Origin of the sequence: Georgenia wutianyii (assembly GCF_006349365.1) — a bacterium.
In the GTDB taxonomy this organism is placed as follows: domain Bacteria; phylum Actinomycetota; class Actinomycetes; order Actinomycetales; family Actinomycetaceae; genus Oceanitalea; species Oceanitalea wutianyii.
The window spans coordinates 972656-1028579 of sequence record NZ_CP040899.1 but is presented as its reverse complement, the minus strand read 5'-3'; the positions used below and the strand labels follow the sequence as shown (position 1 = coordinate 1028579).

Sequence of the window (55924 nt, the reverse complement as noted above, 5' to 3'; positions counted from 1 at the left end):
GCCGTCCCCTCCCGGCCCTCCTCCTGCCGGAAACGGTCCAGGACCTTCTCCCGGCGGCGCGCCCGGAAGACCGCGAGGGCCTCCTGGAGGTTCCGCTCGAAGGCGGGCTCGTTGACGCCGGCCGACCGCGAGCCGCCGTCGAGCACCATGGCGATGCTCGCCGCCTCCGCGCCCAGCCGCTCCCGGACGAGGGGGACCGCCCGGACGTCCCCGGTGAGGAGGAGCAGCTCGGGACGCCGCTCGTTGACCATCCGCTCGAGCTCGACGGCCACCGTCTCCGCGTTGCGTTCCCAGGAGTCCTCCGCGCGCGCCTGGAGGCGCCGGGAGGCCATGCCGGCCCGGCGCACCTTGTTGATGACGTCCTGGTCCCCGTCCACGCTCGACTCGTCCGCGGTCTCGTACTCCACGGCCGTGCGGCGCTGCAGGGTGAGGTGGGCCCCCGTGCGGTCGATCTCGGCCAGGAGGTAGACCACCGTGCCGTCGGCGACATGGGCCAGGGAGCAGATGTCCACCCCGACGACCCCGTGGTCGTCGGACGGTGGCTCGAGGAGCACCCGGTCGATCACCACGCCGTCAGGCCCGGCGACGATCGTGCGGCCGTGCTTGCCGGCCACATGGGTGGGGATCTGGACCCGCTCCTCGACGTGGTCGAGGGTGCGGGAGGCGATCCCGCGGCCCTCCAGTGTCCGGCGAATGTCACGCCACCGCGTGACGACCGCCTGGTAGCCGCTCTCCGTGTCCCGCGTGGCGTCGAAGGTGACGGTGACGACGTCCTCGCCTGCCGGGATCTCGCGCGTGAGCCAGTCGATCTGCATACACAGCACCTCACATCGTCTCGCGTGCAGTGCTGTCTACTGTGGGCCACCTTCGGCCCGGCCGCACCTCCGGTCAGGCGCTCTTCTCGCGCGGCGGACGACGCTTCTTCTCACGCGGGACCAGGGTCGGGTTGACGTTCTGCTGGACGACCTCGGCGGTGATGACGACCTTGCCGACGTCGTCCCGGCTGGGCACCTCGAACATCGTCTCGCGGAGGATCTCCTCCATGATCGCGCGCAGGCCGCGCGCGCCGGTGCCGCGCAGCAGCCCGAGGTCGGCGATCGCCTCGAGGGCGTCGTCGGTGAACTCGAGCTCGACCCCGTCGATCTCGAACATCCGCTGGTACTGCCGCACGAGCGCGTTGCGCGGCTCGGTGAGGATGCGGATGAGCGCCTCGCGGTCGAGCGGGGAGACGGTCGTGACGATCGGCAGGCGGCCGACGAACTCGGGGATGAGCCCGAACTTGTGGAGGTCCGCGGGGCGCACCTCGGCGAAGGGGTCGGTCTCCTCGCCCTTGGACCGCAGGGTCGCACCGAAGCCGATGCCCGCCCTGCCCGTGCGCGAGGTGATGATGTCCTCGAGTCCCGCGAACGCACCGGCGACGATGAACAGCACGTTCGACGTGTCGATCTGGAGGAACTCCTGGTGCGGGTGCTTGCGCCCACCCTGGGGCGGCACCGACGCCGTCGTGCCCTCGATGATCTTGAGCAGCGCCTGCTGGACGCCCTCTCCCGACACGTCGCGGGTGATCGACGGGTTCTCGCTCTTGCGGGCGATCTTGTCGATCTCGTCGATGTAGATGATGCCCTTCTCGGCCTTCTTCACGTCGAAGTCGGCGGCCTGGATGAGCTTGAGGAGGATGTTCTCGACGTCCTCACCGACGTACCCGGCCTCGGTGAGCGCCGTCGCGTCGGCGATCGCGAACGGGACGTTGAGCATCTTCGCCAGCGTCTGCGCGAGGTAGGTCTTGCCGGTACCGGTGGGGCCGATGAGAAGGATGTTGGACTTGGCGAGCTCGACGGCGTCGTCGGCGGCCGGGGTCTTCTCCGCCGCCTGCACCCGCTTGTAGTGGTTGTAGACGGCTACGGCGAGCGAGCGCTTGGCGGGCTCCTGGCCGATGACGTACTGCTCGAGGAACTCGAAGATGGCGCGCGGCTTCGGCAGGTCGACGAGGCCGATCTCGCTCGCCTCGGCGAACTCCTCGTCGATGATCTCGTTGCACAGGTCGATGCACTCGTCGCAGATGTAGACGCCGGGGCCGGCGATGAGCTTCTTCACCTGCTTCTGGCTCTTCCCGCAGAAGGAGCACTTGAGCAGGTCAGCACCCTCAGCACTCCGTGCCATGCTCACTCCTCTTCACCCGTGGACTGACTCCATTGGACACCATGACGGGCCCGCGTGTCTCGCCGCTGGGCGAGTGTCGCGTCACCGGCGGAGAACACCCGCCGGCCGGGCACTGGCCCGGCCGGCGGGAGGTGGTCACGACCCGAGGGCCGCGACCTCTGCCTTGCGCGACTGGAGCACCTGGTCCACGAGGCCGTACTCGAGAGCCTCGGCGGCGGTGAGGATCTTGTCGCGCTCGATGTCCTCACGCACCTCATCGACCGGCTTGCCGGAGTGCTTAGCGATCGTCTCCTCGAGCCACTCGCGCATGCGCAGCACCTCGCGGGCGTGGATCTCGATGTCCGAGGCCTGGGCGTAGCTGCCGCCCTCGAGTGCCGGCTGGTGGATCATCACGCGCGAGTTCGGCAGCGCGAGGCGCTTGCCGGGCGAGCCGGCGGCCAGCAGGACCGCGGCCGCCGAGGCCGCCTGGCCCAGGCAGACCGTCTGGATCTGCGGCTTGATGAACTGCATCGTGTCGTAGATGGCGGTGAGCGCGGTGAACGAGCCGCCGGGCGAGTTGATGTACAGCGTGATCATGCCGTCGGGGTCAGCGCTCTCGAGGACGAGGAGCTGGGCCATGACGTCGTCGGCCGACGCGTCGTCGATCTGCACCCCGAGGAAGATGATGCGGTCCTCGAAGAGCTTCGTGTACGGGTCCTGGCGCTTGTAGCCGTAGGCGGTGCGCTCCTCGTACTGCGGCAGCACGTAGCGCGCGGACGGCGCGGCGGGCGCGAGACCGCCGGCGAGCGCGGAGCCGTCGAGGCGTCCCGCGCGGGCCATGAACTGGGATTCGATGCTCACTGATGCTCCTGGATGGTCGTCGGGGTGTCCGCTACTGGCTGGTCGTCCCGCCACCGCCGGCGACGGAGGCAGCGGACTCGACGACGTGGTCGATGAAGCCGTACTCGAGCGCCTCGGGGGCGGTGAACCAGCGGTCCCGGTCGGCGTCACGGTTGATCTGGTCGACGGTCTTGCCCGTCTGCTCGGCGGTGATCTCCGCGAGGACCCGCTTCATGTGGAGGATGAGCTCGGCGTTGATCCGGATGTCGGTCGCCGTGCCACCGATGCCGCCGGAGGGCTGGTGCATCATCACGCGGGCGTGCGGGGTGGCGTAGCGCTTGCCCTTCGCCCCGGAGGACAGGAGGAACTGGCCCATCGAGGCCGCCATCCCCATGCCCACCGTCGCGACGTCGGGCTGGACGTACTGCATGGTGTCGTAGATCGCCATGCCGGCGGTCACGGAACCACCCGGGGAGTTGATGTACAGGTAGATGTCGCGCTCGGGGTCCTCGGCCGCGAGGAGCAGCATCTGGGCACAGATGGCGTTGGCGTTGTCGTCACGCACCTCCGTCCCGAGCCAGATGATGCGCTCCTTGAGCAGTCGCTGGTAGATCGAGTCGTTGAGGCCGAGGCTGTTGCCCTCGCGGGCTCCTCGAGGCTGCTGGCTCACGTGCACACGCTCCCAATAGTTGTCGTTTGGGGTCCGGCGCGCGGTCGCTGCCGACCGCCGGTCTTCAAGGACACTAACCCGCGCGGCTACCGGAATCTGCCGCCGCCGTCGCGGTTTCGCTGTTGGCGCACCTATGCCACAGGGGCGGCGCCGTCTCCGGCACCGCCCCTGCACGACACAGGACGTCAGTCAGCGCTCGGCGCCGACTCCGCACTCTCGGCGGAGTCCGCGCTGTCGGCCGAGTCGGCGCTCTCGCCCGAGTCGGCGCTCTCGGCGCTCTCGCCCGAGTCGGCGCTCTCACCGGAGTCGGCGCTCTCGCCGGAGTCCGCGCTCTCGCCGGAGACGACGACGTCGTCCTCGTCGGACCCGATGAACTCGGAGAGGTCGACAGCCTCGCCGGCGCCGTCGAGGACGGTCACCTTGCGCAGCGCGACCGCGAGGGCCTTGTTGCGGGCGAGCTCACCGGCGAACACCGGGATCTGGCCGGCCTGGCTGGCGGACTGGATGAACTCGTTGGGGTCCATGCCGTACTGGCGCGAGGTCGACAGCAGGAACTCCAGGAGCTCGTTCTGCGCGACCTGCACGCCGAAGGACTCGGCGAGCTCGTCGAGGATGAACTGGTCGCGCATGGCCTTCTCGGTGTCCTCGCGGACCTCCTCGCCGTGCGGGTCGTCCTCCGCCTTGCCCTCGGCCTGCAGGTGCGCCTTGATCTCGGCGTCCACGGCGTTCTTGGGCAGCGGGAAGTCGATCTCCTCGCGCAGGCGCTCGAGGAGCAGGTCGCGCGCGGCGACGGCGCGGTTGGCGTTCTTGTCCTTGGCGATCTGCTCGCGCAGGTCGCTGCGCAGCTCCTCGATCGTGTCGAACTCCGAGGCGAGCTCGGCGAACTCGTCGTCCGCGGCGGGCAGCTCGCGCTCCTTGACGCTGTTGACGGTGACGGTGACCGTCGCCTCCTCACCGGCGCGCTCGCCGCCCACGAGGGTGGAGGTGAAGGTCGCGGTCTCGCCGGCGGACAGGCCGGTGATCGCGTCGTCGAGGCCCTCGAGCATGGTGCCGGAGCCGACCTGGTAGGAGGTGCCGGTGACGGAGTCGACCTCCTCCTCGCCGACCGTCGCGCTGAGGTCGATGGAGACGAAGTCGTCCTCGGCCGCGGCGCGGTCGACGCCCACGAGGGTGCCGAAGCGCTCGCGCAGGGACTCGAGACGCTGCTCGACGTCCTCGTCGGTGACCTCGACCGTGTCGACGGTGAGCTCGTAGGTGGACAGGTCCGGGAGGGTGACCTCCGGACGGACGTCGACCTCGGCGGTGAAGGTCAGCTGACCGCCGACGGGGCCGGTGACGTTCGGGACCTCGGTGACCTCGACCTCGGGCTGGCCGAGCGGCTTGATGCCGGTCTCGGCGACCGCGTCGCGGTACAGGCCCGGCAGCGCGTCGTTGACGGCGTGCTCGATGACGGCGGCGCGACCGACGCGCTGGTCGATGATGCGGGCAGGAACCTTGCCCTTGCGGAAGCCGGGGACGTTGACCTGCTCGCCGATGTGGGAGTAGGCGTGGTCGATGCTCGGCTTGAGCTCCTCGTACGACACCTCGACGGTGAGCTTGGCCCGGGTCGGCTCAAGGGTCTCGACGGCGCTCTTCACTTAGTTGCTCTCCACTCTTCGGTCCATGGGGCCCCGCGCGGGGGTCAGTGCGGCCGTGCGGGGCGTGACCGTAGGCAAACGGCCGTGCGCACAGGCGCAGTCCATCGTAGTCCACCGCGGGCCGGGGACGCGACGCCGCGGAGCCGCGGGGCGGTGACGTCCACCTCGCGACCACGAGGCCCGTCCGGCCCACCACGCGCGCATGAGTCGGGATGGCGGGATTCGAACCCACGACCTTCCGCTCCCAAAGCGGACGCGCTACCAAGCTGCGCTACATCCCGTCGACCACCGGCCGCGCCCCGATTGTAGGCGAGCCGCGTCCTCGCGTTACACTCATGCCTGCGCCACTCGGCGCACGCGGGTGTAGCTCAATGGTAGAGCCTCTGCCTTCCAAGCAGATGGTGCCAGTTCGATTCTGGTCACCCGCTCCGACCCTGGCGGTCCGTGCGAACGGACCGCCATACTTGTCTCTCCGAGGGGACGAGGGGGACGACCATGGGTGGTCGTAGGACGTTCGTGACGCTGGCGGTGCTCGGCGCCGTCGCCGGTGGCGTGGTCGCCGCGAGCCGCGCGAGCAACCCCCCGCCGCCGCACCGCACCGGCACCTCCGCAGGCGGGATGGAGTACCTCGTCGTGGGCGACGGGCCCCGGACCCTCCTCATGCTCCCCGGCGGCCCGGGCAGCGCCCTGCCCACCGGGCCGCTCGGCCGGTTCATGGAGGGCGGCGCGGGCCGGTACGCCGAGGCCGGCTACACGGTGTGGACCGTCACCCGGCGTCGCGGCATGCCCCCGGGCCACACGATGGCCGACATGGCCGACGACCACGCCGTCTTCATCCGCGAGGAGCTCGGCGGCCATGTCGACGTCGTCGTCGGGGAGTCCTACGGCGGGCTCGTGGCGATGTACCTCGCCGCCCGCCACCCCGCCCTCATCGGCTCGCTGGTGCTCGCCGGTGCCGCGGTGAGGATCGAGGAGGAGGCTCGGGACACCGACGTGCGCTGGGCGCGGCAGCGCGCCGCGGGGCACGACTCCGAGGCGGGCGCGACGTTCCTCGGGCTCGTCCTGCCCCGCACACCGCCCTGGGTGCGCCGCGTCCTCGGCGTCGTCGCCGGGCGCTTCTTCGCCCACCAGTCCGTGCCACCGGGCGACCTCCTCGTCGAGGCGGAGGCCGAGGCGGTCTTCGACGGTCGGGACCTGCCCGCGCAGATCCCCGTGCCCACGCTCGTCGTGTGCGGCGAGGAGGACGAGTTCTTCCCGCTCGACGCCGTCCGTGAGACCGCCGAGGGCATCGCCCTCAGCACGCTCATCACCTACCCCGGGCAGGGGCACATGGCGACCCTCGGCGGCAGCGACCTCCCCGACGACGTCGTCGCCTGGCTCGCCCGCCGGGACAGCGAAACGGCCGCCACCCCCTCGGGGTGACGGCCGCTTCGTGTGTGAAGTTCGTCAGTCCGCGAACTCCAGGCCCTTCTGGTAGGCCTTGGCCAGGCGCCGGGGCACCTGGATCTCGCGGCCCCCAACGCGGACGGTCTGGAGCGTGGTGGGCTCCGCCTTCCACTGGGACCGGCGAGAGCGGGTGTTGCTACGGGACATCTTGCGCTTCGGAACTGCCATCTGCCCTGCCGCTCCTTTCGTGGTCGAGACGATTGCCGTCATATAGGTTGCCACGCGACGGCCACGTTGACCAATGCCAACCACCCCTCGAGGGGTGTGAGATACCCCGCTCCGGTGTGGCCACAATGGGTACACCATGGATGTTCGCACCCTTGCCCGTGGCGACGCCACCACCGCCGAGCTGGAGATCCGTCGCTCGCGCTTCATCACCTGGCTGCGGCGCGCCGACGACGAGGCCTCCGCGCGCGCCCTCGTCGAGGAGGCACGCCACACCTATCCCGATGCGCGGCACCACTGCTCGGCCTTCATCGTGCGGATCCCGGGCGCCAACCTCGTCGAGCGCTCCTCCGACGACGGCGAGCCCTCCGGCACTGCCGGCATGCCGATGCTCGAGGTGCTGCGCGGCAGCGGGCTCGTCGACCTCAGCGCCGTCGTCGTCCGCTACTTCGGCGGGGTGAAGCTCGGGACGGGCGGACTGGTACGGGCGTACTCCGACGCGGTGCGGGCCGCGCTGGACGTCGCGCCCGTCGTCGTGCAGCGCGAGACGCGGCTGCACCGCATCGCGCTGCCCCACGCCGACGCCGGGCGGGTCGAGTCCGAGCTGCGCGCCGCTGGCTTCGCCGTCGAGGACGTCGCCTACGGCGAGCGCGTCACCCTCACCCTCGCGACGAACGACGACGCCGCGCTCGCGTCCGCCGTCGCCGCCCTCACCGGCGGCGACGCCACCCCCACCCCCGCCGGCACCACCCTCACCGAGCACCCCGAGTAGCCCTCCCCCTCCCCCTCCCCGCCCCCGCGACAGCCGACTTCCGCCCGACAGCGGACTTGTGCACGAGAGCGGACTTCCGCACGACAGCCGAGTTGTGCGACAGCAGGGTTCGTCACGCCCACGACTCGGTCAGGACAGCAGTACTACTTCGGGGCACGGGCGGGCTCACGAAGCTCGGGTCCGCCCACCGGCTCGGCTTGCGCACAAGTCCGCTCTCGCGCACAAGTCGGCTCCCGCGCGCAAGTCGGCTCTGGCGCACAAGTCCGCTCTCGCGCACAAGTCCGCTGTCGCGCACAAGTCCGCTCTCGCGGGAGGGGGTGAGGACGGGAGGCCGGAAGCGAGGGCAGGTGGGGTGTTGCTCGGGTCACTCGGTCGGATGGTTGTTCTAGTTGCAGTAGCGCAATATGATGAACCTATGCTGCTCAGGATCGACACCTCAAGCTCGCTGCCGATCTTCGAGCAGCTCGCGACGCAGGTGCGCCAGGCGGTCATCGCCGGGGAGCTCACCAGCGGTGAGCGCCTGCCCTCGGCGCGCGAGCTCGCCGAGTCGCTCGACGTCAACCAGCACACCGTGCTGCACGCCTACCAGCTCCTGCGCGACGAGGGCCTGCTCGAGCTGCGCCGCGGGAGGGGCGCCGTCGTCACCGCCCACGCGGCGGAGCACTACGAACCGCTGCTCACCGCCCTGCGGGCCGTCCGTACCGAGGCCGCCGCGCTCGGCCTGCCCCTGTCCGCCGTCGCCGCCATGCTCACCTCCGAGGAGACGCCATGACCACTCGCCCACCGCACCGCGCCCGCGCCTGGCTGCTCGGGGTGCTCCTGCCCGTCGCGATCACCGCGGCGGCGTGGGTCGTCGTCGCCGCCCTCCTCCCCCGCCTGCCCGACCCCGTGGCCCTCCACTGGGGCCTCGACGGCGTGGACCGCACCGGGTCGGTCGGCGAGCTCGTCACCTCGACGGCGGTCATCAGCGCCATCTCCCTCGTCATCATGGGGACGCTGTCGGTCCTCACCGGCCGCCAGGCCCTCACGCGGCGGATGACGCTCGGCGCCGCCACCGGGCTGGCCACGCTGTTCGCCGGCATGACGCTGTCGACGGTCCTCGTCCAGGTCGACGCCACGTCCGCGTTCGACGCCGCGTCCCCCGACGCGAGCCTGACCGTCAGCCTCGTCGCCGCCGTCGCGCTCGGCGCCCTCGCCGGCGCCCTCGCCGGGAGCGACCCGGACCAGCCCGCCACCGGTGACCTGCCCGCCGACGCCCTCCTCGCCGACCTCCCCGAGGGCCAGCGGGCGGTGTGGGTGCGCAGCGTCGCCGGCATCGGCCAGACGACGACGTGGGTGCTCGCGACCTGCGCCGTCCTCCTCGGGGTCGGGTTCTGGCTGCTGTCGGACATGATCTTCCCCGTCGTCGTGCTCGCTCCGGTCGTCGTCCTCATGCTCACGATGACGACGTGGCAGGTCCAGGTCGACGCCCGCGGGCTCAGCGCCCGCGGCGCACTCGGCTGGCCGCGCCTCCACGTCCCGGCTACGGAGGTCGAGCGCGCCGAGGTGACCCAGGTGAACCCGTTCGCCGAGTTCGGCGGCTGGGGAATGCGCACCACCGTGTCGGGCACGGTCGGTGTCGTCGTCCGCAAGGGCGAGGCCATCGCCGTCGAGCGCTCGGGCGGCCGACGCATCGTCGTCACTGTCGACGACGCCGCCACCGGGGCGGCGGTCCTCAACACCTACGCCCAGCGCGCCCGCACGACGCACCCCACGCACTGAGGAACTCCGGGGCCGTCCGCGATTGAACGTTCACGCGGCCTGGTCTAGGGTCGACAGCAGGCCGTGTCCCGGCCCCCGCGCAGCCGTGAGAGGAGACGCCGCAGCCATGTCCGTGCTCGCCGCCCCCGCCTCCACCTGCTGCTGCCGTCCCTGTCAGTAGAGCGCCCGGCTCTAGCGTGCGGCTCGCCCGTATGCCGGGCGCTCCTCGCCACCAGCGTCGGTGGCCCGCCTCACCACCCCCGTACCTCCGCTGCGAAGGAACCCCAATGGCACGTATCTACGACGACGTCACCGCCCTCGTCGGGCATACCCCGCTCGTCCGGCTCAACCGCGTCACCGACGGCCTCAAGGCCACCGTCCTGGCCAAGCTCGAGTTCTACAACCCGGCCAACTCCGTCAAGGACCGCATCGGCGTCTCCATCGTCAACGCGGCCGAGCAGTCCGGCGCCCTGCCCCCCGGCGGCACCATCGTCGAGGCCACGTCCGGCAACACCGGCATCGCTCTCGCGATGGTCGGCGCGGCGCGCGGCTACGACGTCGTCCTCGCCATGCCGGAGACGATGAGCAAGGAGCGCCGCGCGCTCCTGCGCGCCTTCGGCGCCGAGCTCGTCCTCACCCCCGGGTCGGAGGGCATGAAGGGCGCGGTCGCCAAGGCCGAGGAGATCGCCGCCGAGCGCGAGGGCGCGATCCTCGCCCGGCAGTTCGCCAACGAGGCGAACCCGGCGATCCACCGCCAGACCACCGCCGAGGAGATCTGGAACGACACCGACGGCGAGGTCGACTACTTCGTCGCCGGCATCGGCACCGGCGGCACCATCACCGGTGTCGGCCAGGTGCTCAAGGAGCGCAAGCCCGACGTCAAGATCATCGCCGTCGAGCCCGCCGAGTCGCCCATCCTCAACGGTGGCCAGCCCGGCCCGCACAAGATCCAGGGCATCGGGGCGAACTTCGTCCCCGAGATCCTCGACACCTCCGTCTACGACGAGGTCATCGACGTCTCCGCCGAGCAGTCCGTCGTGATGGCCCGCCGCGTCACCGCCGAGGAGGGCATCTTCGTCGGCATCTCCTCCGGTGCCGCCGTGCACGCTGCGCTCCAGGTCGCCGCGCGCCCCGAGGCCGAGGGCAAGACGATCGTCGTCGTCATCCCGAGCTTCGGGGAGCGCTACCTCTCCACCCCGCTCTACAGCGAGTTCGCCGACTGAGGTGCACGACTCGAGCGTTCGCTTCTGGGTGCTCCTGAGGGAGGACCTCGAGGCTGCGCGCCGCGGTGACCCCGCGGCGCGCACGCTCCTCGAGGTCGCCCTGGGCTACCCCGGTGTCCACGCCTTGTGGGCCCACCGCGTGTGCCACCGCATGTGGCACGCGAGCCCGTTGCTGCGGCTCCCGGCCCGGCTGCTGTCGCAGCTGGTCCGGGGCCTCACGGGCATCGAGATCCACCCGGGGGCCGTGCTCGGCCGCCGGCTGTTCATCGACCACGGCATGGGCGTCGTCATCGGGGAGACGGCGGTCGTCGGCAACGACGTCGTCATGTTCCACGGCACGACGCTCGGCGGCCGGTCGATGACCAAGGGCAAGCGTCACCCGACGATCGGGGACCGCGTCGTCATCGGCGCGGGCGCCAAGGTCCTCGGCCCGATCACCGTCGGCGACGACGCGCAGATCGGGGCCAACGCCGTCGTCGTGCACGACGTGCCCGACGGGGCGGTGTCCGTCGGGGTGCCCGGGCGGGTGCGCGAGCGCCTCACCGCGGTCGACCCCTACGCCGACCCGGCGCTGTTCATCTGAGCCGACCCCCGGCGCACGGCGCCGGGGGTCCGCCCCACCATCCTGGTGAAGGCGCGGCTGAAGGCCGCCTCGGACCGGTAGCCGAGCTCGGCCGCGAGCGCCGCCACCGTCGTCCTGTCCTCGGTGAGGCGCGTGTGGGCCAGCCGCATCCGCCAGCGGGTGACGTAGGCCATCGGCGCCTCGCCGACGAGCGCGGTGAAGCGGGCCGCGAAGGACGAGCGCGACATCGCCGCGGTGCGGGCGAGCAGCTCGAGCGACCAGGGGTGGCCGGGGTCGGCGTGGACGGCCTCCAGGACCCGCCCGATACGCTCGTCGTCCAGCGCCCGCAGCCAGCCCTGCCGGGCGCCCGGGTCACGGTCGAGCCAGCCGCGGATCGCCTGGACGACGAGGATGTCGGCCAGCCGCGTCGCCACCGCCTCCCCGCCGGGCCGGGGACGGGACAGCTCGCCCGCCATGAGGCGCAGCGTCTCGCGCACACCCTCGTCCTCGCTGGTGCGCAGCACCGGCGGGAGCGCCCGGAGCAGCTCCTTGGCGGCGGGCTCGTCGAAGCCGACGACGCCGCACACGAGCCGGGTGGGGCGCCCTCCCCCGCCGTGGCGCAGCACCGAGTAGTGCTCGGTGAGGTAGCGCTGGGGCAGCAGGTCGACGCGGCGCGCCCCGCGCACGCCGGGGTCGCTGAGGAGGTCGTGCCCGCGGCCGTGCGGGACGAGGGCGAGGTCGCCGGCGTGCAACTCCTCCGGCTCCCCGCCGTCGACCCGCAGCCAGCACGTGCCCGCCGTGATGGCGTGGAAGCTCACGGTCCCAGGGAACGCCGGCATCTCCAGCGCCCACGGTTCGGTGAGCTCGGCGTGGCAGTAGAACGTGCCGCGCATCCGCACAGTGTGCAGCGCCTGCGCGAGGCGGTCGGCACTCTGCCAGGGCGTGGCCTTCATGCGCGCAGTCTGACACCGGACGAACCGGACGTCCTGCTGAGAGTGGACGAACGGTCAAGAAGGGCGGAGGGACAGGCATGGATGCTCCGCAGACTCCTCCGTAGCGTCGGTGATCCAGGCACACCGACCCGAAGGAGCACCCATGTACGCCATCGCCGGAGCCAGCGGACGTGTCGGGTCCGCTGCCGCGGACCACCTCTTGCGCGCGGGCCGGCCCGTGCGCGTCCTCGTCCGCCGTCCCGAGGCCGCCGCCGCGTGGGAGGCACGCGGCGCGCAGGCACGGCTCGTCGACCTGCACGACGAGGAGGCGCTGGCCGAGGCCCTCACCGGGTGCACCGGGCTGTTCGCCCTGCTGCCCTTCGACCTCACCGTCGAGGACGGTGCCACGGACGCCCGGGCCGTCGCCGGCGCGACGGCGGGCGCCGTGCGGCGGGCGGGTGTGCCGCACGTCGTCGTCCTGTCCTCCGGCGGGGCCGACCTGCCGGGCGGGACGGGGCCGATCGCAGGGCTCCACGTCCTCGAGGAGTCGCTGCGGGCGACCGGCGCACGGGTCAGCGCGCTGCGCTCGGGGCACTTCCAGGAGAAGGTCGGTGACGTCCTCGACGTCGCGCGCGCCGAGGGCGTCTACCCGGTCTTCGCCGCGTCCGCCGACGTCCCGCACCCCATGGGCGCCACCCGCGACCTCGGCGTCGTCGTCGCCCGCACCCTCCTCGCGCCGGCGGCGGCGGACGAGGTCGTCGACGTCCTCGGGCCGGAGTACACCGAGCGGGAGGTGGCGGCGGTGCTCGGCGCGGCACTGGGCCGCGAGCTCGCCGTCGTCCCGCTGCCCGAGGAGGCGTGGGCGCCCACGCTCGCGGCGACCGGTCTGCCGATGCCCGTGGCCGAGAGCCTCGCCGAGCTCTACCGGGCCGACGAGCAGGGGCTGCTCGCCCCGCGCGGCGGGCGCACCGTGCGGCTCACCACGCCGCTGGAGGACACGGTCGCCGCGCTCGTCGCCGCGGCGCCCGTCCCCCAGGGCTGAGTGGGCGCGGGCGGGACCGCAGGGCTCAGCGGCGCTGCTCGCGCGGGCACCAGAACACCCGCCGCGCACCCATGACGTCCTCGGTCACCCGGGTGCCGCAGCGCAGGCAGGGGCGGCCCGAGCGGTGGTAGACGTACCACCGGTCGTCCTCCTCCTGCCGGTCCTCCGCCTCGGTGGTGACGATGCGGCCGGTGGCCACGCCGTCGGCCATGAGCACCGCGAGGTCGGCCCACATGCCGCGCAGCTTGGCCGCCGAGACGGTCCTGCCGAGGCGACGCGGGTGGAGTCGCGCCCGGTAGAGCGCCTCGGCCCGGTAGATGTTGCCGACGCCGGCGATGACCGCCTGGTCCATGAGGAGCTCGCCCACCGGCCGCGCCCGGCGCCGGACGTCCGCGACGAACACCTCGGGGTCCCCGTCGGTGCGCAGCGGGTCGGGGCCGAGCCGGGCCTGGACCGCCGCCTTCTCCTCCGGCGTCACCACCTCGCACGCGGCGGGGCCGGTGAGGTCGGCGACGCCGTGCTCACCGAGCAGCCGGACGCGCACGGCCCCTGGCGGCTCGGGCGGCTGCCAGTCGTCCGGGGCCACCTCCGTGCTCTCGCCGGACAGTGGCGTCTCCTCCTCCGCGACGCGGCGCCGGGGCGCGCCGATGGCGTGCGGGGCGTGGAACGTCGAGTCGCCGGCGAAGGTCCACGAGCCGGCCAGCCCGAGGTGCACGCGCAGCCAGCGCAGCTCCTCGGCTGCCGCGTCGTCGCCGGCCGCGAAGCCGAGGAACAGGTGCTTGCCGTGGGCGTCGGTGGCGACGAGCCGGTGCCCGTCGAGCAGCGCGGCGCCCGCGGCGAAGCGGCCCTGGGGTGAGCTCACCTCCAGCCGCTGCCCGTGGAGCAGCTCGTCGAACGCGAGCGCGAGCCGGTGGATCGAGTGGCCTTCAGGCATGGAGCTCCTCCACGGGGTCCCACAGGGCGCGGGTGAGGTCGACGGCGCCACCGGGACGCAGCGGCGTCCCCTCCGCGGCGTAGTGCTCGGCGGCGCGGGCGGCGAGGTGGCTGGGCAGCGACCCGTCGGCGCGGACGACCCGCCACCAGGCGACGGAACCGCCCTCGCGCGCCATGACCGCGCCGACCGACCGCGCCGAGCCCTGGCCGGTGCGCGCCCGCGCGGCCTCCGAGACGAGGCCGTACGTCGTGGCACGACCGGGTGGGACGTCCTCGGCGACGTCGAGGACGAGCTCGCTCCAGTCGGTCACGCCCGCCATTGTCCCAAAAACCGCTCGCTACGCCGTCGGGGCTGCTGCCATGCTCGTCCCCGTGCCCCACACCCACCCCACACAGGTCCCGCTGCCGCCCGGCTACCGCCTCGCCGAGCTCGACGACGCCACCGACCGCGACGCCATGCGCGAGATCGACCGCTGGGCCTTCGCCTTCGAATCCTCCCCCGAGGACGACCAGGTCGACGTGTGGGCGCTGGAGCCCGCGCGCAGCGTCGGCGTCTGGTTCGACGGCCCGCGGGGGACGATGCTCGCGGCGATGCACTCCTCCTACGCCTTCCGGGTGCAGGTGCCCGGCGGGCAGCGGGTGCCCGCCGCCGGCCTCACCTGGGTCGGGGTGCACCCCGGGCACCGCCGGCGCGGCCTGAGCCGCACGATGCTCCACGCGCACCTGCGCCGCAGCCGTGACCGCGGCGAGGTCCTCTCGGTCCTCTACGCCGCGGAGAGCGGTATCTACGGCCGGTACGGATACGGCATCGCGAGCCACCGCGCCTCGCTCACCCTGGGCAGGGGCGCCGACCTGCGCCCGGTTCCCGGGAGCGAGGAGCTCCTCGTCGAGCTCGACACCTTCGACGTCGCCCGGCACGGCGCCGAGCTGGAGCAGGTCCACGGCAGCGCCGTGCGTCCCGGGTGGATCACCCGGGACACCGAGGCGCTGCGGCGGCTGCACGTCCTGGACTGGCCCTCGGCCCGCAAGGGCGCCGAGCGGCGGCGGATCGCGTTCGTCCGGGACGCCGCGGGCGAGCCGCGCGGCTACGCGCTGCTGCGGCGCACGGAGAAGTGGAGCGACGAGAACCGCCCGGAGGGCGTCGTCAAGATCCACGACGTCCTCGCGCTGGACGCCGCGGCCGCGCGGGCGCTGTGGGCCACCCTCCTCGACCTCGACCTCATGGGGACGGTCGAGGTGCGCAACCTCGCGCCCGACGACGCCGTCCTCGGCCTGCTCACCGACCTGCGCGGCACCAACCGCAAGATCCACGACGACGTGTGGGTGCGCATCCTCGACCTGCCCGCCGCGCTGCGGCTGCGCTCCTACCCGTGCGCCGTCGACGTCGTCCTCGACGTCAGCGACCCGCTCGTGCCCGACAACCACGGCCGGTGGCACGTGCGTGGCGGCCCCGAGGGCGTCGAGGTCTCCCGGACCGAGGCACCGGCGCACCTGGCGATCGGCGTCGCAGACCTCGGCTCCGCCTACCTCGGCGGGACGACCCTGAGCGCGCTGCACGCCGCCGGGCGGGTCACCGAGCTCGTCCCCGGCTCGCTCGTCCCGGCGGCGGCCGCCCTGGGCTGGCCGGTGGCCCCCAGCACCGGCTGGGGCTTCTAGCGCTGCTCGTAGGCCGCGAGCTGGTCGATGCGACGCTGGTGGCGGGCCTCGCCGGAGAACGGCTCGGCGAGGAACGCCTCGACGAAGGCGATCGCGTCGTCCACCGGGTGCTTGCGGGCACCGAGGGAGATGACGTTGGCGTCGTTGTGCGCCCGTGCGAGGACGGCGGTGTCGGTGTCCCACACGAGGGCGGCGCGCACGCCGCGGACCTTGTTCGCGGCGATCTGCTCACCGTTGCCCGAGCCGCCGAGGACGATGCCCAGGCTCCCCGGCTCGGCGACGACGGCCTCGCCCGCGGCGAAGCAGAACGAGGGGTAGTCGTCCTCGGCGTCGTACTCGTGGGCACCGTGGTCGACGACGTCGTGGCCGCCGGCGGTGAGGTGCTCGACGAGGGCGGTCTTGAGCTCGTAGCCGGCGTGGTCGGCGGCGATGTGGATGCGCATGACCCCTATCTTGCCGTGCGCGGGCCGTGCCGGGGACCCCTGTCCGAGGGCTCCCGTATCGTCGGAGCATGACGACGAACGAGACGACCGCTCCCATGTCGTTCGAGCAGGCCATGGACACGTCCGTGCGGCCGCAGGACGACCTCTACCGCTTCATCAACGGCACCTACGTCCGGGAGCACGAGATCCCCGCGGACCGTGCCCGGGACGGCGCCTTCATGGTGCTGCGCGACCTGTCCGAGCAGCGGGTGCGCGACATCATCACCGAGGCCGCCACCGAGGACGCCACGGGTGAGGCGAAGCAGATCGGGGACCTGTACGCCTCGTTCATGGCCGAGGAGCGCATCGAGGCGCTGGGCACCGCGCCCCTGCAGGCCGACCTCGAGCTGTTCACCGCCGCCCGCGACAAGGACGCCCTCGCGCGCGCCATGGGCACCCTGGCGCCCACCGGCATCGGCGGCGCCGTCGCGCTCTTCGTCGACACCGACTTCAACGACCCCGACCGCTACTCGGTCTTCCTGTGGCAGAGCGGGCTCGGGCTGCCCGACGAGTCCTACTACCGCGAGGACGCGCACGCCGAGACCCGCTCGGCCTACGTCGCGCACGTCGCCACCATGCTCGAGCTCTCCGGACTCGTCCCCGCCGACGAGGCGATGGGCGCGGCGCAGCGGGTCATGGCGGTCGAGACGCGTCTGGCCGCGGGTCACTGGGACAAGGTGAAGTCGCGGGAGGCCGACCTCATCAACAACCCGCGCACGTGGGCCGAGGTCGTCGAGGGCGCCCCCGGCTTCCCGTGGGACCTGTGGCGCGAGGCGTTCGACCTGCCCGCCGGCGCCCTCGACACCTCCATCGTCGGCATGCCGTCCTACCTCACGCACTTCGCGGCCGCCTGGGAGGAGCTCGACGTCGACTCCCTGCGGATGTGGCTGCTGTGGCACGTCGTCTCCACCCGCGCGCCCTACCTGCCTGCCGCGTTCGTCGAGGAGCACTTCGACTTCTACGGCCGCACCCTCACCGGCGCGCCGGAGCTGCGCGAGCGGTGGAAGCGGGGCGTGTCCCTCGTCGAGGGCGTGCTGGGCGAGGCCGTGGGCAAGATCTACGTCGAGCGGTACTTCCCGCCGGCGCACAAGGCCCGCATGCAGGAGCTCGTCGACAACCTCATCGAGGCCTACCGGGAGTCGATCACCGGGCTCGACTGGATGGGTGAGGAGACGAAGGAGCGCGCGCTGGAGAAGCTCGCTGCCTTCACCCCCAAGATCGGCTACCCCGACAAGTGGCGCGACTACTCCACCCTGGAGATCGACCCCACGGACCTCATGGGCAACGTGCGGCGCGCCGAGCTGTTCGAGACGAAGCGCGAGCTCGCCAAGCTGGGCAAGCCGATGGACCGCGACGAGTGGTTCATGCCGCCCCAGACGGTCAACGCCTACTACAACCCGACGATGAACGAGATCGTCTTCCCCGCCGCCATCCTCCAGCCGCCGTTCTTCGACGCCGAGGCCGACGACGCGTGGAACTACGGCGGGATCGGCGCCGTCATCGGCCACGAGATCGGCCACGGCTTCGACGACCAGGGTTCCAAGTACGACGGCACCGGCCGGCTGCAGGACTGGTGGACCGAGCAGGACCGTGCCGAGTTCGAGGCCCGCACGAAGGCGCTCATCGCCCAGTACGACGCCTTCTCCCCCGCCCAGCTGGACGGATCGCACCACGTCAACGGCGCGCTGACCATCGGGGAGAACATCGGTGACCTCGGCGGCCTGACGATCGCCATCAAGGCCTACGAGATCGCCCTGCGCAAGCAGGGGCTCGCCGGCCTGGACGAGGCGCCGGTGATCGACGGGCTCACCGGGCTGCAGCGCATCTTCTACTGCTGGGGCCGGGTGTGGCAGCAGAAGGCCCGCGACGCCGAGGTCATCCGGCTGCTGGCGATCGACCCGCACTCGCCGAACGAGTTCCGCTGCAACGGCGTCGTGCGCAACCTCGACTCCTTCGTCGAGGCCTTCGACGTCCAGCCCAGCGACGCGCTGTACCTCCCGCCCGAGGAGCGCGTGAAGATCTGGTGATCGCCACGAGGCCCGGACCGCGACGGCGGTCCGGGCCTCGTGCTCAGGACGTCAGAAGAGGGAGTAGGCGGCCCGGGCCACGGTGAACCCGTAGCCGGACTCGTCGTGGCGGCAGGTGACGCCGCTCTCCGCGCTCTCGCAGGTGTAGCCGTGCGCGCTGATCGTCTCGCCGTAGGCGAGGGGCGAGACGTCACCGGCGACGACGAGCGGCTCGCAGGGCATCGACGCCCCGGCCGGCTCCACGCGCAGGTGGCCGCCGGCGCCCTCGTCACCGCACTCGGCCGCGTCGGTGGCCTCGTAGGTGAAGTTCGAGATCACGCACTCGGTGCTGTCGACGGTGAGCACGCAGACGATGTTGCCGGTGGGTGAGGCGAAGTACTCCGACTCGGGTGCGGGCGTCGCCCCCTCCTCCCGGGGCGCCGGGGTGGCGGTCCCGCTGGCCGCGGGAGCCTCCGCCGGGGTGGTGGACGCGTCGGCGGCGGACCGCTCGTCCTCGCCCCCGAGCCGTCCGGCGAGCAGGACGACGAAGAGCAGGACGAGGATGCTCACCACGACGATGAGCAGGATCTGCGCCGGCGTCAGCCGCCGATTCCCGGGCATTTCGGACATCGACCTTCCAGTCTCTCTCGACAACGCCCGACACCGTACGCGAACGTCGCGGCAACCCGGAAAAGCCGCACGTCAGGCGGGCCGGCTCCCGAAGGCGGCGGTGCCGACCCGGACCATGGTCGCCCCGGCCGCGACCGCGACCTCGAGGTCCCGGCTCATCCCCATCGACAGCTCGCGTGCGTCCCCGGTGCCGGGGGCACCGCTCGCGACGACGTCGTCGCGCAGCCGGGCGAGCCGCTCGTAGGAGGCCCGGACGACGTCGACGTCCGCAGAGTTCGCGCCGATGGTCATCAGGCCCCGCAGCCGCAGGTGGGGCAGGAGCCCGACGCCGACGGCGAGCTCGAGCGCCCCCTCCGGCGCGGAGCCCGCCTTGCTCGCCTCCCCCGAGGTGTTGACCTGGACGAAGACGTCGAGCACGCGGCCGGCCTCGCCCGCGAGCCGGTCGAGCCGCTGGGCCAGCGCGAGACCGTCGACGCTCTGCACGCAGGAGACGAGCGGGACGACCTTGGTCGCCTTGTTCGACTGCAGCCGTCCGATGAAGTGCATCTCGTGCGGGACGTCGGCGAGCTCGGGAGCCATCGCGACGAGCTCCTGGGCGCGGTTGTGCCCCAGGAGGCGCGCGCCGTCGAGGACTGCCTCGCGCACGACGTCGCCGGTCTGCGTCTTGACGGCGAGGAGGATGCGCACGTCGTCGGGGTCCCTCCCGACAACCCGTGCCGCGCGCGCGACCCGCTCGCGCACAGCAGCCAGTCGCCCGGTCACCTCACTGCTCACGCTCCTGACGATATCGCCCCACCGGCCGACTCCCAGGACGCTCGTCGCCCGTGCCGCGCCGCTCCCCTCCCCACCCCTTCATGCGTCGAGAGCTGGATCCTGCACGGTGCACGATCCAGCTCTCGACGGGAAAGGGGTGGAAGGGAGGTGTGAGGGTCAGGGGACCCGGTTGGTCCAGGCGTCGTCGAGGAACTTCGTGCGCATGAGCTCCTCGGCCCGCGCGAGCTCCTCGGCGGTGTAGTCCGAGCGGCGGGTGTCGTACCGGCCCTCGAAGTGGGCGATGAACGCGTCGATGATGTCGGCCCGGGCCATCCCGGTCTGCGAGCGCATGGGGTCGACGCGCTTGTTCGCGCTCTTCGTCCCCTTGTCCGACAGCTTCTCCCGGCCGATGCGCAGCACCTCGAGCATCTTGTCGGCGTCGATGTCGTAGCTCATCGTCACGTGGTGCAGGACGACGCCGCTGGCGAACCGCTTCTGCGCGGCCCCGCCGATCTTGCCGGCGTCGGAGGCGATGTCGTTGAGCGGGACGTAGCGGGCAGTGACGCCGACGTCCTTGAGCGCGCCGAGCACCCAGTCGTCGAGGAAGGCGTAGGAGCGCTCGAAGCTCAGCCCTTCGACGAGCGAGGTGGGCACGACGAGGGAGTAGGTGATGCAGTTGCCGGGCTCCATGAACATCGCCCCGCCGCCGGAGATGCGGCGCACGACCATCATGTCGTGGCGGGCCAGGCCCTCCGGGTCGATCTCGTTGCGCACCGACTGGAAGGAGCCGATGACGACGAGCGGGGCGTCCCAGTCCCAGATGCGCAGCACCGGGGGACGGCGGCCGGCGGCGACCTCCGCGGGGATGACCTCGTCGAGGGCGACGTGCATCGCCGGGTGCATCGTCCGCGGGCCGATGACGTCGAAGGTGTGGTCGGCCCAGCTCGTCGCCCGGCCGAGGGCTCGGCGGACCGCGATCCCGACCGCCTCGGCGTCGAAGCCGACCATGGCGACGTCCGGGCCGAGCGCCCCGTTCACGGCGCGGGCGAGGTCCTCGGCGCGTGCGTCGGCGGGCATCCCCTCCAGCGCGCCGTTGATGAGGGCGAGCGCCGAGTCTGGCTCGAGGAAGAAGTCCCCGGACACGCTGACGTCGCGCAACCGGTCCTCGACGACGTCGAGGTCGACCGCGACCAGCTTGCCTCCTGGCACCTTGTACTCACCGCGCACGCTGCCCACCCTAGCCCGGCCGGCGGCCCGCGCCGCGAGCGCACCCCGGCAGGACCCCTCGCGCCCCGGTGGTCAGCGCGGCGAGACGTCGCGGCGCAGGAGCCCGTAGACGACGGAGTCGACCAGGGCCTCCCAGCTCGCCTCGATGATGTCGGGCCCGACGCCGACGGTGCTCCACGAGTGGACGCCGTCGGAGGTCTCGATGAGCACCCGAGTCGTGGCGTCCGTGCCGGACTGGGTGTCGAGGATGCGCACCTTGAAGTCGATGAGCTCGAAGTCCTCGAGCTCGGGGTAGACGTCGACGAGCGCCTGGCGCAGCGCGTGGTCCAGGGCGTTGACCGGGCCGTTGCCCTCGCCGGTGCACACGACGCGGCCGCGGCCGGTGTGCAGCTTGACGGTGGCCTCTGCCTGGGTGAGGGAGATGTCCTGGCTCAGCGTCTGGACCATCGCCCGCCAGCTCTCGACGGTGAAGTACCGCGGCCGGGTGCCGTCGAGCTCCTCACGCAGGACGAGCTCGAAGGACGCGTCGGCGGCGTCGAAGGTGTAGCCCTGCGCCTCGGCCGCCTTGACGCGCTCGGTGACCCTGCCGAGCACGTCCGGTCGCCCGGACAGGTCGATGCCGAGCTCGCGGCCCTTGAGCTCGATGCTCGCCCGCCCGGCCATCTCGGAGACGAGCATGCGCATGTCGTTGCCGACGGCGACCGGGTCGATGTGCTGGTACAGGTCGGGGTCCACCCGGATGGCCGAGGCGTGCAGGCCGGCCTTGTGGGCGAAGGCGCTGGCCCCGACGTAGGGCTGGCGCCCGTAAGGGCTGATGTTGGTGATCTCGCTGATCGCGTGGGACAGGCGGCTCGACTCGCGCAGACCGTCGCCGGCGAGGGTGCGCACCCCGTGCTTGAGCTCGAGGTTCGCCACGACGGTGACGAGGTCGGCGTTGCCGGTGCGCTCGCCGTAGCCGTTGACCGTGCCCTGCACGTGTCGGGCGCCGGCCTCGACGGCGGCGAGGGAGTTGGCCACGGCGCACCCGGTGTCGTTGTGGGCGTGGATGCCGAGCCGGCCGTCCACCTGGGTGCGCACGTCGGCGACGATCTCGTGCACCCAGCCCGGGAGCATCCCGCCGTTCGTGTCGCACAGGACGGCGACCTCCGCGCCCGCCTCGAGTGCCGCGGTGACGGCGGACAGGGCGTAACCACGGTCGAAGCGGTAGCCGTCGAAGAAGTGCTCGGCGTCGAGGATGACCTCGCGGCCCTGCTCGCGCAGGTAGCGCACGGTGTCGGTGATCATCCGCAGGTTCTCCTCGGCGGACGTGCGCAGCGCCCGCTCGACGTGCCGGATGTCGCTCTTGGCCACGATCGTCACGACCGGCGCCTCGGAGTCCACGAGCGCCCGCACCTGGGGGTCGTCGTGCGGGGTGGTGCCGGCCTTGCAGGTCGAGCCGAAGGCCGCGAGCCGCGCGTGGCGCAGGTCGAGCTCCTTGGCGGCCCGGGCGAAGAACTCGGTGTCCTTGGGAATGGCGCCGGGCCACCCGCCCTCGATGTAGCCGACACCGAGCTCGTCGAGCAGCGAGGCGATGGCGAGCTTGTCCGCCACGGAGAGGTTCATCCCCTCCTGCTGCGCGCCGTCGCGCAGGGTCGTGTCGTAGACGTCGATGGTGAGCTCACCCAGCGAGGAGAGGCGCGTCGTCGTGCTCATCGTTCCCATTCCCTTGGTCCAGCGGTGACAGTCCTGCTCCCCCGGCCGAGGGGGCGTGGCGCGGGTTCTCGCCGCGGCCGGCAACAAAAAAACCTCCCGGGGTACGGGAGGTTGCGCACGTGGCGGGGTCGGTGCCGCGTGCGCTAGCCGATAATGAGCCGGAGCTGCATGGCGTCATGATGACACATGTTCGGTGACCGGGACCACGGGTCCGGATGGCGGGCGCGCCTCAGGCGAGGCGGCGCATCCAGTCGTGGGGGTCCTGCGCCCGCCCGAACTGGATGTCGGTGAGCCGGTCGAAGAGCCGGCTCGTCACCGGGCCGGCAGCCCCGTCCCCGACCGTGACGTCGAAGGACTCACCGGCGAGACGGCCGATCGGGGTGATGACCGCCGCGGTGCCGCACGCGAACACCTCGCGCACGGAGCCGTCGCGGACGCCGTCGAGCAGCCAGGTGAGCGGGATGTCGCGCTCGCGCACCTCCAGGCCCTCCTCGGTGAGGAGGGTGAGGATCGAGGAGCGGGTGACGCCCTCGAGGATGGTGCCGGTGAGCGCCGGGGTGTGGACCACTCCGTCCTCGTCGACGACGAAGACGTTCATCCCGCCGAGCTCCTCGAGGTTCGTGCGGGTCGCCGCGTCCAGGAAGCACACCTGGTCGAAACCCTGGGCGTTGGCGCGCTGCTGCGGGAGCAGGCTCGCGGCGTAGTTGCCGCCGAACTTCGCGTGGCCGGTGCCGCCGGGACCGGCGCGGTGGTAGTCCTGCGCGACCCAGATCGACACGGGCTGGAAGCCGTTGACGAAGTAGGGGCCGACGGGCGAGGCGATGACGAGGTACTCGTAGCGCTGCGCCGGCCGGACGCCGAGGAAGGGCTCGGTGGCGATCATGAAGGGCCGCAGGTACAGGCTCGCGCCCTCCGTCGAGGGCACCCACTCGAGGTCGGTGTCCACGAGCGCGCTGATCGAGGCGAGGAAGTCCTCCTCGGGCAGCTCGGGCATCGCCAGCCGACGCGCGGACGCCGCGAAGCGCCGGGCGTTGGCCTCCGGGCGGAAGGCCCACACCGAGCCGTCGGCGTGGCGGTAGGCCTTGAGCCCTTCGAAGATCTCCTGCGCGTAGTGGAGGACCGCCGCCGCCGGGGACAGCTCCAGGGGCGCGAAGGCCTCGACCCGGTGCCCCTGCCAGCCCTCCTCCGGCGTCCACGTCGCCCGGGCCATGTGGTCGGTGAACTCGACGCCGAAGCTCAGCCGCTCGAGGGCTGCCGTCCGCTGGGCCGTCGTGCGCGGGTGGGAGCTCGGCACGATCGCGTAGTCGGCGGGTGCGGTGGTCATGGCGGGCCTCCAGCGGTCCATCGGGTCATCCGCCGGGGCGGGTGCTGGTGAGTTCGGATCCGAGGGTAGCCCCTCGGGCGCCGCTGGCCGGGCGGACCCGGCCACGTGCCGTCAGGCGGGGACGGCGGCGGAGACGGCCGCCGCGAGCGCGTCGCCCACCTCGCTGGTCGAGCGGGTGGCGGTGCCGCGGTTCGCGATGTCGGCCGCCACGGCGGCCTCCACGCGAGCGGCCTCCTGGCCGTACCCGAGGTGGTCGAGGAGCAGCGCGACCGACAGCACGGTGGCGGTCGGGTCGGCCTTGCCCTGGCCCGCGATGTCGGGCGCGGAGCCGTGGACGGGCTCGAACATGCTCGGCGAGGTGCGGTCGGGGTTGACGTTGCCCGAGGCGGCCAGGCCGATGCCGCCGGTGATGGCCGCGGCGAGGTCGGTGAGGATGTCGCCGAAGAGGTTGTCGGTGACGATGACGTCGAACCGCGAGGGGTCGGTGACGAGGAAGATCGTCGCGGCGTCGACGTGGAGGTAGTCCACGGTGACGTCCGGGAACTCGGCGTTCACCCGCTCGACGGTGCGCCGCCACAGGTGGCCCGCGTGGACGAGCACGTTGTGCTTGTGGACGAGCGTGAGCTTCTTGCGCGGGCGGGCCGCGGCACGGGCGAAGGCGTCACGCACGACGCGCTCGACGCCGAAGGCGGTGTTGACGCTGACCTCGTTGGCGACCTCGTGCGGGGTGCCCACGCGGATCGCGCCGCCGTTGCCGACGTAAGGGCCCTCGGTGCCCTCGCGCACGACGACGAAGTCGACCTCGCCCGGGGCTGCCAGCGGGGAGCCGACGCCCGGGAAGAGGCGGGAGGGGCGCAGGTTGACGTAGTGGTCGAGCTCGAAGCGCAGACGCAGGAGCAGGCCCCGCTCGAGCACGCCGCTGGGGACGCTCGGGTCGCCGACGGCGCCGAGGAGGATGGCGTCGTGGCCGCGGAGCGAGGCGAGGTCCTCGGCGGTGAGGGTCTCCCCAGTCCGGTGCCAGCGGGCGGCGCCGAGGTCGTAGGGCGTGGTCCGGACGGTGACGTCCTGCCCGGAGACCACGGCGTCGAGGACCTTGAGGCCCTCGGCGACGACTTCCTGTCCGATCCCGTCGCCGGCGATCACTGCGAGGTCGATGGTGCGCGTCATGCGCGCCACCTTAGACCGCCGTCCGCCCATCGGGACGGTCGTCTCACGTAGTGACAGGTTCGCGCACGTCCTCGTGGTGCCGGCGCGGCTTGGGGTCGAGCAGCTTGAAGCGCTCGAGGACCACCGGGACGTCCGCGTCGAAGGGCAGACCCACCTCCGCCAGCTCGGCGGCGAAGAACGGCTCGTGGACCGTGCGCCAGTGCTCGAGGGACAGGTCCCCCTCCCCCTCCGCGGCGGCGTGCTCGGCGTCCACCTCCCGGAAGGGACGCACCTCGACCTCCGTGGTGACGATGAGCGCACGGGGCCGTCCGGCGCCGTCGAGGATGATCGAGAGGTCACCGGGCACCGGGACCGGCACGCCCTGCGCCGAGTACGGGCTCTCCGCGCTGGCCGTGGCCGTCTTGCGGCCGGCGAGGACGAGGTCGAGGAGCGAGTCGGCCTCCTCGGAGCCGGAGCCGAAGGACCACGCGGGCGGCTGGACCGCCCCGAGGGCCTGCTGGCCGACGACGACGTCGAGCCGGTTGAGGCCCGCGCGCTTGCGGGCGGTCGCCCAGTAGGAGGCGACGGCGGCGTCGCGGGCGTCGTCGTGGTCGAGCTCCGGCTCGGTGTGCTCACTCATGTGCCGAGTGTGCCAGTCCCGCGGCCCGTCCGTGCGTACGCTTGGAGCAGCAGCGAACGGCGACCAAGGAGCCACGATGTCCACGCCTCCCCCTCCCCAGCAGCCCGGTGGTGACCCGTTCGGCCAGCAGCCCTACGGTCAGCAGCCCTACGGCGAGCAGCCCCACGGGTATGGGCAGCAGCCGCCCGGGTATGGGCAGCAGCCGCCCGGGTACGGGCAGCAGCCCTACGGCTACGGACAGCAGCCACCCTACGGACAGCCCAACGGCGACGACCGCACCATCGCCGTCGTCGCCCACCTCTCCCCGCTCATCGCCATGGTGGTGAGCGCCGGCTGGCTCAGCTTCCTCGGCCCGCTCGTCGTCTGGCTGGTGTGGCGCGACCGCGGCCCGCTCATCCGCAACGCCGCCGCGAGCGCCTTCAACTTCAACGTCACCGTGTGGGTCGTCAGCATCCTCGCCTGGATCAGCGTCATCACGGTGATCCTCATCCCGGTCGCCGTCGTCGTCCTCATCGGCATCTTCATCGCCCAGCTCGTGCTCTCGATCAAGGGTGCGATCGCGGCCAGCCGCGGAGAGATCTACCGCTACCCGTGGCAGGTGCCGATCCTCAACTGAGCCGGGGTGATGCCGGGGTGGTTCGCCCGAATCCTCCCCGGTCCCCCCTTTCCCATGCCCTGCGAACGGGCATAGCCTCGCGCTGTCCCGGCGGAGACGGGCGGGCGAGGCGGGCCCAGGCAGCCCGCCGCCGCGCACCCGTGGACCGGACGTCCCACCAGGGAGAAACGTCCGCCTTCTCTCACGCCTGGAGGAGTCCATGCGCAAGCGCACCCTGGCCGCCGGAGCGAGTGTCCTCGCCCTGACCGCCACCCTTCTCTCGGTCCCGGCACACGCCGGTGACCGGGCCCGCGAGCCCGAGGTGGTCGCGGGCGGCCTCATCGGCCCGCTCACGCTCGCGGTCGGCAACCGCGGCGACGTCTACGTCACCCAGACCTTCGCCAACACCCTGTCCAAGGTCGACCGGGCCGGGACGGTCACCAACCTCCACACGCTCCCCGGTGGTCCCGACACGGGCGAGCTCGTCGGCGTCACCTACGACCGCGGCGCGACCTACCACATCGAGAGCGACCTCAGCAGCGGTACTCCCACGACCCACGTCGTGCGGACCCGCAACGGTGAGCGCACCGTCGTCAGCGACGACCTGTGGGCCCACGAGATCGCCGACAACCCTGACGCCGGGCAGACCTACGGCTTCCGCGGCCTGCGAGGGCAGTGTGCCGCCGACGTCGCCGCCTTCGAGGAGCAGGTCGGCATCCCGCTCGACAGCTACACCGGGATCGTCGAGTCGCACGGCTACCAGCTCGACGCCCACAACGGCACGATCTACGTCGCCGACGCCGCGGCCAACGCGATCCTCAAGGTGAACGAGCGGACCGGGGACATCTCCACGGTCGGCGTCCTGCCCGGCAAGTCCGTCCGGTTCACCGCCGAGATCGAGGCGGCGCTCGAGGCGCAGATGCCGGGGGCCGACATTCCCGACTGCGTCGTGGGCAAGCAGTGGGTCGCCGAGCCCGTCCCCACCGACGTCCAGCGCGGCTGGGACGGCGGGCTGTACGTCACGACCCTCGGCGGCAGCGTCGGGGAGATCGTGCCGCTGAGCAGCGTCTACCGGGTGAGCGCCCGCGGTGGCCCCACCTTCGAGGTCACCGGCAACCTCCACGGGGCCACCGGCCTGGCCATCACCCCGACGGGCGCCATCCTCGTCGCCGAGATGTTCGGCGGGGAGGTCTCGGTCATCCCGCCGTTCCGCAACCGGGCCACGACCCTCTTCGCCGCCGACTCCCCCGCGGACGTCGCCGTCGACGGGCGCACCGTCTACGCGACGACGGGCACCTTCGGGGAGGGCGCCCTCGTGCGGTACAGCTACCGCGGCTGGTAGCACCGCCAATGCGCGAGGCGCCGGCCGGGACGTCCCGACCGGCGCCTCGTGGCGGTGCGGAGGTCAGCGCGCGGCGCTGCCCTCGGTGTAGTCGGAGTCGCGGTCCTCGACCCAGGAGAAGAGCTTGCGCAGCTCGCGACCGGTGCTCTCGATCGGGTGCTGCTCGCCCTTGCCGCGCAGGTCCTTGAACTCCGGCGCGCCGGCGTCCTGGTCGGTGATGAAGCGGTCGGCGAACGCGCCGGACTGGATGTCGGCGAGCACGGCCTTCATGTTCTCCTTCACCTCGGGGGTGATGACCCGCGGGCCGGAGACGTAGTCGCCGTACTCGGCGGTGTCGGAGACGCTCCAGCGCTGCTTGGCGATGCCGCCCTCCCACATGAGGTCGACGATGAGCTTGAGCTCGTGGAGCACCTCGAAGTAGGCGACCTCGGGCTGGTAGCCGGCCTCGGTGAGGACCTCGAAGCCGTACTGGACGAGCTGGGAGGTGCCGCCGCACAGCACGGCCTGCTCACCGAACAGGTCGGTCTCGGTCTCCTCGGTGAAGGTCGTCCTGATGCCGCCGGCGCGCAGGCCGCCGATCGCCTTGGCGTAGGACAGCGCGAGGTCCCACGCGTGGCCCGAGGCGTCCTGCTCGACGGCGACGATGACCGGCACGCCGCGCCCGGCCTCGTACTCGCGGCGCACGAGGTGGCCCGGGCCCTTGGGCGCGACCATGATGACGTCGTGCCCGGCGGCCGGCTTGATGTAGCCGAAGCGGATGTTGAAGCCGTGCGCGAAGAGGAGCGCGGCGTCGGCCTTGAGGTTCGGCTCGATCTGCTCGGCGTACAGGCTGCGCTGCACCTGGTCCGGGGCGAGGATGACGACGACGTCGGCGCCGGCGACGGCGTCGGCGACGCTCGCGACCTTGAGGCCCTCGTCCGTGGCCTTCGCCGCCGACGAGCTCCCCTCGCGCAGGCCGACGGTGACGTCGACGCCCGAGTCGCGCAGGTTCAGCGCGTGCGCGTGCCCCTGGCTGCCGTAGCCGATGACGGCGACCTTCTTCCCGGCGATGACGGACAGGTCGGCGTCGTCGTCGTAGTACAGCTCAGCCACAGTGGTTCTCCCTGGTGTCGGTGGTGGATCGGGCCGGCGGGCCGGCGCTGGGTCAAGTATGGGTCAGGCGGTTCGCACGCGTTCGAGCGCGCGGTCGGTCATCGACCGGGCGCCGCGGCCGATCGCCACGGTGCCGGACTGGACGATCTCGCGGACCCCGTGCGGCTCGAGGGCCGTGAGGAGTGCCTGGAGCTTGTTGTGCGAGCCGGTCGCCTCGATCGTCACGGCGTCCGGTGCGACGTCGACGACGTGCGCCCGGAACAGCTCGACGACCTGGAGCACGGCGGTGCGCGAGGCGTCGTCGGCACGGACCTTGACGAGGAGCAGCTCACGCTGGACCGAGGCGTCGGGCTCGAGCTCGACGATCTTGATGACGTTGATGAGCTTGTTCAGCTGCTTGGTCACCTGCTCGAGCGGCAGCTCCGCGGCGTCGACGACGACCGTGATCCGGGAGATCTCCGGGTGCTCGGTCGGGCCCACGGCCAGGGAGTGGATGTTGAAGGCGCGGCGGGCGAACAGGGCGGAGACGCGGGTGAGCACGCCGGGCTTGTTCTCCACCAGCACCGAGAGGGTGTGACGGGTACTCATCGGGTTCCTCGCTTCACTCGTCGCGGTCCCACGAGGGGGTGAGCCCTCGTGCGTACTGGATGTCGTCGTTGCCCACGCCGGCTGCGACCATCGGCCACACCATCGCGTCCCGGCTGACGACGAAGTCGACGACGACGGGTCGGTCGTCGATCTCCATCGCCCGCTTGATCGTCGCGTCGACGTCGCCGACCGACTCGCAGCGCAGGCCGACGCAGCCGTAGGCGTCGGCGAGCTTGACGAAGTCGGGGATGCGCGCCGTCTCGTGGCCGGTGTTGAGGTCGGTGTTGGAGTAACGGCCGTCGTAGAAGAGCGTCTGCCACTGGCGGACCATGCCGAGGGAGGAGTTGTTGATGACGGCGACCTTGATCGGGATCCCCTCGATCGCGCAGGTCGCGAGCTCCTGGTTGGTCATCTGGAAGCAGCCGTCGCCGTCGATCGCCCACACCGTGGCGTCCGGTCGGCCCACCTTGGCACCCATCGCGGCGGGGACGGCGTAGCCCATCGTCCCCAGGCCGCCGGAGTTGAGCCAGGTGCGGGGGTGCTCGTAGCGGATGAACTGCGCCGCCCACATCTGGTGCTGTCCCACACCCGCGGCGTAGATGGCCTCCGGGCCGGCGATCTCGCCGATCCGGCTGATGACGTGCTGGGGTGCGACGAGCCCGTCGGCGGTCGGCGTCCAGCCGAGCGGGTAGGTCTCGCGCAGGTCGTCCAGGCGGCGCCACCAGTCCTCGATGTCCGGCTTGCCGAACTGCTCGTGCGCGGCGATGAGCTCGGTGACGAGGTCGGGGATCGTGTCGGCGAGGTCGCCGACGATCGGGACGTCGGCGTGCCGGTTCTTGGAGATCTCGGCGGGGTCGATGTCCGCGTGGATCACCGTCGCCTTGGGAGCGAAGGAGGACAGCCGACCGGTGACGCGGTCGTCGAAGCGGGCACCGAGGGTGACGATGAGGTCGGCCTGCTGGAGGGCGGCGACGGCCGCGACCGACCCGTGCATGCCGGGCATGCCCAGGTGCTGGGGGTGGGAGTCGGGCAGCGCGCCGCGGGCCATGAGCGTGGTGACCGCGGGCGCACCGGACAGGTCGGTGAGCCGGCGCAGGGCGGCCGAGGCCTGGGCGCGGATGACGCCGCCGCCGATGTAGAGCACCGGGCGCCGGGAGGTGGCGAGCAGGCGCGCAGCCTCGCGCACCTGGCGCGAGTGCGGCTTGACGGCCGGCCGGTAGCCGGGCAGGTCGAGCTGCTGGGGCCAGCGGAACATCGTGGACGACTGCTGGGCGCTCTTGGCGATGTCGACGAGCACCGGGCCGGGACGACCGGTCGAGGCGATGTGGAAGGCCTCGGCGATGCGCGCGGGGATCTCGTCGGGGTCGGTGACGAGGAAGGAGTGCTTCGTCAGCGGCATCGTCGCGCCGACGATGTCGGCCTCCTGGAAGGCGTCGGTGCCGATCGCGCTCGCACCGACCTGGCCGGTGATGGCGACGACGGGGACCGAGTCCATGTTCGCGTCGGCGAGCGCCGTGATGAGGTTCGTCGCGCCCGGGCCGGAGGTCGCCATGCAGACGCCCACCTTGCCGGTGGCGGCGGCGTAGCCGGTCGCGGCGTGCCCGGCGCCCTGCTCGTGGCGCACGAGGATGTGGCGCAGCCGGGTGGAGTCGAACAGCGGGTCGTAGGTCGGGAGGATCGCGCCGCCGGGGATCCCGAAGATGACCTCCGCGCCGACCTCCTCGAGCGACCGGACGATCGACTTCGCGCCGTCGACCTCCTCGACGATCGCCCGCGGGGCGGGCGTGGTGGGGGCGAGCGGCGGCCTCGGCGCGGTGCGGGGCGGCGCCGGGGTTGGTCCCTTGGCCATGGTGACCCTCCTGGTACCTCGGTGGCGGAGCGGCAGAGCGGCAACAAAAAACCCTTCGACCCGCGGGGGTGCGAAGGGCTGCGCGCAGCGGACCGGCTTAGCGGTTGGCTGCGCGCCGACGAAGTACGACGTCCTGCTGCATGCCGTGAACTGTAGCCCCGACCACGCCAGACCCTTCGTTCCGTCTCATATGCTGGATTCTGGTCCCGGTCCCTGGACATGGTGCGAGTCCCGCCCCGCGATTTGCTGCCTCCCCGAGCCGATGCCTCCCCGCATGCCTTCTCCCCGCACGCCCCACCCCACCCCCCTTCCGCCGAGCGCTGGATCGTGCACGAGCAGGATCCAGCGCTCGGCGAGGGGACGGGGACGATCGCGGGTCTGGAGGGCGGCGGGGTCAGGGGACGAGGAGCACCTTGCCGGTCGTGCGGCGTGACTCCAGCGCCCGGTGCGCCTCGGCGGCCTCCTCGAGCGGGAGCTCGAGGCCCACCCGGACCGACAGTCCCTCCTCGACCGCGGCGAAAAGGTCCGCGGCCCGCCCCAGCAGCTCCGCACGGTCGGCGATGTAGTGCGCGAGCGTCGGCCGGGTCACGAAGAGGGAGCCGCCGCTGTTGAGGCGCTGGAGGTCGAAGGGCGGCACCTGCCCGCTCGACCCGCCGAAGAGCACGAGCATGCCCCGGGGGCGCAGGCTCGCGAGGGAGGCGTCGAAGGTCGCCTTGCCGACGCCGTCGTAGACCACGTCCACCCCGCGCCCGCCGGTGTGCTCACGGAGGATCTCGGGCAGCTCGGCGGTGAGGTCGTCCAGCTCGGTGTACCGGACGACCAGCTCGGCGCCGGCCTCGCGGGAGAGCCGCTCCTTCTCCGCCGTCGAGACGGTGGAGATCACTCGCCCGCCACGGCGGACGACGAGCTGGGTGAGCAGCAGGCCGACGCCACCCGCGCCCGCGTGGACGAGGGCGACGTCGCCGGGCGAGACGGGGAACGTCGAGGAGCTGAGGTAGTGCGCGGTCAGCCCCTGGAGCGGCAGGGCTGCCGCGGTGCGCAGGTCGACACCCGCGGGAACCGGGATCGCGTCCGCGACGGGCACGTTCACCCGCTCGGCGTAGCTGCCGGGCACCGACGCCCAGGCCACGCCGTCTCCCACGCGCAGCTCGGTGACGCCCTCACCGACCTCGACGACGCGGCCCGCTCCCTCGGCGCCGACGACGTGCGGGAAGGCCATCGGGTAGACACCGCTGCGCCGGTAGGTGTCGATGAAGTTGACCCCGGCGGCCGCGACCTCGACCCGCACCTGCCCCGGCCCGGGCGGCTCGTCGGGGAGGTCGACGACGGTGAGGACCTCCGGGCCCCCGGCCTGCGTGGCGTGGATGGCTCGCATGGGCCCATGTATACCCCGCGTGCCACGCCCCGCATGTGCACGATCCAGCTCTCGGCGGGAGGGGGGTGGTGGGAGCTCAAACGCGCGAGAGCTGGATCCTGCGCGCAGGATCCAGCTCTCGACGGGAAGGGGGCGTCAGGCGAGGATGGCGCCCTTGCTCGCCGACTGGACGAGCTTGGTGTACTTGCCGAGCACGCCCTTGGTGAACTGCGGGGCGATGGGCGCCCAGCCCTCGCGGCGGGCCGCGAGCTCGGCGTCGTCGACGAGGAGGTCGAGGGTCTTGCTCGCGACGTCGAGCCGGATCTTGTCGCCGTCGCGGACGAAGGCGATGGGGCCGGCGTCGACAGCCTCGGGCGCGACGTGCCCGACGCACAGGCCGGTCGTGCCGCCGGAGAAGCGGCCGTCGGTGAGGAGCAGGACGTCCTTGCCGAGCCCGGCGCCCTTGATCGCGCCGGTGATGGCGAGCATCTCGCGCATGCCCGGGCCGCCCTTGGGGCCCTCGTAGCGGATGACGACGACGTCGCCGGCCTGGATCGTGCCGTCCTCCAGCGCGTCCATCGCGGCCCGCTCGCGCTCGAAGACGCGGGCGGTGCCCTCGAAGACGTCGTTGTCGAAGCCCGCGGACTTCACGACGGCTCCCTCGGGGGCGAGCGAGCCGCCGAGGATGGTGATGCCGCCGGTCTTGTGGATCGGGTTGTCCAGCGCACGCAGGATCTTGCCGTCCGGGTCGGGCGGGTTGATGCCCTCGAGGTTCTCCGCGACCGTCTTGCCGGTGACGGTGAGGCAGTCGCCGTGGATGAGGTCGGCGTCGAGCAGCGCCTTCATGACGACGGGCACCCCGCCGATGCGGTCGACGTCGTTCATCACGTAGCGGCCGAAGGGCTTGAGGTCACCGAGGTGGGGCACGCGGTCGGCGATGCGGCTGAAGTCGTCCAGCGACAGCTCGACCTCGGCCTCGTTGGCGATCGCGAGGAGGTGGAGGACGGCGTTGGTCGAGCCGCCGAACGCCATGACGACGGCGATCGCGTTCTCCAGCGACTTCTTCGTGATGATGTCGCGCGCCGTGATGCCCTGCCGGAGCAGCTCGACGACGGCCTCGCCGCTGCGGTGGGCGAAGGCGTCGCGGCGCCGGTCGGCGGAGGGCGGGGCGGCCGAGCCGGGCAGGGACATGCCCATGGCCTCGGCCACGGAGGCCATCGTGTTGGCGGTGTACATGCCGCCGCAGGCGCCCTCGCCGGGGCAGATCGCGCGCTCGATGCGGTCGAGGTCGCCCTTGCTCATGAGCCCGCGGGAGCAGGCGCCGACGGCCTCGAAGGCGTCGATGAGGGTGACCTCCTTCTCCGTGCCGTCCTCGAGCTTGACCCAGCCGGGCATGATCGAGCCGGCGTAGAGGAAGACGGCGGCGAGGTCGAGTCGGGCGGCCGCCATGAGCATCCCGGGCAGGGACTTGTCGCAGCCGGCGAGGAGCACCGAGCCGTCGAGCCGCTCGGCCTGCATGACGGTCTCGACGGAGTCGGCGATGATGTCGCGCGAGACGAGGGAGTAGTGCATGCCCTCGTGGCCCATCGAGATGCCGTCGGACACGGAGATCGTCCCGAACTGCAGCGGGTAGCCACCGCCGGCGTGGACACCTTCCTTGGCGCCCTGGGCCAGCCGGTCGAGGGAGAGGTTGCAGGGCGTGATCTCGTTCCACGAGCTCGCGATGCCGATCTGCGGCTTCGAGAAGTCCTCGTCCCCCATGCCGACGGCGCGGAGCATGCCCCGCGACGCCGTCGCCTCGATGCCGTCGGTCACCTGGCGGCTGCGCGGCTTGATGTCACTGGCTTCGGTCGTCATGGCCCGAGTGTAGATCTCCCGGACGACGCCCCAGGCCGACGTTCGAGCGTCAAGACATGACGACGGGGCGGCACCCCCGGGCTGGGAGTACCGCCCCGCAGAAGGCTGTGCCGGTGTCAGTCCGTGAGGCGACGGCGGGCGACGAGCACCCCGCCGGTGCCGACGAGCAGCAGCGTGACGAGGGCCAGCGGCCACGCCTCGACGCCGGTGGTCGGCAGTCGGCCACCGCCTGCCCCTCCGCCGGGCGCGGCGGTGGGCGACGGGTCGACCGTCGTCGCGTCCTCGGTCGCCACATCGGTCGGGGCCGGGGTGGTCGGGTCCTCGGTCGGCTCCTCGACGGGCTCCTCCACCGGGGCCTCGACGAGCGCGCCCTCCGGTCCGGCCCACAGCAGCGCGGCGGCGACGTCGTCGAACATGCCGCGCGGGTGGGTGCGGAACAGCGGGTCGGTCCCGAAGACGAGCGCGCGGGTACCGCTGTCGGCGACGGCGGAGATCACCGAGGGCTGGCTCGCTGCCTGCTCCGGGCCCCCGGAGCCGTCCCCGTTCGGCAGCCAGTGGCCGCTCAGCAGGGGCTCGGCCGCGAAGGTCTGCTCGACCGCGACGTTCTCCCCCAGGCCGGTGAAGTAGGCGGGCCCGTAGACGAAGGCCGCCTCCTCCGCCTGCGCGGCGATGACCCCGGACGCCTGGGCGGCCGGAGTGACCTCGGCGGCGCCGGACGTCTCGACGAGGACGACGCCGTTCGCGCTGCGCGGCCCGTCGACCACCGCGGCCTCGAAGAGCCCGAACTGGGTGCCGGCCCACACGCCCGCCTGGGCGGACGCGACGACGCCCTTGCCCGCGGCGAAGTAGTCGGTGAGCGCCTGGCGCACCGGCCCGGCCGGCTCGCCCTCGACGACGGGCTCGAGCTGGAGCTGGGTGCCCAGCCACAGGACGTCGATCTCGGAGAGGTCGACGCTGCCGTCGGCGATGCCCGCCGCGGTGACCCGCACCGGGTCGACGAACCCGAGACCGGTGAGCGCGAGCTCGTCCTCCCCGCCGTAGGCGGAGGAGGAGGTGTAGCCCACCCGCAGCGCGGACAGGCCGCGCACGTCCTGCCCGGCGAGCTCGCTCCCGTCGGTCGCCGCGAAGGGCACCCCGAGCAGCTCGCTGAGCTCGGCCGCCCGGGCGAGACCGTCCGGACCGACGACGAGGGTGCCGCCGCCGACGTCGGAGACGGCGTGGCCGTCCGCGAGCAGGAGGTTGACCGCCTGGACCGCGGCCACGCCGTCGAGCCGGAAGCTCACGTAGTCGGTGCCGGTGGGGAACTCACCGGTGGGCGGGGCGACGACGACGGGCGTCGTCGTGACGGCGAGTGCCGGGTCGGTGGTCTCCCCCACCCGGTCGACCTCGGCGCCCCACAGGCGTCCGAGGCTCCACGCCGAGATGTCGTACATGCTCGGCACCCGGTCGGAGATGTCCGAGCCGTCGGAGAGCAGGACGTTGGCCAGGCCGCGCAGCGGCTGGTGCATGTCGACGACGAACGTGCCGGCCGGGTGGTCCTGCCCGCCCGCCGTGAAGGCGGAGTCCGCGGTGCCCACCTCGACGCCGTGCGCGAGGAGGTGGTCGACGAGCGTCGCCGCGTCGGTCGAGCCCGCGGGGATGACGTAGGCACGCGGGAAGTCCGTCCCGGTGACGTCGGCCGCGTCCCACTCCGCGGCCCACTCGTCCGGCCCGGCGTAGTCCGCCGGGTCGGGGTCGGCCGGGATCTCGCGGAGCGGCTCACCGGCGTCACCGCGGCGGAAGATCTCCATCTGGTTGCCGAGGATCGCGTCGCGGTTCTCCGCGACGTAGGCGATCGTCGACTCGATGACCTGGTGGCCGACCTGCCGGTTGATCTCGAGGTTGCGCGCGTTCTCCTCGAGCTGCGTCACCGGGTCGGTCGACCGGCTGCGGCCCGGGCCCAGCTCGACGGTGTAGGCGATGGAGCCCTGGAACTGGACGTACTGCGGGGTGAAGATCGGCGGCCAGCCGTCCCAGCCGTCCGGGATGTCGCGGTAGGGGATGAGGATGCCGCCGGCGTCCGTCAGCGGGTTGCCCTCGATCGCGGCGTCGACGACGTCCTGCTCGATGCGCAGCGCCGCGGCGTAGGAGTAGGGCATGAGGAGGTCGTGCTCGTAGTTCTCCCCCTGCGGCGGACCCGTGGGCTCGACCTGGAGGCTGCCGGTGTACCCGTGCAGGTCGACGAAGAAGATCGGCTGCAGGTCGCTGGTGAGGTCGCGGATCGCGCGGGTCTCGGGCGTCGTGTTCGTGATGAAGTCACGGTTGGCGTCGAGGTTGAGCGCGGTGGCTCGGGTGCCGGCGACCCGCCCGTCGGGGTTGTTGCTCACGGTGAAGTAGAGCCGGTAGCCCTCGGCGAGGGCGGTGGCGGCCTCGTCACCGGCCTCGAGCGCCTCGACGAGCTCGGTGAGGTAGGACAGGGAGGCGTCCGTGCCGTCCCACTCGTTGCCGTGGATGTTGCTGTTGAACCAGATCGGCGGCTTGTAGCCGGCCAGGAGAGCGGCGTCCTCCTGCGCGGCGGCGGCGTCGTGCTTGATCCGGTCGCGCCACTCGTCCTGCTGGATGCTCTCGGCGGCCGTCTCCGGGGCCGTGACCGTCACGAGGTAGAGGTCGCGCCCCTCGGTGGACTGGCCGACGACCTCGGTCGAGACGTACTCGCTGACCTCGGCGAGGTCGTTGAGGAGCGGGGCGATCTCGTGGAAGGGGACGGCACCCCTCCAGTAGGACTGGTCGTCCGGGTCGGCCGGCGGCTCCGACAGTGGCTCGTGCCGCGGGTAGGGCATGCCGTCGGCGACCGCGCTCACCGCCAGGGGCGTGGTGAGTGCGGCGGTGGCGGGTCCCGTGCCCGAGGCGGGTACCGTCACCGCCCCCAGCAGGACGGCGCTCAGTGCCGCCCCACCCCAGACTCGTCGTCGAACCTGCATCGTGTTCCTCTCGATCGACCGGGCACGGCGGGTTACGGAGGCGGCAGGCCGCGGGGGTGGGGGCGGCTAGAGCACCTTCGACAGGAACGCCTGGGTGCGGGCGTGCTGGGGCGAGGCGAGGACCTCGGAGGGGATGCCCTCCTCGACGATGAGGCCGTCGTCCATGAAGACGAGCCGGTCGCCGACCTCGCGGGCGAAGCCCATCTCGTGGGTGACGACCATCATCGTCATGCCTTCGGAGGCGAGGAGCTTCATGACGTCGAGCACCTCGCCGACCAGCTCGGGGTCGAGCGCGGACGTGGGCTCGTCGAAGAGCATCATGTCGGGGTTCATCGACAGCGCGCGGGCGATCGCGACGCGCTGCTGCTGGCCGCCGGACAGCTGCCCGGGGAAGGCGTCACCGCGGTCCCCGAGCCCGACGCGCTCGAGCATCGCGCGGGCGGTCTCCGCGGCCTCGGCCTTGCCCCGCTTGAGGACCCGACGCTGGGCGATGGTGAGGTTGCCCATGACGTCCAGGTGCGGGAAGAGGTTGAACTGCTGGAAGACCATCCCGATCCGGGTGCGCACCGCGTCGATGTCGCAGTCCGGGTCGAGGATGTCGACGCCCTCGATCCGCAGTGAGCCGCTCGTCGGCTCCTCGAGCCGGTTGACGGTGCGCAGCAGCGTGGACTTGCCCGAGCCGGAGGGGCCGATGACGCAGACCACCTCGCCCGGGTGGACGGACAGGTCGATCCCCTTGAGGACCTCGTGGTCCCCGAAGCTCTTGCGCAGCCCCGTGATCTCGATCGCCGGCACGTCGGTGGCCGTCGTCATCGTCCCCTCGCCATCCGTCGTTCGAGCACCGCCACGAGCCGCGTGAGCGGGATCGTGATCAGCAGGTAGAGCATCGCGGCCATGACCAGCGTCGTGCCGTTGCCGGTGCTCGTCAGGCCGTCACGCGCGTAGGTCGTCAGCTCCTTGGTGAGCACCGTCGAACCGGCGATGAACAGCAGCGAGGTGTCCTTGAGCAGGAGCACGAACTCGTTGGTCAGCGGCGGGATGATGATCCGGAAGCCCTGCGGCAGGACGATCCAGCCCATCGTCTTGCCCGGCGACATGCCCAGGGAGCGGGCCGCCTCGCTCTGTCCCTTGGGGACCGCCTGGATCCCCGAGCGGATGACCTCGGCCATGTAGGCGGACGCGACGAAGATGAGCCCGATGAGCCCGGCGCCGACCTGCCCGCCGGGGATGCGGAACCCGAAGGCGATCGGCACGACGTAGACCATCGCGAAGATCGTGAGCAGTGCCGGCATGCCGCGGAACAGCTCGATCCACGCCGTCGCGAACCACCGGTAGGGGCCCACGCTCGAGAGCTTCATCAGCGCGAACACGACCCCGAGCACCAGTCCCCCGGCGAAGGAGATCAGGGTGAACAGCACCGTGTTCTTCAGCGCGATGGTGATGATCTGGGGGAACTGCTCCCGGGCGATGTCGATCCGGAAGAACTGGTTGGCGATGCGCTCCCAGTCCGCCGCCAGCGCGACGGCCACGAGCGCGGCGAAGAACAGGACGTAGAGCGCTGTCCTGGTCAGCCGCCGGCGTGTGGTGATCCGCATCGGACTACTGCGACTCGACGGCGAAGTAGGAGTCGTAGATCTCCTGGTAGGTGCCGTCCCCGCGGAGGTTCTCGAGCGCGGTGTCGATCCCCTCGACGAGCTCGGGGGACGCGTCCTTCGCCATGGCGTAGCCGTACTGCTCGTCCGTCGTGTACTCCTCGACGATGACGTAGGCCGGGTCCGCGGCGGCGTTCTCGATGTTCACCGGCAGGTCCTGGAGGATCGCGTCGATCTGGCCCGCCTGGATGGCCGACCACAGCTCGGCGTTGCCCGGGTACTCGACGACGGTCGCGCCCGTGGCGTTCTCCTCGGCGTAGGACAGGCCCGTGGTGCCGGCCTGGACGCCGACCTTCTTGCCGTCGAGGTCCGCGATCGACTCGATGCCGGAGTCGGGGGCCACGAGGAGGGACTGCAGCGAGTCGTAGTAGGGCGCGGTGAAGGTGAGGTTCTCCTCGCGCTCCGGGGTGATCGTGATGGCGGAGGCGCCGATGTCGCACTGCCCGGCGGCGAAGGTGCTGCCGGACTGGAGGGCCTCGAAGCTCACGTTGAGGACCTCGAGGTCGAGCTCCATCTCGTCGGCGATCGCCTGGAGGAGGTCGATGTCGAAGCCGCTGTAGCCGCTCGGCGCGTCAGGGTCCTCGACCTCGAACGGCGGGAACGGGACGTTCGAGCACGCCGTGAGGGTCCCGTCGCTCACCAGACCGAGGCCGTCGCCGCTGCCGCTGTCCTCCCCACCGTCGCCACCGCACGCCGTGACGAGCAGGAGCGCGGCCGAGGCGGTCGCTGCCAGGAGGCCCCGGCGGGTGCGTGGCTGGAAGTTCATCGTCCGTTGATCCTTCTGGTGGGTGATACGGCCTGGGCAAATATTACGCGGTGACACGCTGCCGGCGGGTAACGACGACAAGTGATGCTCGCCGCGACCGGGACCGCCCGACGGGGCGGAACCCCGCGGCGGACGCGGGGTACCGCCGTCGCGGAGGCGTTCACCCGGGCACGCGGCCGAGACCATCACCACAGAGCACGCTCCCGTGGCCCCGGCCCGACGACCTGCTGCCGGCGGTGCTCCGGCGCGGATCGCGGGGAGCGGAGGCCGAGGCCCGGGAGTGCCTCGACGCCCGCACACGGGGGGATGTCCCGCCCTGCCCTCGAGCGCCGACCACGCGGCTGAGGCTGCGATCGAGGAGGCACGCACGCGACCGACACCCGCCGCGGCGCCCCGGAGGGCGTCTCGGGGACCATCCGACCCGACGGCAACGCCCCACGACCACACGACGACGATCGCCAAGCCCACGACGGGTTCCGCGACCCACGGCGGGCTCGGCACGCGCGGCCGCCACCGTGGGTCCCACTCCCGTCGGCACGCCGGTCGTGTGGGCGATGGTGGGACAGTAGCGGTCCCCCATCGACATGGTCCTGGACGAGCCCGAGGTCGTCGTCCCACCGCCCGCTGACCGCGCGGCCGGCGAGCACGGGTGGAAGCCCGACGAGGACCCGCTCGGGTATGCCGGTCAGCACGGTGGCTGCCCAGGCCAGCAGCGGACGCGCCGGGACGCCGGTGACGCGTTCTCCCCCGCGCTCGAGTCAGAGGTCACCAGGCTCACGGACGCAAGGGTCGTGAAGTACGAGCTACGGCACCTGCGGGGAGGCCCGGGCCACCCGGTGAACGGGTGTGGGGCGCCGGCTGACGGCGCGCTCGAGAAGGCACTCGCCATGCGACGAGCAGCATCCGACCGCCGGCGACGACGGACGAGGAAAAGACCTCGCGTCATGCTCCTGCACATGGACGCGGCAGCCGTCGCCGGCTGAGAGCCGGCACTTGGGTCCAGAAACACGTGTGGGCCGCAACCCAAGGGTTGCGGCCCACACGGTAATGGGTGTTCGGCGGCGTCCTACTCTCCCACGCAGTCTCCCACGCAGTACCATCGGCGCTGAAGGGCTTAGCTTCCGGGTTCGGAATGGGACCGGGCGTTTCCCCTTCGCTATGACCGCCGTAACTCTATGGAGATGTCACCCGTGTGTGGGTGGCTCCAGAACCGTACAGTGGACGCGTCATCACAAGACCTGATAGTTGTGGTGAAGTTGTCGGCCAATTAGTACCGGTCAGCTTCACACGTTGCCGTGCTTCCACATCCGGCCTATCAACCCAGTGTTCTGCTGGGGGCCTTCCCACCCGAGGGTGGTGGAAACCTCATCTTGAAGCAGGCTTCCCGCTTAGATGCTTTCAGCGGTTATCCCTTCCGAACGTAGCCAACCAGCCATGCTCCTGGCGGAACAACTGGCACACCAGAGGTTCGTCCGTCCCGGTCCTCTCGTACTAGGGACAGGTCTTCTCAAGTTTCCTGCGCGCGCAGCGGATAGGGACCGAACTGTCTCACGACGTTCTAAACCCAGCTCGCGTACCGCTTTAATGGGCGAACAGCCCAACCCTTGGGACCTACTCCAGCCCCAGGATGCGACGAGCCGACATCGAGGTGCCAAACCATGCCGTCGATATGGACTCTTGGGCAAGATCAGCCTGTTATCCCCGGGGTACCTTTTATCCGTTGAGCGACGGCGCTTCCACAAGCCACCGCCGGATCACTAGTTCCGACTTTCGTCCCTGCTCGACCTGTCAGTCTCACAGTCAAGCTCCCTTGTGCACTTACACTCGACACCTGATTGCCAACCAGGCTGAGGGAACCTTTGAGCGCCTCCGTTACATTTTGGGAGGCAACCGCCCCAGTTAAACTACCCACCAGGCACTGTCCCTGATCCGGATTACGGACCGAGGTTAGATGTTCAGAACGACCAGAGTGGTATTTCAACGATGACTCCACAACCACTGGCGTGGCTGCTTCACAGTCTCCCACCTATCCTACACAAGCCGTCCCGAACACCAATACCAAGCTATAGTAAAGGTCCCGGGGTCTTTCCGTCCTGCTGCGCGAAACGAGCATCTTTACTCGTAGTGCAATTTCGCCGAGTTCACGGTTGAGACAGCGGAGAAGTCGTTACGCCATTCGTGCAGGTCGGAACTTACCCGACAAGGAATTTCGCTACCTTAGGATGGTTATAGTTACCACCGCCGTTTACTGGGGCTTAAATTCTGAGCTTCGCCCCGAAGGGCTGACCCGTCCTCTTAACCTTCCAGCACCGGGCAGGCGTCAGTCCGTATACATCGTCTTGCGACTTCGCACGGACCTGTGTTTTTAGTAAACAGTCGCTTCTCCCTGGTCTCTGCGGCCCGAAAGGGCTAGCCAGCAAGTGGCTTCACCCCTCAGGCCCCCCTTCTCCCGAAGTTACGGGGGCATTTTGCCGAGTTCCTTAACCGTGATTTTCTCGATCGCCTTGGTATTCTCTACCTGACCACCTGAGTCGGTTTAGGGTACGGGCGGCTAACACCTCGCGTCGAGGCTTTTCTTGGCAGCATAGGATCACCCTGCTTCCCGCATTCGCGGTCACCATCAGGTCTGAGGCTGTATGAGGTCCGGATTTGCCTGGACCTCGCCCTGCTCCCTTGGACGTGCATAGCCATAAAACACGCGGTGGCTACCTGTCTGCGTCACCCCTGTTAATACGCTTACCTAATACCGGTTCGGGTTCCGCGCGCGGCCGGCCCCGGCCCCGAAGGGCACAAGGACGGCGTTGGGCGGTTAGCATCACCGGGCTCGGTATGGGCGGTGTTTCGCCGGTACGGGAATATCAACCCGTTGTCCATCGACTACGCCTGTCGGCCTCGCCTTAGGTCCCGACTTACCCAGGGCGGATTAACCTGGCCCTGGAACCCTTGGTCATTCGGCGGACGGGTTTCTCACCCGTCTTTCGCTACTCATGCCTGCATTCTCACTCGTGTGGGATCCACCACTGGGTCACCCCGCAGCTTCACCTCCCACACGACGCTCCCCTACCCACCAACACCCCTGAACACCCGCCCGTAGGCGAGAGCTGAGGAACATGTGTCAGTGCCACGGCTTCGGCGGTGTGCTTGAGCCCCGCTAAATTGTCGGCGCAGAATCACTTGACCAGTGAGCTATTACGCACTCTTTCAAGGGTGGCTGCTTCTAAGCCAACCTCCTGGTTGTCTGTGCAACTCCACATCCTTTCCCACTTAGCACACGCTTAGGGGCCTTAGCCGGTGGTCTGGGCTGTTTCCCTCTCGACGACGAAGCTTATCCCCCGCCGTCTCACTGCTGCGCTTACACTTACCGGCATTCGGAGTTTGGCTGACGTCAGTAACCTGTTGGGGCCCATCGGCCATCCAGTGCTCTACCTCCGGCAAGAAACACGCAACGCTGCACCTAAATGCATTTCGGGGAGAACCAGCTATCACGAAGTTTGATTGGCCTTTCACCCCTACCCACAGGTCATCCCCTCAGTTTTCAACCTAAGTGGGTTCGGTCCTCCACGCGGTCTTACCCGCGCTTCAACCTGCCCATGGGTAGATCACTTCGCTTCGGGTCTAGAGCATGCGACTCATTCGCCCTGTTCGGACTCGCTTTCGCTACGGCTTCCCCACACGGGTTAACCTCGCCACATACCACTAACTCGCAGGCTCATTCTTCAAAAGGCACGCCGTCACCCCAGCTACGGAGGCTCCGACGGATTGTAAGCATCCGGTTTCAGGTACTATTTCACTCCCCTCCCGGGGTACTTTTCACCTTTCCCTCACGGTACTTGTCCGCTATCGGTCACTAGGTAGTATTTAGGCTTAGCAAGTGGTCTTGCCAGATTCACACGGGATTTCACGGGCCCCGTGCTACTCGGGATCCCCACCGGGAGGCGCCACCATTTCGTCTACGGGGGTCTCACCCTCTGTGCCCGGCCTTCCCAGACCGTTCGACTATGACGACGCTTTCTCACTCCCTACCAGGCCGGCAGGCCTGGTTGGCGGGTCCCACGACCCCGGAGGTGCAACGACTGCCGTCTATCACACACCCCCGGTTTAGCCTCATCCGCTTTCGCTCGCCACTACTCACGGAATATCTCTTCCTGTGGGTACTGAGATGTTTCACTTCCCCACGTTCCCTCCACACGCCCTATACATTCAGGCGCGGGTAACCGGGCATGACCCCGGCTGGGTTTCCCCATTCGGACATCCTCGGATCACGGTTCGTTAGCCAACTCCCCGAGGCTTATCGCAGGCCACCACGTCCTTCTTCGGCTCCTAGTGCCAAGGCATCCACCGAATGCTCTTAATAACTTGACCACAAAAGATCAAAGATGCTCGCGTCCACTGTACAGTTCTCAAGCAACCCACCGACCAACCCCCACCCCACACCACAACGGGCACCAGGGGCGAGCAGAAGGCGGTCACGGTCGAGACAACAACCCCCACAACCAGCCATACGGCCGGCGCGGGCGCCTGTTCCCTCAGGACCCAACAGCATGCCAAGCCTTCGATGTTCCACCCATGAGCAACCACCGGACACTCGTTCGGCATCCGCGTGGCACCTGACACCCCCGTAGGCCCCGACGAAGCGGGCGAGGATGTGGTGAGCTCCTTAGAAAGGAGGTGATCCAGCCGCACCTTCCGGTACGGCTACCTTGTTACGACTTCGTCCTAATCGCCAGTCCCACCTTCGACGGCTCCCCCCACAAGGGTTGGGCCACCGGCTTCGGGTGTTACCGACTTTCATGACGTGACGGGCGGTGTGTACAAGGCCCGAGAACGTATTCACCGCAGCGTTGCTGATCTGCGATTACTAGCGACTCCGACTTCATGGGGTCGAGTTGCAGACCCCAATCCGAACTGAGACCGGCTTTTTGGGATTCGCTCCACCTCGCGGTATCGCAGCCCTTTGTACCGGCCATTGTAGCATGCGTGAAGCCCAAGACATAAGGGGCATGATGATTTGACGTCATCCCCACCTTCCTCCGAGTTGACCCCGGCAGTCTCCCATGAGTCCCCGGCATAACCCGCTGGCAACACAGGACAAGGGTTGCGCTCGTTGCGGGACTTAACCCAACATCTCACGACACGAGCTGACGACAACCATGCACCACCTGTACACCGACCTTACGGGGAGCACATCTCTGCACTTTTCCGGTGTATGTCAAGCCTTGGTAAGGTTCTTCGCGTTGCATCGAATTAATCCGCATGCTCCGCCGCTTGTGCGGGCCCCCGTCAATTCCTTTGAGTTTTAGCCTTGCGGCCGTACTCCCCAGGCGGGGCACTTAATGCGTTAGCTGCGGCACGGAACCCGTGGAATGGGTCCCACACCTAGTGCCCAACGTTTACGGCATGGACTACCAGGGTATCTAATCCTGTTCGCTCCCCATGCTTTCGCTCCTCAGCGTCAGTAACGGCCCAGAGACCTGCCTTCGCCATCGGTGTTCCTCCTGATATCTGCGCATTCCACCGCTACACCAGGAATTCCAGTCTCCCCTACCGCACTCTAGTCTGCCCGTACCCACTGCAGGCGCAAGGTTAAGCCTTGCGTTTTCACAGCAGACGCGACAAACCGCCTACGAGCTCTTTACGCCCAATAATTCCGGACAACGCTTGCGCCCTACGTATTACCGCGGCTGCTGGCACGTAGTTAGCCGGCGCTTCTTCTGCAGGTACCGTCACCCGAAGGCTTCTTCCCTACTGAAAGAGGTTTACAACCCGAAGGCCGTCATCCCTCACGCGGCGTCGCTGCATCAGGCTTTCGCCCATTGTGCAATATTCCCCACTGCTGCCTCCCGTAGGAGTCTGGGCCGTGTCTCAGTCCCAGTGTGGCCGGTCACCCTCTCAGGCCGGCTACCCGTCGTCGCCTTGGTAGGCCTTCACCCCACCAACAAGCTGATAGGCCGCGAGCCCATCCCTGACCAATAAATCTTTCCACACACACCCATGCGGGCACGCGTCATATCCGGTATTAGCCACGATTTCTCGTAGTTATCCCGAAGTCAGGGGCAGGTTACTCACGTGTTACTCACCCGTTCGCCACTAATCCGCCCAGCAAGCTGGGCATCATCGTTCGACTTGCATGTGTTAAGCACGCCGCCAGCGTTCGTCCTGAGCCAGGATCAAACTCTCCGTAAATGTCTAGCGCCACCCCCGAAGGGGTAACAACCATACGAAGACACCCACCAACCACAAGAGCCGGCAGGCAATCCAGGCAAACCCACCCACGGAAAGGAAACCGCGAGCAGGCAACCAAACAAACAGACCCTCAAACACCCAGCCCTGAAAGACCGGACGCCATCAGATCTAAATGGCATCAAAAAACTTGGCACACTGTTGAGTTCTCAAGAAACAGACACACACCACCCTGAACCAGCCAGTCCGGCCAGCCCCGGCGCGGGGCAACTACTCCAAGTTACACGGTCCGGCTCAGTTCTCCAAATCCGCCTCAGCGGGCCGGATCACTGTCCATCTCGGTGTCACTGCCTCCCCCGCGGACCACGCTTCGCAGCGCATCCTGTGGGGGTTCGTTCGGCGGGACCGGCCACCGGGCTTCTTGGCCCTCGGTGTCCGTGCCTCCCTTGCCGACATCGGAATCTTAGGCAGGTGGCAGTCCGCGGGTCAAACCACCGCCCACGCCCGACAGGATGCCAGTTTTCCGCGGAACGGCGCGGAAAGCTCGGTCAGGTCCCGCAAGGCGACCGGGTCCTGTGAGTCGACGCACAGGACCTCTTCTCACGGCACGAGCGGGCGCCCGGGCCAGGTCACGCGGGCGTCCTCCACGCCCGGGTCGGCGGGCGCCGGGCTGCGTCCTGCCGCCTGGGCCTCCTCCGCCTCCTGGCGCACGGCGTCCGCCACGGCCTCCGCCACGCGGGGGTCGAAGACACCGGGGATGACGAAGGACGGGTTGAGCTCGTCGTCGCCGACGACGCCGGCGATCGCCACCGCGGCCCGGCGGAGCGTCTCCTCGGTGATGTCGCAGGCGCCGGCGTCGAGCAGGCCGCGGAACAGGCCGGGGAAGGCGAGGACGTTGTTGATCTGGTTCGGGTAGTCGCTGCGCCCGGTGGCCACGACGGCGGCGTGGGCGGCCGCCTCGATCGGGTCGACCTCGGGCACGGGGTTGGCGAGGGCGAAGACGATCGCGCTGTCGCCCATCCGCGCGACGTCCGCGCCCGTGATGATGTTGCCCGCGCTCACGCCGATGAACACCTCGGCCCCCTCGAGCCCGTCCTGCAGGCTGCCGGTGACCCCCTCGGGGTTGGTGTGCTCGGCGATCCAGCGGTGGTGCTCGCCGGAGGTGTCACTGCCGCGGTGGATCGCCCCGTCGCGGTCGAACCCGACGATGTTGCGGGCGCCCTGGGCGTGCAGGAGGCGGATGATCGCCGATCCGGCGGCCCCGACCCCCGCGACGACGATCCGGACGTCCTCGATCCGCTTGCGCACGACCTTGAGCGCGTTGATCAGCGCCGCGAGCACGACGATCGCCGTGCCGTGCTGGTCGTCGTGGAACACCGGGATGTCGAGCTCCTCGCGCAGTCGCCGCTCGATCTCGAAGCAGCGAGGCGCGGAGATGTCCTCGAGGTTGACCCCGCCGTACACCGGGGCGATCGCCTTGACGATCGAGATGATCTCCTCGGTGTCCGTGGTGTCCAGGCACACCGGCCAGGCGTCGACGCCGGCGAACTTCTTGAACAGGGCGGCCTTGCCCTCCATGACGGGCAGGGCCGCCGCCGGGCCGATGTTCCCCAGCCCCAGCACGGCGGTGCCGTCGGTGACGACGGCGACGGTGTTGCGCTTGATCGTCAGCCGCCGCGCGTCCTCCGGGCGCTCGTGGATCGCCATGCACACGCGCGCGACACCGGGGGTGTAGGCACGGGAGAGGTCACGTCGGGTGCGGAGCGGGACCTTGAGACCGACCTCGATCTTCCCGCCCAGGTGCATGAGGAACGTGGAGTCGGAGACCTTGAGGACGCGGACGTCCGACAGTGCCTCGAGCGCGTCGACCACCCGCTGGCTGTGCGCGCCGTCGATGGTGTCGCAGGTGAGGTCGACGAGAAGGTGGTCGGTCGTCGACTGCGCGATGTCCACCCCCGTGACCGAGGCACCCTCGCCGGCCACCGCCGCGACCAGCTCGCTCGTGGCGGCCTGGGACGCGGGGACCTGCACCCGCATGGTGATCGTGTAGCTCGGGCTGGGCAGGGCCATCGCTGTCTGTTCCTCTCCACGGCATTGCGGATCCACGGCGGTGCGGACCCTCCGACACTATCCGCCCCGGCGGGGCGCGCGCCCCCGTCGGAAGGCCGGTTCGCGAGACGGTGGGGAATATCGGGACTTTGGCCCCTATATCCGGACATGTCGGGCTGTCAGTCTGATCTCACAACCCAACCACGCAGGACCTCTCAGAGGGAGAACTCAGATGGCACCTTCAAAGACGTCGGTCCGCCCCCCGGCACCGACCTCCGGCAAGCCCCTGTACATGGACGACATCGTCGTCCGTCCGGCCGCTCAGTCGGTGCTCGCCGTCAGCCGCATCATCATCGGCTTCTACTTCCTGTGGGCCTTCCTCGACAAGACCTTCGGCCTCGGCTTCACCACGCCGACCGAGCGCGCCTGGATCAACGGCGGCACTCCTGCCCAGGGCTACCTCAACAACCTCCCCCCGGAGCAGCCGCTGGCCGAGCTCTTCCAGTCGCTCTTCGCCAACGCCTTCGGTGACGTCCTGTTCATGGCCGGCCTCCTCGGCATCGGCATCGCGCTCATCGCCGGCGCCGGACTGAAGATCGCGGCCGTCGCCGGCACCGCGCTCATGCTCTTCATGTACCTCGTGTCGCTGCCCTGGGTCGGCGAGCACGGCACCAACCCCATCCTCGACTCCCACGTCATGGAGGCGCTGCTCCTCATCATCCCGGCCGTCACTCTCGCCGGTGACAAGTGGGGGCTGGGCAAGTGGTGGGCCGGCAAGGTCGGCAACGGCTGGCTCCGCTGACCCCTCCCCCGGACGCCGAGAGCACCCGCTCTCGGCGTCCACTCATGTGTACGCACCCGAGCCGCCCCACCTGACGGGGCGCGGGGTGAGGACGACGACGGGCGAGCTCCCAACCCCGAGCCGCGGAAGTCCCGCTGTGCCACGATGACCGGCATGGACGAGCACACCGACCACCTGCCCGAGATCTACCGTTCCTTCCGCCGCCGGTTCCCCGACGTCGTCCACCGGCACGACGCTGTCGCCGAGGCCGTCGACGCCGCCGGCCCGCTCGACGAGCAGACCCTGCGCCTCGTCAAGCTCGGCATCGCGCTGGGCGCGCAGTCCGACGGCGCGGTCCGGTCCAACGTGCGCAAGGCCCTGGAGGCCGGCGTCAGCCGGGAGGCGATCGAGCAGGTCGTCCTCCTCGGACTGACCACGCGCGGCTTCCCGGCGACCATCGCCGCCTGGAAGTGGACGAGCGAGGTCTTCGACAATGAGCAGCCCGACGCCTGAGGACGGTCGCATGGCGCAGATGCGCCAGTGGCTCGCGGCCGTGTGCGCCGAGCTCGGGCTGGACCCGGCGCTGCTCGACGGCGTCACCGACGAGCTGCTCGACCTCATCCGCGACGTCGCGCACGGCCCGTCGCGGCCGGGTGCCCCGCTCACCGCCTTCCTCGTCGGGCTCGCGGCGGCGGGCGGCGGGCAGCTCGACCCGTCCACCACCCGGGAGAGGGTGCACGAGCGGGCGGCTGCGGTGGACCGACTCGTCTGGTCCTGGTCGCCCGCCTGAGCAGATCGGGCACCATGGAGACATGGCCGATCCCACCCGGCAGCTGCTGCGCTGGCTGGCCGCCCACGACGTCCCCGGGCGCGTCCTGCTCCTGTGCGCGGACGCCCCGCTCCCCCCGGTCGCACGCGACACCCTCGTCGTCCGTCTTCCGGGCTGCCTCAAGGACACCGGCATCGGCCTGCCCGCCCAGCTCCTGGCCTCCGGCGTCGGCGCCGTCGAGGTCACCGCGTGCCCGAGCGCCACCGAGGAGGCGGCCGCGCAGGTGACCGGCTGGACCCAGGTCCTCGGCGACCGGGTGCGGAGGCACACCGCTCCCCCGCTGCTCCGGCGCGGGCGCCCGACGGTGCTCACCCTCGGCCAGGTTCCCCTGCCGCGGCGCGTCGTCCTCGGTCTCGGTGGCCTCGACGCCGCCCCGCTGGACCTCGACCTCGACGACGCGGCCCGCACGATCGCCGCCCTGCGCCTCCTCGGCGCCGCGCCTCGGCCCGACGCCGCCACCCGGGCCGACAGCGAGGACGTCGCCCCGCCCGAGCGCGACGTGCTCGCCGCGGCGGGTCCGCCGAGCGCGGCCGCCGCCCTCGCCGTGGACGGCTGCGTCGCCTGCGGGGTGTGCGTGCGTGCCTGCCCGCACGACGCGCTCGTCCTCGACCACGACGGCGACACGAGCACCCTCACCCACCTGCGCGAGGACTGCCGCGCGGAGCTCGAGTGCCTGCGACTGTGCCCGGTGGACGCCTTCTCCACCTCCGGGTCGCTCCCTCTTGCCGACGTGCTCGCCGTGCCCACCGCCGTCCTCGCCGAGGTGAGAACGGCCACGTGCGAACGGTGCGGCGCACGCCACCCGGCCGACGAGGGCCCACTGTGCGCCACCTGCCGTTTCCGCGAGGGCAACGCCTTCGGCTCCTCGATGCCGCCCGGACTCGCCGAGCGACTGGCGCGCCGTCGCGACGAGTCGACCTGAGCCCTCGCTCCTCGCGGGACCAAAGACCCCGAACTGGGCGAAAGCGGCGAGCCTACGCTCGGAGGGCCACCACGAGAGGAGTAAGCCTGTGAACCTGTTCGGCGTCAGTTCCGTCGAGCTCGTCATCATCCTCGTCGTCGTGGTCCTCACCATCGGGCCGAAGGGGCTGGCCCAGGCGCTGCGCGCCTTCCGCAAGGTCGTCGACTTCGGCCGGTCGTGGAGCGCGAAGCTGCGCGAGGAGGCCCGCCGCGACGTCGTCGGCCTCGACGACGTCGACCTCAGCGGCCTCGACCTCAGCCAGCTCGACCTGCGGCAGTACGACCCGCGGGAGATCGTCCGGCAGGCGGTGCGTGAGGAGATGGAGGCCTGGACCAAGCAGGCCGGCCACCAGCCGGGCAAGAGCCCCGACCCGACCCGCCCTTGAGGCCCGACAACGGAGAACCGCCACCATGCGTCCCACCCACATCCTCGTCCTGCTCATCGTCCTCATCGTCCTCTTCGGCGCCAAGCGCCTGCCCGACGTCGCCCGGTCCATCGGCCAGTCGATGAAGGTGTTCAAGAAGGAGATCACCGAGCTGCAGGAGGACGAGACCCCGGCTCCCGCCCACACGCCGGACAAGTGACCGTGCGCCGCCGCGAGAACCCCACGGCGGCCATGAGCGTCGGAGCCCACTTCAAGGAGCTCCGCAAGCGGCTCGTGCTCGTGCTCGTCGGGCTGGGGATCGGGACCACCGTGGGCTGGTACCTCTACGAGCCGATCATGGAGTTCGTCCAGCGCCCGCTCACCGAGCTCGGCAGCGTCAACCCGCAGCTGAACTTCCAGACGATCGGCGCCGCGTTCGAGCTCCAGTTCCGAGTGGCGTTCTGGGCCGGGGCCATCCTCAGCAGCCCGTGGTGGATCTACCAGATCGGGGCCTTCATCGGCCCGGGCCTCAAGCGCGCCGAGAAGCGCACCGCGTTCGCGTTCGGCGCCGTCGGCGTCCTGCTGTTCGGCGCCGGCGCCGTCGCCGGCGTGCTCATCGTCCCCCGCGCCGTCGGGGCGCTCATCTCCTTCGTGCCCGAGGGAGCCGCCACGCTGCTCAGTGCGGGCTCGTTCGTCACGTTCTACATGTACCTCGTCATCGCCTTCGGGCTCTCGTTCCTCCTGCCGGAGATCCTCGTCGCGCTCAACTTCCTGGGCGTGCTCTCCGCGCGGACGATGCTGGCCGGCTGGCGCTGGGCCGTCGTCGTCGCGTTCACCTTCGCCGCGGTGATCAACCCGGTCCCCAACCCGGTGCCGATGATCATCCAGGCACTCGGTCTCGTCGTGCTGTTCTTCCTCGCGGTGGGGGTCTCCGCGATGCGCGACGCCAGTGTGCGCAAGCGTCAGGCCGAGGACCCGGTCCCGGTGGCCGCCTGAGCCCGACTCCGGGATAAATCCCCCGGGCGTTGCGAATATCCCGCGGATTTCCGCGGAATTCCGCGGAAATCCGTGGACGTAGGTCCTACGTCTTCATCAGTTGTCACTGGTGTGCTGGCTGTGGTCCAGGCCATACACATCGGAGGCAACACGAATGGTCACCCCACAGTCAGCGACGACGCGGCCGCGCCCCAGCCGCCGCACCTTCCTCAAGTGGTCGGCCGCGACGGGCGGAGCGGCCGCACTCGTCTCGACGGCCGCCGACCTCGGTATGCCGGGTCGCGCCACGCAGGCGGCTGCGGCCGACGGCATGCCTGGCGTCGACGCGACCGTGTGGAACGCGTGCCTTGCCAACTGCCAGTCCCGCTGCCCGCTGCGCCTGCAGGTCAAGGACGGCACGGTCGTCCGCGTCCTGCCCGACTCCACCGGCTCGGACGAGTTCGGTGACTTCAACATCCGGGCGTGCGTCCGGGGTCGTAACCAGCGCGAGCGGATCTACAGCCCCGACCGCATCAAGACCCCGGTGCGCCGGACCGGCCCGCGCGGCAGCGGCCAGTGGGAGGCGATCTCCTGGGAGGAGGCTCTCGACACGATCGCCTCGCAGATGCGGCGCGTGAAGGAGACCTACGGCAACGAGGCCCTGTGGTACCACTACGGCTCGGGCTCCACCGGCGGGAACATCACCAAGCGCGGCACGTGGCCGCGCCTGCTCAACACCTACGGCGGCTACCTCGGCCAGTACGGGGACTACTCGACGGCTCAGATCACCGCCGCCTTCCCCTACCAGTACGGCGGCTGGATGGCCTCGAACTCTCTCGAGGACGCCCAGAACTCGCGGCTGCAGGTGATGTTCGGGAACAACCCGCTCGAGACGCGGATGTCCGGCGGCGGGGAGCTCGCGGTCGTCCAGAAGGTCCGCGCGGAGTTCGGCGTGCGCACGATCGTCATCGACCCGCGGTACTCCGAGACCGCCCTGGCCGTCGCCGACGAGTGGGTCCCGGTCCGCCCGGGCACCGACGCCGCGCTCGTCGCCGGCATGATCCACGTGATGCTCGCCGAGGACCTGCACGACCAGGCCTTCCTCGACCGCTACTGCGTCGGCTTCGACGAGGACACGCTGCCCGAGGGCGCCCCGGAGAACTCCTCCTACCGCTCCTACATCGAGGGCAAGGGCCCCGACGGCGTCGAGAAGACCCCCGAGTGGGCCGCCGGCATCACCGGCGTCCCCGCCGCCCGCATCCGCCAGCTCGCCCGTGACATCGCCACCGCCAAGCCGTGCGCGATCACCCAGGGCTGGGGATCGCAGCGCCACGCCAACGGTGAGAACGTCGCCCGCGCCGTCTTCACGCTCGCCGCGGCCACAGGCAACATCGGCATCCCGGGCGGCGGCAACGGTGCCCGCGAGGGCAACTACAGCATCCCCGTCACGTCCTTCCCCCTGTTCGACGGCGAGGCTCCCCCGGTCAGCACCCAGATCTCCTGCTTCAACTGGATCGATGCCATCGACCACGGCCCGGAGATGACGGCCGTCAAGGACGGCGTGCGGGGCAAGGACCGGCTCGACGTCGGCATCAAGCTCATGATCGTCAACTCCTCCAACACGCTGATCAACCAGCACAACGACGTCCACGTCACCCAGGAGACGCTGCGCGACGACACCAAGTGCGAGTTCATCGTCGTCATCGACCACCAGTGGACGCCCTCGTGCGACTGGGGCGACATCGTCCTGCCGGCGACGACGAACTTCGAGGAGAACGACCTCATCCCCGGGGCCAGCTGCAGCGACATGGGCTGGTCGATCATCGGCGACAAGGCGATCGAGCCGCTCTACGAGAGCAAGACCGGCTACGAGATGTGCACCGAGCTCGCCCGCCGCCTGGGTATCGAGGAGGAGTTCACCCAGGGACGCACCCAGGAGGAGTGGCGCACCTGGCTCTTCGAGCAGACCCGCGAGACGGTGCCGGACTTCCCCACCGAGGACGAGCTCCGGGAGATGGGTGTCTTCCGCAAGAAGAACCCCGACGGCCACGTCATCGGGATGAAGGCCTTCCGGGAGGACCCGGAGGCCAACCCGCTGGCCACGCCCTCGGGCAAGATCGAGATCTTCTCCCAGCAGCTCTACGAGATGTCCCAGGAGTGGGTCTTCGAGGGCGACCGCGCCGGCGACCGGCTCACCGCCCTGCCCGAGCACCTCGACACCTGGGAGGGAGCGCTGGAGGCCCGCACCTCGACCTTCCCGCTCCAGTGCATCGCCCACCACTACAAGGGGCGCACCCACTCGAGCTATGCCAACCTGCCGCGCAACCTCGAGGCGCACCCGCAGATGCTGTGGATCAACCCGCAGGACGCCGAGGCGCGCGGGGTGGCCAACGGGGACACGATCCTCGTCTTCAACGACCGCGGCACCGTCCGCACCCAGGCGCGGGTGACCCCGCGCATCGCTCCCGGCGTCGTCTCCCTGCCGCAGGGCGCCTGGTACACCCCCGACAAGGACGGGGTGGACGTCGGCGGCAACGTCAACACCCTGATGAAGTACCACCCCTCGCCGCTGGCCAAGGGAAACCCCGGACACACCGCTCTCGTCGACGTGCGAAAGGCCTGATGAGTGATGACTGACTCTCTGACCGAGGCCGGTGCGAACTACGGCTTCTACTTCGACCAGTCCGCGTGCACGGGGTGCAAGGCGTGTGCCGTCTCGTGCAAGGACAAGCACGACCTGCCGATCGGGGTGAACTGGCGCCGGGTGGTGGAGTACTCCGGCGGGTCCTGGCAGCAGGACGGGGACACCTTCACCCCCAACGTGTTCACCTACTACACCTCCATCGCGTGCAACCACTGCGAGGACCCGGTGTGCGTCCAGGTGTGCCCCACCACCGCGATGACCCAGCGTGAGGACGGCACCGTCTTCGTCGACGAGGGCAAGTGCGTGGGCTGCCGCTACTGCGAGTGGGCCTGCCCCTACTCCGCCCCGCAGTTCAACGTGGAGACCGGGCACATGTCCAAGTGCGACCTGTGCTACGACTACCGCGAGACCGGCCAGGCCCCGGCCTGCGTGGACGCCTGCCCCTCCCGGGCCCTGGACTGGGGCCCCATCGAGGAGCTGCGCGAGAAGTACGGCGACGTCGACGCCATCGCGCCCCTGCCCGACCCCAACCTCACCAAGCCGCGCCTGGTGATCACGCCCCACCGCGACGCCCAGCCCTGGAACGACGCCAGCGGGCAGATCGCCAACCCGAAGGAGATCTGATGAACGTCCACGAGCTCCCGATGATCCTGTTCACGGTCATCGCCCAGATGTGCGTGGGCACCTTCATCATCCTGGGCGTCGTCCAGCTCATCGCCTCCCGACGCCACGACATGCGCACCGTCGAACGACTCACCGAGCCGGTCGTCTACGCCATCGGCCCGGCCATGGTCCTGGGCCTGGCCGCCTCGACGCTGCACATGAACGACATCACCAACACGCTCAACGTCTTCCGCAACGTCGGCACCTCCTGGCTCTCCCGCGAGATCGTCTTCGGTATCGCGTTCGCCGCCCTGGGCTTCGCCTTCGCCCTGCTGCAGTGGTTCAAGATCGGCACCATCCGGGTGCGTCAGCTCGTGGCCGCCGCCACCGCGCTGACCGGCATCGCCCTCATCTGGTCGATGTCCCAGATCTACTACTCCCTGCAGACCGTGCCGGCCTGGAACACCCCCATCGTCCCGCTGCACTTCTTCGCCACCACCCTCATGCTCGGCGCCCTGGCCGCCGGCTGCGCGCTCATGCTCACCGCAACGATCCGCAACCGCCGCCGCCCCCAGACCACCGACACCGAGGCCACCAGCGAGGCCACCAGCGAGGGCAACGGCGAGGGCACCGGTGAGGGCACCGGCGGCGCGCTGGCCACCCTGGTCCGCACCCGCGTCGCCCAGATCAACGCCCCCACCACCACCGACGAGTGGACCCTGACCACCCGCACCGTCCAGTACCTGGCCGTCGCCTCGGCAACCATCGGCGTCCTGGTCCTGGCCTCCTACCCCCTGCACATCGCAGACCTCGCCACCCAGGGCGC

Annotated in this window: 49 protein-coding genes, 2 tRNA genes and 3 rRNA genes (2 of these 54 cut by a window edge); 23 read left to right on the top strand and 31 right to left on the bottom strand. The window is 70.5% G+C overall.

Annotation, left to right across the window (positions count from 1 at the left end; translation table 11 throughout):
• The 6 genes from FE251_RS15465 to FE251_RS04560 form a co-directional block, all read right to left on the bottom strand.
• On the bottom strand, positions 1–815 hold the 5' portion of the coding sequence (locus FE251_RS15465; protein WP_168202653.1) for a baeRF2 domain-containing protein. The gene continues 367 nt to the left of window position 1, outside the view; only the first 815 of its 1182 coding nucleotides appear in the window; the start codon lies at positions 813–815; the stop codon falls past the left edge of the window.
• A 73-nt stretch (positions 816–888) separates the two neighbouring features.
• Positions 889–2160 carry an ATP-dependent Clp protease ATP-binding subunit ClpX gene (gene clpX / locus FE251_RS04580; protein WP_139948104.1) on the bottom strand — a complete coding sequence of 424 codons (1272 nt, stop codon included), beginning with the start codon at positions 2158–2160 and terminating at the stop codon, positions 889–891.
• Between the two features lie 135 nt (positions 2161–2295).
• Entirely contained in the window at positions 2296–3000 is a 705-nt protein-coding gene (locus tag FE251_RS04575; protein WP_139072064.1) for an ATP-dependent Clp protease proteolytic subunit, read from the bottom strand.
• Positions 3001–3031: 31 nt separating this feature from the next.
• Positions 3032–3745, bottom strand: coding sequence for an ATP-dependent Clp protease proteolytic subunit (locus tag FE251_RS04570; protein WP_139072103.1), 714 nt, complete (start codon positions 3743–3745; stop codon positions 3032–3034).
• A gap of 89 nt (positions 3746–3834) precedes the next feature.
• Positions 3835–5286: a trigger factor gene (tig, locus tag FE251_RS04565; protein WP_139948102.1), complete on the bottom strand. Its 1452-nt coding sequence runs from the start codon at positions 5284–5286 to the stop codon at positions 3835–3837.
• A gap of 207 nt (positions 5287–5493) precedes the next feature.
• Positions 5494–5567 (bottom strand) — tRNA-Pro (locus tag FE251_RS04560).
• A gap of 76 nt (positions 5568–5643) precedes the next feature.
• Here FE251_RS04560 and FE251_RS04555 point away from each other — a divergent pair.
• Both FE251_RS04555 and FE251_RS04550 read left to right on the top strand, forming a co-directional pair.
• A tRNA-Gly gene (locus FE251_RS04555) sits at positions 5644–5714 on the top strand.
• Between the two features lie 67 nt (positions 5715–5781).
• Positions 5782–6708 (top strand): alpha/beta fold hydrolase, encoded by a 927-nt coding sequence (locus FE251_RS04550; protein WP_139948100.1) that lies wholly within the window; start codon positions 5782–5784, stop codon positions 6706–6708.
• Positions 6709–6732: 24 nt separating this feature from the next.
• Here the strand turns inward: FE251_RS04550 and rpmF are convergent, their stop codons facing one another.
• On the bottom strand, positions 6733–6900 hold the full coding sequence (rpmF, locus tag FE251_RS04545) for a 50S ribosomal protein L32 (RefSeq protein ID WP_139072061.1): 168 nt from the start codon (positions 6898–6900) through the stop codon (positions 6733–6735).
• 136 nt (positions 6901–7036) lie between these two features.
• Here rpmF and FE251_RS04540 point away from each other — a divergent pair, with 136 nt between their 5' ends.
• From FE251_RS04540 to epsC, 5 genes are all read left to right on the top strand, one after another.
• Complete coding sequence (locus FE251_RS04540) at positions 7037–7669, top strand: IMPACT family protein (protein ID WP_139948098.1); 633 nt, start codon at positions 7037–7039, stop codon at positions 7667–7669.
• 415 nt (positions 7670–8084) lie between these two features.
• A complete protein-coding gene (locus FE251_RS04535) occupies positions 8085–8441 on the top strand; it encodes a GntR family transcriptional regulator (protein WP_139948096.1) in 357 nt (118 codons plus the stop codon).
• Entirely contained in the window at positions 8438–9430 is a 993-nt protein-coding gene (locus FE251_RS04530) for a DUF1648 domain-containing protein (protein WP_139948094.1), read from the top strand. Before FE251_RS04535 ends, FE251_RS04530 begins: the two co-directional genes overlap by 4 nt.
• Before the next feature lie 266 nt (positions 9431–9696).
• Entirely contained in the window at positions 9697–10632 is a 936-nt protein-coding gene (gene cysK / locus FE251_RS04525; RefSeq protein ID WP_139072059.1) for a cysteine synthase A, read from the top strand.
• 28 nt (positions 10633–10660) lie between these two features.
• The gene (epsC, locus tag FE251_RS04520) at positions 10661–11215 is read left to right on the top strand and encodes a serine O-acetyltransferase EpsC (RefSeq protein ID WP_407925283.1); all 555 of its coding nucleotides are present in this window, start codon (positions 10661–10663) and stop codon (positions 11213–11215) included.
• On the opposite strand, the gene FE251_RS04515 is transcribed toward epsC, so the two are convergent.
• Positions 11188–12147 (bottom strand): AraC family transcriptional regulator, encoded by a 960-nt coding sequence (locus FE251_RS04515; protein WP_139072057.1) that lies wholly within the window; start codon positions 12145–12147, stop codon positions 11188–11190. The two genes, epsC and FE251_RS04515, sit on opposite strands and share 28 nt — an antisense overlap.
• Before the next feature lie 142 nt (positions 12148–12289).
• Here FE251_RS04515 and FE251_RS04510 point away from each other — a divergent pair, with 142 nt between their 5' ends.
• Positions 12290–13168, top strand: a complete 879-nt coding sequence (locus tag FE251_RS04510) for an NmrA family NAD(P)-binding protein (protein ID WP_139948092.1) — start codon at positions 12290–12292, stop codon at positions 13166–13168.
• A gap of 25 nt (positions 13169–13193) precedes the next feature.
• Here the strand turns inward: FE251_RS04510 and FE251_RS04505 are convergent, their stop codons facing one another.
• Together FE251_RS04505 and FE251_RS04500 are read right to left on the bottom strand one after the other, a co-directional pair.
• Entirely contained in the window at positions 13194–14102 is a 909-nt protein-coding gene (locus FE251_RS04505; protein ID WP_139948090.1) for an Fpg/Nei family DNA glycosylase, read from the bottom strand.
• Positions 14095–14421: an MGMT family protein gene (locus FE251_RS04500; protein WP_139072054.1), complete on the bottom strand. Its 327-nt coding sequence runs from the start codon at positions 14419–14421 to the stop codon at positions 14095–14097. Before FE251_RS04500 ends, FE251_RS04505 begins: the two co-directional genes overlap by 8 nt.
• 40 nt (positions 14422–14461) lie before the next feature.
• Here FE251_RS04500 and FE251_RS04495 point away from each other — a divergent pair, with 40 nt between their 5' ends.
• Positions 14462–15757 carry a GNAT family N-acetyltransferase gene (locus FE251_RS04495; protein WP_139948088.1) on the top strand — a complete coding sequence of 432 codons (1296 nt, stop codon included), beginning with the start codon at positions 14462–14464 and terminating at the stop codon, positions 15755–15757.
• Here the strand turns inward: FE251_RS04495 and FE251_RS04490 are convergent.
• The gene (locus tag FE251_RS04490; protein WP_139072052.1) at positions 15754–16200 is read right to left on the bottom strand and encodes a ribose-5-phosphate isomerase; all 447 of its coding nucleotides are present in this window, start codon (positions 16198–16200) and stop codon (positions 15754–15756) included. The two genes, FE251_RS04495 and FE251_RS04490, sit on opposite strands and share 4 nt — an antisense overlap.
• A 68-nt stretch (positions 16201–16268) precedes the next feature.
• On the opposite strand from FE251_RS04490, the gene FE251_RS04485 reads away from it, so the two are divergent.
• Positions 16269–18266, top strand: a complete 1998-nt coding sequence (locus FE251_RS04485; protein ID WP_139948086.1) for a M13 family metallopeptidase — start codon at positions 16269–16271, stop codon at positions 18264–18266.
• A 51-nt stretch (positions 18267–18317) separates the two neighbouring features.
• On the opposite strand, the gene FE251_RS04480 is transcribed toward FE251_RS04485, so the two are convergent.
• The 7 genes from FE251_RS04480 to FE251_RS04450 all read right to left on the bottom strand — a co-directional run bounded on the left by FE251_RS04480 (position 18318) and on the right by FE251_RS04450 (position 25657).
• Positions 18318–18866, bottom strand: a complete 549-nt coding sequence (locus tag FE251_RS04480) for a hypothetical protein (protein WP_139072050.1) — start codon at positions 18864–18866, stop codon at positions 18318–18320.
• 81 nt (positions 18867–18947) lie between these two features.
• Entirely contained in the window at positions 18948–19649 is a 702-nt protein-coding gene (locus FE251_RS04475) for a YggS family pyridoxal phosphate-dependent enzyme (protein WP_139948084.1), read from the bottom strand.
• Between the two features lie 156 nt (positions 19650–19805).
• Positions 19806–20855 carry a lipoate--protein ligase family protein gene (locus FE251_RS04470; RefSeq protein ID WP_139072048.1) on the bottom strand — a complete coding sequence of 350 codons (1050 nt, stop codon included), beginning with the start codon at positions 20853–20855 and terminating at the stop codon, positions 19806–19808.
• Between the two features lie 72 nt (positions 20856–20927).
• Positions 20928–22547 carry a citramalate synthase gene (gene cimA, locus FE251_RS04465; protein WP_139072047.1) on the bottom strand — a complete coding sequence of 540 codons (1620 nt, stop codon included), beginning with the start codon at positions 22545–22547 and terminating at the stop codon, positions 20928–20930.
• Positions 22548–22776: 229 nt separating this feature from the next.
• A complete protein-coding gene (locus FE251_RS04460) occupies positions 22777–23871 on the bottom strand; it encodes a branched-chain amino acid aminotransferase (protein WP_139948082.1) in 1095 nt (364 codons plus the stop codon).
• 111 nt (positions 23872–23982) lie between these two features.
• Positions 23983–25038, bottom strand: a complete 1056-nt coding sequence (locus tag FE251_RS04455; RefSeq protein ID WP_139948080.1) for a 3-isopropylmalate dehydrogenase — start codon at positions 25036–25038, stop codon at positions 23983–23985.
• A gap of 43 nt (positions 25039–25081) precedes the next feature.
• On the bottom strand, positions 25082–25657 hold the full coding sequence (locus FE251_RS04450) for an ASCH domain-containing protein (protein WP_139948078.1): 576 nt from the start codon (positions 25655–25657) through the stop codon (positions 25082–25084).
• A 76-nt stretch (positions 25658–25733) separates the two neighbouring features.
• Here FE251_RS04450 and FE251_RS04445 point away from each other — a divergent pair, with 76 nt between their 5' ends.
• Both FE251_RS04445 and FE251_RS04440 read left to right on the top strand, forming a co-directional pair.
• Positions 25734–26273 (top strand): DUF4870 domain-containing protein, encoded by a 540-nt coding sequence (locus FE251_RS04445; protein ID WP_139948076.1) that lies wholly within the window; start codon positions 25734–25736, stop codon positions 26271–26273.
• A gap of 199 nt (positions 26274–26472) precedes the next feature.
• Positions 26473–27594, top strand: coding sequence for a ScyD/ScyE family protein (locus FE251_RS04440; protein ID WP_139948074.1), 1122 nt, complete (start codon positions 26473–26475; stop codon positions 27592–27594).
• A 63-nt stretch (positions 27595–27657) separates the two neighbouring features.
• Here the strand turns inward: FE251_RS04440 and ilvC are convergent, their stop codons facing one another.
• The 9 genes from ilvC to FE251_RS04395 form a co-directional block, all read right to left on the bottom strand.
• Complete coding sequence (ilvC, locus tag FE251_RS04435) at positions 27658–28686, bottom strand: ketol-acid reductoisomerase (protein WP_139072042.1); 1029 nt, start codon at positions 28684–28686, stop codon at positions 27658–27660.
• A 63-nt stretch (positions 28687–28749) separates the two neighbouring features.
• The gene (gene ilvN / locus FE251_RS04430) at positions 28750–29274 is read right to left on the bottom strand and encodes an acetolactate synthase small subunit (RefSeq protein ID WP_139072041.1); all 525 of its coding nucleotides are present in this window, start codon (positions 29272–29274) and stop codon (positions 28750–28752) included.
• 13 nt (positions 29275–29287) lie between these two features.
• Positions 29288–31123, bottom strand: coding sequence for an acetolactate synthase large subunit (locus FE251_RS04425; protein WP_139072040.1), 1836 nt, complete (start codon positions 31121–31123; stop codon positions 29288–29290).
• A gap of 394 nt (positions 31124–31517) precedes the next feature.
• On the bottom strand, positions 31518–32498 hold the full coding sequence (locus FE251_RS04420; protein WP_139072039.1) for a quinone oxidoreductase family protein: 981 nt from the start codon (positions 32496–32498) through the stop codon (positions 31518–31520).
• 135 nt (positions 32499–32633) lie between these two features.
• Positions 32634–34334, bottom strand: coding sequence for a dihydroxy-acid dehydratase (ilvD, locus tag FE251_RS04415; protein ID WP_139948072.1), 1701 nt, complete (start codon positions 34332–34334; stop codon positions 32634–32636).
• 116 nt (positions 34335–34450) lie between these two features.
• On the bottom strand, positions 34451–37234 hold the full coding sequence (locus FE251_RS04410; RefSeq protein ID WP_168202650.1) for a M14 family zinc carboxypeptidase: 2784 nt from the start codon (positions 37232–37234) through the stop codon (positions 34451–34453).
• A gap of 126 nt (positions 37235–37360) precedes the next feature.
• Positions 37361–38107: an amino acid ABC transporter ATP-binding protein gene (locus tag FE251_RS04405; RefSeq protein WP_139072036.1), complete on the bottom strand. Its 747-nt coding sequence runs from the start codon at positions 38105–38107 to the stop codon at positions 37361–37363.
• A complete protein-coding gene (locus tag FE251_RS04400; RefSeq protein WP_139072035.1) occupies positions 38104–38889 on the bottom strand; it encodes an amino acid ABC transporter permease in 786 nt (261 codons plus the stop codon). Before FE251_RS04400 ends, FE251_RS04405 begins: the two co-directional genes overlap by 4 nt.
• Positions 38890–38893: 4 nt before the next feature.
• The gene (locus tag FE251_RS04395; protein WP_139072034.1) at positions 38894–39712 is read right to left on the bottom strand and encodes an ABC transporter substrate-binding protein; all 819 of its coding nucleotides are present in this window, start codon (positions 39710–39712) and stop codon (positions 38894–38896) included.
• 584 nt (positions 39713–40296) lie between these two features.
• Between FE251_RS04395 and FE251_RS04390 the strand changes: the two genes are divergently transcribed.
• Positions 40297–40695, top strand: a complete 399-nt coding sequence (locus FE251_RS04390) for a hypothetical protein (RefSeq protein ID WP_139948068.1) — start codon at positions 40297–40299, stop codon at positions 40693–40695.
• A gap of 70 nt (positions 40696–40765) precedes the next feature.
• Here the strand turns inward: FE251_RS04390 and rrf are convergent.
• The 4 genes from rrf to FE251_RS04370 all read right to left on the bottom strand — a co-directional run bounded on the left by rrf (position 40766) and on the right by FE251_RS04370 (position 47962).
• Positions 40766–40882: ribosomal RNA gene (gene rrf / locus FE251_RS04385) — 5S ribosomal RNA — on the bottom strand.
• Positions 40883–40959: 77 nt separating this feature from the next.
• Positions 40960–44074, bottom strand: a 23S ribosomal RNA gene (locus FE251_RS04380).
• 299 nt (positions 44075–44373) lie between these two features.
• Positions 44374–45895, bottom strand: a 16S ribosomal RNA gene (locus FE251_RS04375).
• The 16S, 23S and 5S rRNA genes sit together here, the layout of an rRNA operon.
• Before the next feature lie 597 nt (positions 45896–46492).
• On the bottom strand, positions 46493–47962 hold the full coding sequence (locus FE251_RS04370; protein WP_139073001.1) for an NAD-dependent malic enzyme: 1470 nt from the start codon (positions 47960–47962) through the stop codon (positions 46493–46495).
• A 271-nt stretch (positions 47963–48233) separates the two neighbouring features.
• Here FE251_RS04370 and FE251_RS04365 point away from each other — a divergent pair, with 271 nt between their 5' ends.
• The 10 genes from FE251_RS04365 to FE251_RS04320 form a co-directional block, all read left to right on the top strand.
• Positions 48234–48743, top strand: coding sequence for a DoxX family protein (locus FE251_RS04365; RefSeq protein WP_139073002.1), 510 nt, complete (start codon positions 48234–48236; stop codon positions 48741–48743).
• A 153-nt stretch (positions 48744–48896) separates the two neighbouring features.
• Positions 48897–49235 (top strand): carboxymuconolactone decarboxylase family protein, encoded by a 339-nt coding sequence (locus FE251_RS04360; RefSeq protein ID WP_168202649.1) that lies wholly within the window; start codon positions 48897–48899, stop codon positions 49233–49235.
• On the top strand, positions 49216–49512 hold the full coding sequence (locus FE251_RS04355; protein WP_230976545.1) for a DUF6457 domain-containing protein: 297 nt from the start codon (positions 49216–49218) through the stop codon (positions 49510–49512). The genes FE251_RS04360 and FE251_RS04355 overlap by 20 nt, the downstream gene beginning before the upstream one ends.
• 22 nt (positions 49513–49534) lie before the next feature.
• Positions 49535–50473: a 4Fe-4S dicluster domain-containing protein gene (locus tag FE251_RS04350; protein ID WP_139948066.1), complete on the top strand. Its 939-nt coding sequence runs from the start codon at positions 49535–49537 to the stop codon at positions 50471–50473.
• 88 nt (positions 50474–50561) lie between these two features.
• A complete protein-coding gene (locus FE251_RS04345) occupies positions 50562–50897 on the top strand; it encodes a hypothetical protein (protein ID WP_139072998.1) in 336 nt (111 codons plus the stop codon).
• A 25-nt stretch (positions 50898–50922) separates the two neighbouring features.
• Positions 50923–51096 carry a Sec-independent protein translocase subunit TatA gene (tatA, locus tag FE251_RS04340; RefSeq protein WP_139948064.1) on the top strand — a complete coding sequence of 58 codons (174 nt, stop codon included), beginning with the start codon at positions 50923–50925 and terminating at the stop codon, positions 51094–51096.
• Positions 51097–51128: 32 nt separating this feature from the next.
• Positions 51129–51872 (top strand): twin-arginine translocase subunit TatC, encoded by a 744-nt coding sequence (tatC, locus tag FE251_RS04335; protein ID WP_139072996.1) that lies wholly within the window; start codon positions 51129–51131, stop codon positions 51870–51872.
• A gap of 154 nt (positions 51873–52026) precedes the next feature.
• On the top strand, positions 52027–54474 hold the full coding sequence (locus FE251_RS04330; protein ID WP_139072995.1) for a DMSO/selenate family reductase complex A subunit: 2448 nt from the start codon (positions 52027–52029) through the stop codon (positions 54472–54474).
• Positions 54475–54480: 6 nt separating this feature from the next.
• Entirely contained in the window at positions 54481–55119 is a 639-nt protein-coding gene (locus tag FE251_RS04325; protein WP_139071916.1) for a DMSO/selenate family reductase complex B subunit, read from the top strand.
• Positions 55119–55924 carry the 5' portion of a dimethyl sulfoxide reductase anchor subunit family protein gene (locus FE251_RS04320; RefSeq protein ID WP_139071917.1) on the top strand. 232 nt of this gene lie beyond the right edge of the window, so 806 of the gene's 1038 nt are visible here — the first part of the coding sequence; its start codon is at positions 55119–55121; its stop codon lies beyond the right edge, outside the window. Before FE251_RS04325 ends, FE251_RS04320 begins: the two co-directional genes overlap by 1 nt.

What these genes read in the sequence shown, in the direction of transcription:
- FE251_RS04480 (WP_139072050.1), bottom strand. Translation starts at nt 18,866, where the DNA reads ATGCCCGGGAATCGGCGGCTGACGCCGGCGCAGATCCTGCTCATCGTC.
- FE251_RS04395 (WP_139072034.1), bottom strand. Translation starts at nt 39,712, where the DNA reads ATGAACTTCCAGCCACGCACCCGCCGGGGCCTCCTGGCAGCGACCGCC.
- FE251_RS04420 (WP_139072039.1), bottom strand. Translation starts at nt 32,498, where the DNA reads ATGCGAGCCATCCACGCCACGCAGGCCGGGGGCCCGGAGGTCCTCACC.
- FE251_RS04350 (WP_139948066.1), top strand. Translation starts at nt 49,535, where the DNA reads ATGGCCGATCCCACCCGGCAGCTGCTGCGCTGGCTGGCCGCCCACGAC.
- FE251_RS04450 (WP_139948078.1), bottom strand. Translation starts at nt 25,657, where the DNA reads ATGAGTGAGCACACCGAGCCGGAGCTCGACCACGACGACGCCCGCGAC.
- FE251_RS04425 (WP_139072040.1), bottom strand. Translation starts at nt 31,123, where the DNA reads ATGGCCAAGGGACCAACCCCGGCGCCGCCCCGCACCGCGCCGAGGCCG.
- FE251_RS04455 (WP_139948080.1), bottom strand. Translation starts at nt 25,038, where the DNA reads ATGACGCGCACCATCGACCTCGCAGTGATCGCCGGCGACGGGATCGGA.
- ilvN (WP_139072041.1), bottom strand. Translation starts at nt 29,274, where the DNA reads ATGAGTACCCGTCACACCCTCTCGGTGCTGGTGGAGAACAAGCCCGGC.
- FE251_RS04325 (WP_139071916.1), top strand. Translation starts at nt 54,481, where the DNA reads ATGACTGACTCTCTGACCGAGGCCGGTGCGAACTACGGCTTCTACTTC.
- FE251_RS04390 (WP_139948068.1), top strand. Translation starts at nt 40,297, where the DNA reads ATGGTCCTGGACGAGCCCGAGGTCGTCGTCCCACCGCCCGCTGACCGC.
- ilvD (WP_139948072.1), bottom strand. Translation starts at nt 34,334, where the DNA reads ATGACGACCGAAGCCAGTGACATCAAGCCGCGCAGCCGCCAGGTGACC.
- FE251_RS04515 (WP_139072057.1), bottom strand. Translation starts at nt 12,147, where the DNA reads ATGAAGGCCACGCCCTGGCAGAGTGCCGACCGCCTCGCGCAGGCGCTG.
- FE251_RS04360 (WP_168202649.1), top strand. Translation starts at nt 48,897, where the DNA reads ATGGACGAGCACACCGACCACCTGCCCGAGATCTACCGTTCCTTCCGC.
- FE251_RS04405 (WP_139072036.1), bottom strand. Translation starts at nt 38,107, where the DNA reads ATGACGACGGCCACCGACGTGCCGGCGATCGAGATCACGGGGCTGCGC.
- FE251_RS04535 (WP_139948096.1), top strand. Translation starts at nt 8,085, where the DNA reads ATGCTGCTCAGGATCGACACCTCAAGCTCGCTGCCGATCTTCGAGCAG.
- FE251_RS04540 (WP_139948098.1), top strand. Translation starts at nt 7,037, where the DNA reads ATGGATGTTCGCACCCTTGCCCGTGGCGACGCCACCACCGCCGAGCTG.
- FE251_RS04355 (WP_230976545.1), top strand. Translation starts at nt 49,216, where the DNA reads ATGAGCAGCCCGACGCCTGAGGACGGTCGCATGGCGCAGATGCGCCAG.
- FE251_RS04530 (WP_139948094.1), top strand. Translation starts at nt 8,438, where the DNA reads ATGACCACTCGCCCACCGCACCGCGCCCGCGCCTGGCTGCTCGGGGTG.
- FE251_RS04490 (WP_139072052.1), bottom strand. Translation starts at nt 16,200, where the DNA reads ATGCGCATCCACATCGCCGCCGACCACGCCGGCTACGAGCTCAAGACC.
- FE251_RS04400 (WP_139072035.1), bottom strand. Translation starts at nt 38,889, where the DNA reads ATGCGGATCACCACACGCCGGCGGCTGACCAGGACAGCGCTCTACGTC.
- FE251_RS04440 (WP_139948074.1), top strand. Translation starts at nt 26,473, where the DNA reads ATGCGCAAGCGCACCCTGGCCGCCGGAGCGAGTGTCCTCGCCCTGACC.
- clpX (WP_139948104.1), bottom strand. Translation starts at nt 2,160, where the DNA reads ATGGCACGGAGTGCTGAGGGTGCTGACCTGCTCAAGTGCTCCTTCTGC.
- FE251_RS04500 (WP_139072054.1), bottom strand. Translation starts at nt 14,421, where the DNA reads ATGGCGGGCGTGACCGACTGGAGCGAGCTCGTCCTCGACGTCGCCGAG.
- FE251_RS04510 (WP_139948092.1), top strand. Translation starts at nt 12,290, where the DNA reads ATGTACGCCATCGCCGGAGCCAGCGGACGTGTCGGGTCCGCTGCCGCG.
- FE251_RS04550 (WP_139948100.1), top strand. Translation starts at nt 5,782, where the DNA reads ATGGGTGGTCGTAGGACGTTCGTGACGCTGGCGGTGCTCGGCGCCGTC.
- cimA (WP_139072047.1), bottom strand. Translation starts at nt 22,547, where the DNA reads ATGAGCACGACGACGCGCCTCTCCTCGCTGGGTGAGCTCACCATCGAC.
- tatA (WP_139948064.1), top strand. Translation starts at nt 50,923, where the DNA reads ATGCGTCCCACCCACATCCTCGTCCTGCTCATCGTCCTCATCGTCCTC.
- FE251_RS04495 (WP_139948088.1), top strand. Translation starts at nt 14,462, where the DNA reads ATGCTCGTCCCCGTGCCCCACACCCACCCCACACAGGTCCCGCTGCCG.
- FE251_RS04460 (WP_139948082.1), bottom strand. Translation starts at nt 23,871, where the DNA reads ATGACCACCGCACCCGCCGACTACGCGATCGTGCCGAGCTCCCACCCG.
- FE251_RS04330 (WP_139072995.1), top strand. Translation starts at nt 52,027, where the DNA reads ATGGTCACCCCACAGTCAGCGACGACGCGGCCGCGCCCCAGCCGCCGC.
- tatC (WP_139072996.1), top strand. Translation starts at nt 51,129, where the DNA reads ATGAGCGTCGGAGCCCACTTCAAGGAGCTCCGCAAGCGGCTCGTGCTC.
- FE251_RS04445 (WP_139948076.1), top strand. Translation starts at nt 25,734, where the DNA reads ATGTCCACGCCTCCCCCTCCCCAGCAGCCCGGTGGTGACCCGTTCGGC.
- FE251_RS04485 (WP_139948086.1), top strand. Translation starts at nt 16,269, where the DNA reads ATGACGACGAACGAGACGACCGCTCCCATGTCGTTCGAGCAGGCCATG.
- rpmF (WP_139072061.1), bottom strand. Translation starts at nt 6,900, where the DNA reads ATGGCAGTTCCGAAGCGCAAGATGTCCCGTAGCAACACCCGCTCTCGC.
- FE251_RS04365 (WP_139073002.1), top strand. Translation starts at nt 48,234, where the DNA reads ATGGACGACATCGTCGTCCGTCCGGCCGCTCAGTCGGTGCTCGCCGTC.
- FE251_RS04505 (WP_139948090.1), bottom strand. Translation starts at nt 14,102, where the DNA reads ATGCCTGAAGGCCACTCGATCCACCGGCTCGCGCTCGCGTTCGACGAG.
- FE251_RS04370 (WP_139073001.1), bottom strand. Translation starts at nt 47,962, where the DNA reads ATGGCCCTGCCCAGCCCGAGCTACACGATCACCATGCGGGTGCAGGTC.
- cysK (WP_139072059.1), top strand. Translation starts at nt 9,697, where the DNA reads ATGGCACGTATCTACGACGACGTCACCGCCCTCGTCGGGCATACCCCG.